General features: G+C 62.9%; 49 protein-coding genes and 1 tRNA gene (2 of these 50 cut by a window edge). 24 read left to right on the top strand and 26 right to left on the bottom strand.

Features of this window, described 5'->3' with window-relative positions:
- On the top strand, positions 1–1,332 hold the 3' portion of the coding sequence (locus tag ACR3YK_RS01650; RefSeq protein WP_486175520.1) for a pyridoxal phosphate-dependent decarboxylase family protein. 39 nt of this gene lie to the left of the window's left edge; 1,332 of the gene's 1,371 nt are visible here — the last part of the coding sequence; its start codon lies off the left edge, out of view; the stop codon is at positions 1,330–1,332.
- A 27-nt stretch (positions 1,333–1,359) separates the two neighbouring features.
- Here the strand turns inward: ACR3YK_RS01650 and ACR3YK_RS01655 are convergent, their stop codons facing one another.
- Positions 1,360–2,067 (bottom strand): type 1 glutamine amidotransferase, encoded by a 708-nt coding sequence (locus ACR3YK_RS01655; protein ID WP_486175521.1) that lies wholly within the window; start codon positions 2,065–2,067, stop codon positions 1,360–1,362.
- Positions 2,068–2,177: 110 nt separating this feature from the next.
- Between ACR3YK_RS01655 and ACR3YK_RS01660 the strand changes: the two genes are divergently transcribed.
- Positions 2,178–3,524, top strand: a complete 1,347-nt coding sequence (locus ACR3YK_RS01660) for a glutamine synthetase family protein (protein WP_486175522.1) — start codon at positions 2,178–2,180, stop codon at positions 3,522–3,524.
- Positions 3,525–3,648: 124 nt separating this feature from the next.
- Here ACR3YK_RS01660 and ACR3YK_RS01665 read toward each other — a convergent pair whose 3' ends face one another.
- Positions 3,649–4,458: an acetoacetate decarboxylase family protein gene (locus tag ACR3YK_RS01665; protein WP_486175523.1), complete on the bottom strand. Its 810-nt coding sequence runs from the start codon at positions 4,456–4,458 to the stop codon at positions 3,649–3,651.
- A 142-nt stretch (positions 4,459–4,600) separates the two neighbouring features.
- On the opposite strand from ACR3YK_RS01665, the gene ACR3YK_RS01670 reads away from it, so the two are divergent.
- Complete coding sequence (locus ACR3YK_RS01670; RefSeq protein WP_486175524.1) at positions 4,601–6,097, top strand: APC family permease; 1,497 nt, start codon at positions 4,601–4,603, stop codon at positions 6,095–6,097.
- A 93-nt stretch (positions 6,098–6,190) separates the two neighbouring features.
- Here ACR3YK_RS01670 and ACR3YK_RS01675 read toward each other — a convergent pair whose 3' ends face one another.
- On the bottom strand, positions 6,191–7,051 hold the full coding sequence (locus tag ACR3YK_RS01675; RefSeq protein ID WP_486175525.1) for a sulfurtransferase: 861 nt from the start codon (positions 7,049–7,051) through the stop codon (positions 6,191–6,193).
- Between the two features lie 412 nt (positions 7,052–7,463).
- Here ACR3YK_RS01675 and ACR3YK_RS01680 point away from each other — a divergent pair, with 412 nt between their 5' ends.
- Positions 7,464–9,716 (top strand): S9 family peptidase, encoded by a 2,253-nt coding sequence (locus tag ACR3YK_RS01680; RefSeq protein WP_486175526.1) that lies wholly within the window; start codon positions 7,464–7,466, stop codon positions 9,714–9,716.
- 30 nt (positions 9,717–9,746) lie between these two features.
- On the opposite strand, the gene nadE is transcribed toward ACR3YK_RS01680, so the two are convergent.
- Complete coding sequence (gene nadE / locus ACR3YK_RS01685) at positions 9,747–10,571, bottom strand: ammonia-dependent NAD(+) synthetase (RefSeq protein ID WP_100389788.1); 825 nt, start codon at positions 10,569–10,571, stop codon at positions 9,747–9,749.
- A gap of 112 nt (positions 10,572–10,683) precedes the next feature.
- Between nadE and ACR3YK_RS01690 the strand changes: the two genes are divergently transcribed.
- Positions 10,684–10,956, top strand: a complete 273-nt coding sequence (locus tag ACR3YK_RS01690) for a hypothetical protein (protein WP_486175527.1) — start codon at positions 10,684–10,686, stop codon at positions 10,954–10,956.
- Here ACR3YK_RS01690 and ACR3YK_RS01695 read toward each other — a convergent pair.
- Both ACR3YK_RS01695 and ACR3YK_RS01700 read right to left on the bottom strand, forming a co-directional pair.
- Positions 10,953–11,345 (bottom strand): VOC family protein, encoded by a 393-nt coding sequence (locus tag ACR3YK_RS01695; RefSeq protein WP_486175528.1) that lies wholly within the window; start codon positions 11,343–11,345, stop codon positions 10,953–10,955. The two genes, ACR3YK_RS01690 and ACR3YK_RS01695, sit on opposite strands and share 4 nt — an antisense overlap.
- Before the next feature lie 59 nt (positions 11,346–11,404).
- Complete coding sequence (locus ACR3YK_RS01700) at positions 11,405–12,373, bottom strand: SDR family NAD(P)-dependent oxidoreductase (protein ID WP_486175529.1); 969 nt, start codon at positions 12,371–12,373, stop codon at positions 11,405–11,407.
- A gap of 102 nt (positions 12,374–12,475) precedes the next feature.
- Here ACR3YK_RS01700 and ACR3YK_RS01705 point away from each other — a divergent pair, with 102 nt between their 5' ends.
- Entirely contained in the window at positions 12,476–13,087 is a 612-nt protein-coding gene (locus tag ACR3YK_RS01705; RefSeq protein WP_486175530.1) for a TetR/AcrR family transcriptional regulator, read from the top strand.
- Between the two features lie 62 nt (positions 13,088–13,149).
- Here ACR3YK_RS01705 and ACR3YK_RS01710 read toward each other — a convergent pair whose 3' ends face one another.
- From ACR3YK_RS01710 to ACR3YK_RS01725, 4 genes are all read right to left on the bottom strand, one after another.
- Complete coding sequence (locus tag ACR3YK_RS01710; protein ID WP_486175531.1) at positions 13,150–14,832, bottom strand: DUF7507 domain-containing protein; 1,683 nt, start codon at positions 14,830–14,832, stop codon at positions 13,150–13,152.
- Between the two features lie 267 nt (positions 14,833–15,099).
- Positions 15,100–15,176 (bottom strand) — tRNA-Met (locus ACR3YK_RS01715).
- Between the two features lie 89 nt (positions 15,177–15,265).
- Positions 15,266–18,154, bottom strand: a complete 2,889-nt coding sequence (locus tag ACR3YK_RS01720) for a UPF0182 family membrane protein (protein WP_486175532.1) — start codon at positions 18,152–18,154, stop codon at positions 15,266–15,268.
- A 100-nt stretch (positions 18,155–18,254) separates the two neighbouring features.
- Positions 18,255–19,367: a YlbL family protein gene (locus tag ACR3YK_RS01725; protein ID WP_486175533.1), complete on the bottom strand. Its 1,113-nt coding sequence runs from the start codon at positions 19,365–19,367 to the stop codon at positions 18,255–18,257.
- A gap of 109 nt (positions 19,368–19,476) precedes the next feature.
- On the opposite strand from ACR3YK_RS01725, the gene ACR3YK_RS01730 reads away from it, so the two are divergent.
- Together ACR3YK_RS01730 and ACR3YK_RS01735 are read left to right on the top strand one after the other, a co-directional pair.
- Positions 19,477–20,820, top strand: a complete 1,344-nt coding sequence (locus tag ACR3YK_RS01730; RefSeq protein WP_486175534.1) for a zinc-dependent metalloprotease — start codon at positions 19,477–19,479, stop codon at positions 20,818–20,820.
- A 111-nt stretch (positions 20,821–20,931) separates the two neighbouring features.
- Positions 20,932–21,822: a hypothetical protein gene (locus ACR3YK_RS01735; RefSeq protein WP_486175535.1), complete on the top strand. Its 891-nt coding sequence runs from the start codon at positions 20,932–20,934 to the stop codon at positions 21,820–21,822.
- On the opposite strand, the gene ACR3YK_RS01740 is transcribed toward ACR3YK_RS01735, so the two are convergent.
- Both ACR3YK_RS01740 and nudC read right to left on the bottom strand, forming a co-directional pair.
- Positions 21,740–23,434, bottom strand: coding sequence for an ATP-dependent helicase (locus ACR3YK_RS01740; protein WP_486175536.1), 1,695 nt, complete (start codon positions 23,432–23,434; stop codon positions 21,740–21,742). The two genes, ACR3YK_RS01735 and ACR3YK_RS01740, sit on opposite strands and share 83 nt — an antisense overlap.
- Positions 23,431–24,357: an NAD(+) diphosphatase gene (gene nudC, locus ACR3YK_RS01745; protein WP_486175537.1), complete on the bottom strand. Its 927-nt coding sequence runs from the start codon at positions 24,355–24,357 to the stop codon at positions 23,431–23,433. The genes ACR3YK_RS01740 and nudC overlap by 4 nt, the downstream gene beginning before the upstream one ends.
- Before the next feature lie 67 nt (positions 24,358–24,424).
- Here nudC and ACR3YK_RS01750 point away from each other — a divergent pair, with 67 nt between their 5' ends.
- Positions 24,425–25,426: a phosphotransferase gene (locus tag ACR3YK_RS01750; protein ID WP_486175538.1), complete on the top strand. Its 1,002-nt coding sequence runs from the start codon at positions 24,425–24,427 to the stop codon at positions 25,424–25,426.
- 13 nt (positions 25,427–25,439) lie between these two features.
- Here ACR3YK_RS01750 and ACR3YK_RS01755 read toward each other — a convergent pair whose 3' ends face one another.
- A complete protein-coding gene (locus ACR3YK_RS01755) occupies positions 25,440–26,906 on the bottom strand; it encodes an MFS transporter (protein ID WP_486176360.1) in 1,467 nt (488 codons plus the stop codon).
- An 87-nt stretch (positions 26,907–26,993) separates the two neighbouring features.
- Between ACR3YK_RS01755 and ACR3YK_RS01760 the strand changes: the two genes are divergently transcribed.
- Positions 26,994–27,848: a LysR family transcriptional regulator gene (locus ACR3YK_RS01760; RefSeq protein WP_486175539.1), complete on the top strand. Its 855-nt coding sequence runs from the start codon at positions 26,994–26,996 to the stop codon at positions 27,846–27,848.
- On the opposite strand, the gene ACR3YK_RS01765 is transcribed toward ACR3YK_RS01760, so the two are convergent.
- Positions 27,845–31,096, bottom strand: a complete 3,252-nt coding sequence (locus ACR3YK_RS01765) for an ATP-dependent helicase (RefSeq protein WP_486175540.1) — start codon at positions 31,094–31,096, stop codon at positions 27,845–27,847. The two genes, ACR3YK_RS01760 and ACR3YK_RS01765, sit on opposite strands and share 4 nt — an antisense overlap.
- Positions 31,093–34,194, bottom strand: a complete 3,102-nt coding sequence (locus ACR3YK_RS01770) for an ATP-dependent helicase (protein ID WP_486175541.1) — start codon at positions 34,192–34,194, stop codon at positions 31,093–31,095. The genes ACR3YK_RS01765 and ACR3YK_RS01770 overlap by 4 nt, the downstream gene beginning before the upstream one ends.
- 74 nt (positions 34,195–34,268) lie before the next feature.
- Between ACR3YK_RS01770 and ACR3YK_RS01775 the strand changes: the two genes are divergently transcribed.
- Together ACR3YK_RS01775 and ACR3YK_RS01780 are read left to right on the top strand one after the other, a co-directional pair.
- Positions 34,269–34,493 (top strand): DUF3107 domain-containing protein, encoded by a 225-nt coding sequence (locus ACR3YK_RS01775; RefSeq protein WP_100389894.1) that lies wholly within the window; start codon positions 34,269–34,271, stop codon positions 34,491–34,493.
- Between the two features lie 2 nt (positions 34,494–34,495).
- Positions 34,496–34,786, top strand: a complete 291-nt coding sequence (locus ACR3YK_RS01780) for a hypothetical protein (RefSeq protein ID WP_486175542.1) — start codon at positions 34,496–34,498, stop codon at positions 34,784–34,786.
- Positions 34,787–34,841: 55 nt separating this feature from the next.
- Here ACR3YK_RS01780 and ACR3YK_RS01785 read toward each other — a convergent pair whose 3' ends face one another.
- A complete protein-coding gene (locus tag ACR3YK_RS01785; protein WP_486175543.1) occupies positions 34,842–35,558 on the bottom strand; it encodes a ferritin-like fold-containing protein in 717 nt (238 codons plus the stop codon).
- Positions 35,559–35,732: 174 nt separating this feature from the next.
- Here ACR3YK_RS01785 and ACR3YK_RS01790 point away from each other — a divergent pair, with 174 nt between their 5' ends.
- Entirely contained in the window at positions 35,733–37,232 is a 1,500-nt protein-coding gene (locus ACR3YK_RS01790; RefSeq protein ID WP_486175544.1) for a DEAD/DEAH box helicase, read from the top strand.
- A gap of 149 nt (positions 37,233–37,381) precedes the next feature.
- Here the strand turns inward: ACR3YK_RS01790 and ACR3YK_RS01795 are convergent, their stop codons facing one another.
- Together ACR3YK_RS01795 and ACR3YK_RS01800 are read right to left on the bottom strand one after the other, a co-directional pair.
- The gene (locus ACR3YK_RS01795; RefSeq protein ID WP_486175545.1) at positions 37,382–38,335 is read right to left on the bottom strand and encodes an L-lactate dehydrogenase; all 954 of its coding nucleotides are present in this window, start codon (positions 38,333–38,335) and stop codon (positions 37,382–37,384) included.
- 24 nt (positions 38,336–38,359) lie between these two features.
- Entirely contained in the window at positions 38,360–39,100 is a 741-nt protein-coding gene (locus ACR3YK_RS01800) for an NAD(P)-dependent oxidoreductase (RefSeq protein ID WP_486175546.1), read from the bottom strand.
- Positions 39,101–39,188: 88 nt separating this feature from the next.
- Between ACR3YK_RS01800 and ACR3YK_RS01805 the strand changes: the two genes are divergently transcribed.
- The gene (locus ACR3YK_RS01805; protein WP_486175547.1) at positions 39,189–39,893 is read left to right on the top strand and encodes a TetR/AcrR family transcriptional regulator; all 705 of its coding nucleotides are present in this window, start codon (positions 39,189–39,191) and stop codon (positions 39,891–39,893) included.
- Here the strand turns inward: ACR3YK_RS01805 and ACR3YK_RS01810 are convergent.
- Both ACR3YK_RS01810 and ACR3YK_RS01815 read right to left on the bottom strand, forming a co-directional pair.
- Positions 39,890–41,062, bottom strand: a complete 1,173-nt coding sequence (locus tag ACR3YK_RS01810; protein ID WP_486175548.1) for a MalY/PatB family protein — start codon at positions 41,060–41,062, stop codon at positions 39,890–39,892. The two genes, ACR3YK_RS01805 and ACR3YK_RS01810, sit on opposite strands and share 4 nt — an antisense overlap.
- On the bottom strand, positions 41,059–41,943 hold the full coding sequence (locus tag ACR3YK_RS01815; RefSeq protein WP_486175549.1) for a PHP domain-containing protein: 885 nt from the start codon (positions 41,941–41,943) through the stop codon (positions 41,059–41,061). Before ACR3YK_RS01815 ends, ACR3YK_RS01810 begins: the two co-directional genes overlap by 4 nt.
- 33 nt (positions 41,944–41,976) lie before the next feature.
- On the opposite strand from ACR3YK_RS01815, the gene ACR3YK_RS01820 reads away from it, so the two are divergent.
- The gene (locus ACR3YK_RS01820; RefSeq protein WP_486175550.1) at positions 41,977–42,990 is read left to right on the top strand and encodes an endonuclease/exonuclease/phosphatase family protein; all 1,014 of its coding nucleotides are present in this window, start codon (positions 41,977–41,979) and stop codon (positions 42,988–42,990) included.
- A gap of 96 nt (positions 42,991–43,086) precedes the next feature.
- Positions 43,087–44,565, top strand: coding sequence for an aminopeptidase P family protein (locus ACR3YK_RS01825; RefSeq protein ID WP_486175551.1), 1,479 nt, complete (start codon positions 43,087–43,089; stop codon positions 44,563–44,565).
- A gap of 15 nt (positions 44,566–44,580) precedes the next feature.
- On the opposite strand, the gene ACR3YK_RS01830 is transcribed toward ACR3YK_RS01825, so the two are convergent.
- Entirely contained in the window at positions 44,581–45,201 is a 621-nt protein-coding gene (locus ACR3YK_RS01830; RefSeq protein WP_486175552.1) for a YflT domain-containing protein, read from the bottom strand.
- A gap of 36 nt (positions 45,202–45,237) precedes the next feature.
- Between ACR3YK_RS01830 and ACR3YK_RS01835 the strand changes: the two genes are divergently transcribed.
- Genes ACR3YK_RS01835 through ACR3YK_RS01845 form a run of 3 tightly spaced genes read left to right on the top strand, consistent with a single transcriptional unit; the run spans position 45,238 to position 48,206 of the window.
- Positions 45,238–46,569, top strand: a complete 1,332-nt coding sequence (locus ACR3YK_RS01835; protein WP_486175553.1) for a magnesium transporter MgtE N-terminal domain-containing protein — start codon at positions 45,238–45,240, stop codon at positions 46,567–46,569.
- The gene (locus ACR3YK_RS01840) at positions 46,556–47,095 is read left to right on the top strand and encodes a DUF1003 domain-containing protein (RefSeq protein ID WP_486175554.1); all 540 of its coding nucleotides are present in this window, start codon (positions 46,556–46,558) and stop codon (positions 47,093–47,095) included. Before ACR3YK_RS01835 ends, ACR3YK_RS01840 begins: the two co-directional genes overlap by 14 nt.
- Positions 47,085–48,206 (top strand): P-loop NTPase, encoded by a 1,122-nt coding sequence (locus tag ACR3YK_RS01845; RefSeq protein WP_486175555.1) that lies wholly within the window; start codon positions 47,085–47,087, stop codon positions 48,204–48,206. The genes ACR3YK_RS01840 and ACR3YK_RS01845 overlap by 11 nt, the downstream gene beginning before the upstream one ends.
- A gap of 115 nt (positions 48,207–48,321) precedes the next feature.
- Here ACR3YK_RS01845 and ACR3YK_RS01850 read toward each other — a convergent pair whose 3' ends face one another.
- Positions 48,322–48,444 (bottom strand): hypothetical protein, encoded by a 123-nt coding sequence (locus ACR3YK_RS01850; RefSeq protein ID WP_268249141.1) that lies wholly within the window; start codon positions 48,442–48,444, stop codon positions 48,322–48,324.
- 72 nt (positions 48,445–48,516) lie between these two features.
- Here ACR3YK_RS01850 and ACR3YK_RS01855 point away from each other — a divergent pair, with 72 nt between their 5' ends.
- Together ACR3YK_RS01855 and ACR3YK_RS01860 are read left to right on the top strand one after the other, a co-directional pair.
- A complete protein-coding gene (locus ACR3YK_RS01855; protein WP_486175556.1) occupies positions 48,517–49,431 on the top strand; it encodes a LysR family transcriptional regulator in 915 nt (304 codons plus the stop codon).
- Positions 49,432–49,511: 80 nt separating this feature from the next.
- Entirely contained in the window at positions 49,512–49,949 is a 438-nt protein-coding gene (locus tag ACR3YK_RS01860) for a GNAT family N-acetyltransferase (protein WP_486175557.1), read from the top strand.
- Here ACR3YK_RS01860 and ACR3YK_RS01865 read toward each other — a convergent pair.
- The 3 genes from ACR3YK_RS01865 to ACR3YK_RS01875 are packed head-to-tail and all read right to left on the bottom strand — an operon-like array spanning position 49,946 to position 53,553.
- On the bottom strand, positions 49,946–50,626 hold the full coding sequence (locus ACR3YK_RS01865; RefSeq protein WP_486175558.1) for a nucleoside/nucleotide kinase family protein: 681 nt from the start codon (positions 50,624–50,626) through the stop codon (positions 49,946–49,948). The two genes, ACR3YK_RS01860 and ACR3YK_RS01865, sit on opposite strands and share 4 nt — an antisense overlap.
- A 9-nt stretch (positions 50,627–50,635) precedes the next feature.
- Positions 50,636–52,126, bottom strand: coding sequence for a pyridoxal phosphate-dependent decarboxylase family protein (locus ACR3YK_RS01870; protein WP_486175559.1), 1,491 nt, complete (start codon positions 52,124–52,126; stop codon positions 50,636–50,638).
- Positions 52,123–53,553, bottom strand: a complete 1,431-nt coding sequence (locus ACR3YK_RS01875; RefSeq protein WP_486175560.1) for an MFS transporter — start codon at positions 53,551–53,553, stop codon at positions 52,123–52,125. The genes ACR3YK_RS01870 and ACR3YK_RS01875 overlap by 4 nt, the downstream gene beginning before the upstream one ends.
- A 60-nt stretch (positions 53,554–53,613) precedes the next feature.
- Here ACR3YK_RS01875 and ACR3YK_RS01880 point away from each other — a divergent pair, with 60 nt between their 5' ends.
- The gene (locus ACR3YK_RS01880; RefSeq protein ID WP_486175561.1) at positions 53,614–55,176 is read left to right on the top strand and encodes a succinic semialdehyde dehydrogenase; all 1,563 of its coding nucleotides are present in this window, start codon (positions 53,614–53,616) and stop codon (positions 55,174–55,176) included.
- A gap of 32 nt (positions 55,177–55,208) precedes the next feature.
- Here the strand turns inward: ACR3YK_RS01880 and ACR3YK_RS01885 are convergent, their stop codons facing one another.
- Complete coding sequence (locus ACR3YK_RS01885) at positions 55,209–55,604, bottom strand: sec-independent translocase (protein WP_486175562.1); 396 nt, start codon at positions 55,602–55,604, stop codon at positions 55,209–55,211.
- Between the two features lie 62 nt (positions 55,605–55,666).
- On the opposite strand from ACR3YK_RS01885, the gene ACR3YK_RS01890 reads away from it, so the two are divergent.
- The gene (locus ACR3YK_RS01890; protein ID WP_100389752.1) at positions 55,667–56,299 is read left to right on the top strand and encodes an O-methyltransferase; all 633 of its coding nucleotides are present in this window, start codon (positions 55,667–55,669) and stop codon (positions 56,297–56,299) included.
- Between the two features lie 135 nt (positions 56,300–56,434).
- Positions 56,435–57,671: the 5' end (the start) of an excinuclease ABC subunit UvrA gene (gene uvrA, locus ACR3YK_RS01895; RefSeq protein WP_486175563.1), read on the top strand. The gene runs 1,241 nt beyond the window's last position; only the first 1,237 of its 2,478 coding nucleotides appear in the window; its start codon is at positions 56,435–56,437; the stop codon falls past the right edge of the window.

Below are 57,671 nucleotides of genomic sequence, written 5' to 3' on the forward strand. Positions count from 1 at the left end.
TGGGGCGACGAGACTGAAGTAGTGCAGCTCGCCCTCGACTGGACCTCCAAAAGAATGGTCCGCGAAACCGACCCCTATTCCACAGCGCGGCCGGCGGCCGATCTGGCGGCCGCGGTTGGTCACGCGATCCGTCCGGAAGGGATCGGCGGCGCAGAAGCGCTCCGGATTTTTGACGAGATTCTGGAACCGGCAACGCGGGCTCAAGATGACCCGCTGAACCTCGCATACATCGCCGCCGCGCCCACGCGGGCGGCGGTCGCCTTCGACCTCGTCACCAGCTCTGCCAACATTTTCGGCGGCCTTTGGGAGTCCGGCGCGGGTGCAGTCTTTGCCGAGAACCAAGCACTGCAGTGGATCATCGGCCTGCTCGATTGGCCCGAGACAGCCGGCGGCACCTTCGTCTCTGGTGGTACCTCGGGCAACCTCTCGGCGCTCATGACTGCCCGCGAAACCGCCAAGACGCGTCGCGGCGGTCGCCCCGCTGGCGGTTGGCAGCTCGCGTATACCTCCAACGCTCACTCCTCGATCAACTCGGCCGCGAAAGCGCTCGATGTTGACCGGGTCGATGTGCCCATCGATGACCGCGGACACATGACCGGGGCAGCCCTGCGGGCCGTTCTCGAACAGAACCCGAACGTGTTCGCCGTGGTGGCATCCGCTGGAACGACCAATGAGGGCCTCGTCGATGACCTTGCCGACATCGCCGACGTCTGTGAAGAGTTCGGTGTCTGGATGCACGTGGATGGTGCCTATGGCGGCGCGGGGCTCGCCGCCCCGAGCATCCGCCCCATCTTCACCGGCATTGAACGCGCCGACAGCTTCATCGTCGACCCGCACAAGTGGCTCTTTGCGCCCTACGACTGCTGTGCGCTGATTTATCGCGAACCCGAGCTTGCCCGGGCCGTGCATTCTCAGCACGCCAGCTATTTGGATGCCATCGACCGCAACGAATGGAACCCCAGCGAGCTCGCCCTGCACCTCTCGCGGCGCGTGCGCGGACTTCCTCTGTGGTTCAGTCTCGCCACCCATGGCACCGACAAGTATCGGGACGCGATCGAAGCCTCCGTATCGACCGCGCGTGCGGTCGCCCAGGCTATCGATGAGAGCGACTACCTCGAACTCGTGCGCGAGCCCGAGCTCTCGGTGCTGCTGTTTGTGCGCACCGGGTGGACGGCAGAACAGTATTCCGTCTGGTCGAAGCACGTCGCGCACGACGGTGTCATCCTCTGCGTGCCGACGAAATGGCGCGGCCAGACTGTGCTGCGGCTCGCATTCGTGAACCCTGACACCGAAGCATCCAAGGTGATGGCGGCGCTGGAGACCCTACGCTAGCGCGATGCGCCGCCCTCAGGGGCTCCTTCAGCGGAGCTTGGCTACGCGGTCGAGGAAGGCGTCGACGAGAGCCGCTGTACGCTGTGCGGCGACGTTCTCTTCGGCCCGCGTCTGAGCGAGCATAATCTGAGGATCTTGACCACTTGCAATCACTTCGTTGATTCCGCCTTGGTCTAGCCAGCCTTGAAGGATCGCGGTGTTCAATTCGGGGTGAAACTGCAGCGCCAAGCTGCGACCAAAAGTGAAGGCTTGCGGCGCTACAGGGTTGCGGGCGATCTCGACGGCGCCTTCGGGCATCGTCCACTGGTCGTAGTGGAACTGGAACCACGGGCCGTTGGAGACCAGCGAGGTGTCATCGCTATGAATGGCGGTCCAACCGATCTCCGACTTCGCACCGCGGGCAACCGTGCCGCCGAGCGCTCGTGCGATGAGCTGGCCGCCAAAACAGATGCCCAACACCGGGATGTCCGCCTCGATGGTGGAGCGCACCCACTCCAGCTCTGGAGTCAACCAGTTGCCAATGCAGCCGTCATCCCAGGCGCCCCACGGGGCCCCCATGGGAACGACAAGGTCGTAGCCCGAGACATCCGGAAAATCAAAATCAACATTCGGGTTCTCGAAGTTCTCCTCAGTGACAACCATGATCTCGTCAATGTCGAAGCCGCGTTCGCGCAGCCGATCGCCCACGGGGCCGCTGGCGGTGACGTGATCATGTTGTACCAAGAGGGCTCTCATCTGTGTACCTTTCCGGTAAATTTCCCGCGATGAGTAGACAGCCACACCGCTCTGTGGCTTAGTATCTCACTAATCGTTCAGTGCCGAACGATTTATTTTTCGGAGGAAGAATGACTCTCGACATAGCAGCACTCCAGACAGATCTGCAGGCCAAAGGGATTGATGTTCTGCGCCTGATCTTTCCGGATGTACTGGGCATTACCCGCTCCAAAGATCTCCTCGTCAGCCAATTGCACCGCGCGAAGTCTCCCCTGTTCTGCCAGGGCGTCTGGGTAACCACCACCGGCGGCGACGTGCTCGACGGAAACGACATCATGTCGTCTGGACTGCCCGACCTTCTCACTCAGATCGACCCGAACACCCTCACGATGATGCCGTGGGAACCTGGAGTTGCCCTCGTCGTTGGCGACGCTTTCAACCCCGACCACAGCGTCAGTGAAATTGCACCCCGTTCAGTGCTGCAGAAGGTCATCGCCGATTACGCCGCCCTCGGACTCACCCCCACCGTGGGCCCGGAGCTGGAATTTTACATCGCCAACTACGACGAAGAGAACGGCTGGAGCCGCAGCCTCAGTCGCACGGGTCGCGTCTACACGACCGGCGAAAGCGTCGACCCCGGCGGCGAGTTTCTGAACCTTATGCGCATGCTCGACGGCATGGACATCGGCGTCTTCGCCGGCAACCACGAATTCAGCCCCTCGCAGTACGAGATCAACCTCTGGCACAGCGAGGCACTGGATGCCGCTGACCGCACCTTCCTCTTCAAGACCGCAGTGCGTGACATCGTCGCTCGCACCGGCAAGCACGCCCTCTTCGTCGGCAAGCCCTGGGACGACGAAGGTGGCAGCGGATTCCACCTGCATTTCTCGGTCGTCGACAACGACGGCAACAACATCATGTCGGATGGCGGCTCTGGGCTCTCAGAGATGGCCAACCACATGATCGGCGGCATCCTCGAACACGCTGGCTCACTCGCGGCGCTCTCGAACCCGACCGTCAACGCGTACAAGCGTCTCGGCCCCGACACCCTGGCTCCGTACCGCGCCAACTGGGGCCACGACAACCGCAGCGCGATGCTGCGGGTTCCGCCCGAGCGCGGCGCGGGCACGCGACTGGAAGTTCGCCTCGGCGACCCGGCAGCGAACCCGTACCTGCTCATCGCATCCACTCTGGCTGCCGGCCTCGACGGCATCAAGCGCAAGCTCACGGCCCCCGCAGCGGTCGAGGGCTGGGCCTACGAAGACGAGTCGGCACCGGTCTTACCGATGACGCTTAACGCCGCGCTCGACGCTCTCGACGCCGACACCGTGATGCGCGAGACCATGGGCAGCACGGTCATCGATGTCTTCAGCGTGCTGAAGCGTGACGAAGTGATGCGCTACGAAGACGCCGTGGCCGACAAAACCACGCGAGAGGTGAGTCAGTGGGAGATCGACGAGTACTTCGCCGACTACTAAGCCGGTAACGGCCTGAGACACAGAAATGCCCCGCCGATTCATTCGGCGGGGCATTTCTGTGTGCCGCTGTACGTGGCTGCATCGACTGCAGCAGCGAGCGGATGCCGCTGCCGCAGTCGGGCGCTTAGATCGCCTGTGAGCGGTCTTCTACGAGTTCGCCACCATCGAAGGTGACGCCGATCTCGCGGTAGTAGCCGCCGAGGATCTCGTGCACGGGCAGGATCGAGTGCAACTCATCCCACTGGGAGTCACCGAGGTGAAGCTCGGCATCGCCCTTCCAGGTCTCGCCAATCTCGACGTCGGTGCCCCCCATGGTGATGAGCTGGTCGAGCGACATTCCCGCATCCTTGCTGATGGACGGCATGAAGCGGTTGTGCAGCATCTTGTGACCGTTGACGAAGCCGTTGCTCTCTGCTGGCTCGCGCAGTGTCACGACCGCCGATGCAAGGCGGTGGTCGTAGGCCGCGATGGAGGCGCCGAGCTGGCCACCGTTCTCAAGCTTGGGGGTGGCCTTGCCCGTGTTGAAAACTCGAGTAACGGCAATGTTGCCGAGCTTCTTGGGGTAGCCCTGGAACCAACCGCGGCCAATGGCGAAGTCTTTGTTGACCCAGATGGCGACGCAGCGGCTGTAGATAACGCCCTTGTGAGAGCAGCGCACGACCACGAACGCTTCGAGGTATTGGGCGCGCACCGGGTCGAGCAGTTCGAGACCGCCCGTGCTGCACGATTGCCAATCAGCCCACACGAGAGCTACTGCGCCGGGCTGTTCGGGAGCGAGGTCAATATCGTCAGGAAGAATCGCACGTACGTTGGCTGGATCGGTCAAGTACTCGACAGTGAGCAGCGTTCCCGAGTAGTACCAGGGCATCTTCGGCACGAGCGAACTCGACCCTTGCGGAGTGAGTGGAGGAAGGAATCCATTGAGTTCGGTCATGCGCCAGAGTGTAGCCGAAAACAGTTCGCATCCGAATGAATTTCTTAAAACGCTTGACTAGGACGCCCTGTCTTCGCCATTGTGGAACCCAACTCGTTCGGATACGGACGATTTGATTCAGAACTCAACGAGGAGTTTCACTATGGCGCTTGACCAAAAATCCCAGGAAAGCCCCGATCGGACCCTACGCACAGGGCGACTCGGCGTAATCGGAATCGTCTTCTTTGTTGTGGCCGCCGCCGCACCACTTCTTGGCATGACAGGCGCTGTACCCGTCGCTATCGTGCTAGGCAACGGTGCCGCTGCCCCCGGCGCTTACCTATTCGCCGGTATCATCTTGCTTCTGTTCAGCGTGGGCTACGCGGCGATGAGCCAACGCGTCACCAATACCGGTGCCTTTTTTGCCTACGTCGGGCGCGGACTCGGGCGCAACGCGGGAATCGCTTCCTCGTTCGTTTCGGTTCTTGCCTACCTCACGATTCAACTCGCCATTTATGGCTTCTTCGGCGGCCTTATGGCCGCACAGGTTGGCCTTCTCCCCTGGTGGGCCTGGACTCTACTCGCCTGGATTGCCGTGACCGCACTCTCGCTCTTGCGCGTCGACATCGGCGCCAAGGTGCTTGGTGTCCTGATGATCGCCGAGCTCACCGTGCTTGTGATCGCCGCCGTTGCGATCCTCGCCGACGGTGGACCCGAAGGACTCAACTGGGGTGCGTCGTTCTCGCCCGACCTCATCCTCGCTGGCGGTCTTGCTGGCTCGGCCGGTATCGCGTTCGCCTTCGCCTTCGCTTCCTTCATCGGTTTCGAAGCAACCGCCATCTACGGCGAAGAGAGTGTCAACCCGAAGCGTGCCGTCCCGCGCGCTACGTACCTTGCTGTTGGCCTCATCACCGTACTGTTTGCCTTCACCGCTTTCGCCCTTGTCACCGGCATGGGCGCCTCGAACGTGATCGACCAGACGCTCGAACGTTCAGCCGGCCTCGAAGACCCCGCCGCGGTGCTCTTCACTCTCGCGAGCGAGTACGTCGGCCCGTGGCTCGCGACACTCATGAGCATCCTTGTCCTCACGAGTATGTTCGCCGGACTGCTTGCCTTCCAGAACGCCGCAAGCCGCTACCTCTTCGCCCTTGGCCGCGGTGGCGTGCTGGCGGGCTCGGTGGGAACCGTGAACGGTCGCGGAGCCCCCGGTCGTGCATCCATCATCGTGTCGATCATTAGCGGTGTTGTGATTGTGCTGTTCGCCGCATTCCAGCTCGACCCCATCGGCAACATGTTCTTCTGGTTCAGTGGCCTCGCCGTGGTGGCGATCGTGCTAATCGAAGCGCTCGTCTGCGTGGCGATCATCCGCTTCTTCCTTCAGAACAAGGGAACCGAGAACATCTTTGTCACCATGATTGCGCCGATCCTGGCCTTCATTGGTCTCGTTCTCGCCGAGTACCTGCTGATGTCACGCTTCGGCCTGCTCGCCGGTGACCTCACGCTCGCCGCTGGAGTCGATCCGACGGTGACCGCCTTCGGCCTCAACGCCTTCGGCTGGTTCCTCGTCCTGTCGCCGTTCATCGCTTTCGTGATCGGCTACGTCGTCTCGCTCGTTCGCAAGAACCTCAACGAAGAACTGCTGCAAGACGTCATCTCCTAAATAACCAAGCGAAGGGCCCCAACACTGTGATGGTGTTGGGGCCCTTCGCTTGGTTAAGAGGTGTAACGCTGGTGCTTCGAGTGGATGCCGCGGCTACGGATTTGCGCCGGTAGCAACAGGGCGCTCCGGCTGGTTCGACCACGCCGACCACGAACCGGGAAAGAGTGCGGGACGGAAACCGGCGACAGTAAGCGCTAGCGCATCGTGCGCAGCAGTCACGCCTGAACCGCAGTACACACCGACAGCGCGATCGACGCTCACACCAAGGGTTTCGTAACGCTCCCGCAGCGTCTCGGCGTCCAAGAACTGGCCATCGTCGGTGAGGTTGCCCGAGGTCGGTGCGCTAATTGCCCCGGGAATGTGACCGGCTCGCGGATCGATCGGCTCCACCTCGCCGCGGTAGCGTTCGCCCGCCCGCGCATCGAGAAGCACGCCGGTTTCGGCTAGCGCGGCAGCGTCATCCGCAGTCAGAACGGGCTCGTTGCCCGCGCTGAGGGTTGCGGTGCCGGGAACAACTGCCGCCACGTCGTCAGCGCCGGTGGCGAGTGGATGCCCGGCCGCCGTCCACGCAGAAAGCGCGCCGTCGAGCACCTGCACGTTCTCAATGCCCATGTAGCGCAGCAGCCACCAGGCGCGGCAGGCGGCGAGGCCGTTCCAGTCGTCATAGACGACGACAGCGTCACCGTCGTTGATTCCCCAGCGGCGCACGGCGGCCTGAAACTCCTCGACCGCGGGCAGTGGATGACGCCCCTCGTGTGGTTCACCGTGACGCGCAAGCTCGGTATCGAGGTCAACGTAGACAGCACCGCGGATATGTCCGGCTTCGTAGAGCGGCAAGCCAGCGGGGCCCCCAAGGCTCCAGCGCACGTCGAGAACGCGCACGGGGGTTCCACCCGCCTCGGCGGCGGTGAGCAGCGCGTCTAGTTCGTTCGCGGTGACGAGGGGGTGAGGCATCCGAGGCTCCGATCGTAAGGAACTTCAATCATGACACTGGCGACCGCGCAGCCATGTGCAGCCCGAACGGCATCAGCCCATAATGAGGGGGATGCTTAATTTCGAAGTATACTCAATACTGTTAGGTGACCGTAGCTACGCGAACCATTCCACGACTAACAATCGAGGCCCCTCATTATGAACTCTGCGGAAGATTGCCCCCTGTGTGCGATTTATGGTGCCCATGCGCGCTCGGGCGTGAACTGGTTTCGCTGTGCGCGCTGCGCCGTTTCGTGGGGCACGCCCACCGCTCTCGACGATGACTCTGTTCGGCACTCTCGTGGCCTTTCGCGGACCTAGTTAAATTCTGCGCCCCCAGCGCCTGCCCTAAAACTTCCTCCTGCCCTGCAGAAATCGGGCATACGCTGAAGACATGCTCACCCCACCTGAAGCCGCAAAGATTCCCACGGAACGCCTCCAGCACGGCGACCACTACGTCGACAATTACGAGTGGATGCGCGACAAAGAGAGCCCCGAGACCCTCGCGCATCTCCATGCCGAGAATGCCTTCACCGCTGCGCGCACGAGTCACCTCAGCGTGCTGCAAGAGCAGATCTTCGAAGAGATCAAGGGCCGTACCCAAGAGACCGACCTGAGCGTTCCGGTTCGTCGTGGCCAGTGGTGGTACTTCAGCCGCACCGAAGAGGGCAAGCAGTACCCGATTCATTGCCGCGCGCCGATTGCGGGCGAGGACGACTGGACTCCCCCGACGATTGCCGAGCCTGTTGCCGGTGACGCTGGTGCCGCCGGGGCCGACACCGACGCGGATGCCTCCTCGGCCGCCCCTGGCGCCGCTCCCACCACGCTTCCCGGCGAGCAGATCCTCCTCGACGACAACGTCGAAGCCGAGGGTCACGACTTCTTCAGCCTGGGCTCGTTCTCCCTCAGCGACGACGGCACGCTACTGCTCTACGGCGTCGATATCGAGGGCGACGAGCGGTACACGTTGCGCGTGCGCCAGCTCGGTGATGCGCCTGCGGCGAGCGCTGGTTCGGCAGATGCTTCCGACGCTGATGCTGTCACCCGCTTCAGCTCCGCCGATGACCTTCCGGACGAGATTCCGGGCACCGCGGGCGGCGCGCTCTTGGATGCCACAGGCAAGTACGTCTTCTATACGACGGTGGATGATGCGTGGCGCCCCGATACGGTCTGGCGCTACGAGCTGGGCACGGCTGCGGCATCCGCGGTTCAGGTGTTTCATGAGCCCGACGAAAGTTTCTGGGTGGGAGTTGGCCGTTCGCGCAGTGGCAAATATCTGGCAATCGAAGCGGGCTCGCGCCTGACGAGTGAGACGCGGCTGCTCGACACGAGCGACCCGACCGGCGAGTTCGAGGTTGTCTGGCCGCGCGAAGTGGGTGTCGAGTACGACGTTGAGCACGTGGTGGTGGGCACGCAAGATCGACTGCTGATTGTGCACAACAAGGCTGCGATCAACTTCGAGCTCGTGAGCGTTGCCGCAGCGGATCCTCTCGGCGAGCGCCGCGTGATCCTCCCCCACAACGAGGCCGTGCGCCTCGAGGGTGTCGATGCCTTCAAGGATTTCGTGGCGATCGAGTACCGCCGCGAGGGACTCACGCGAGTGGCAGTTGCGATCGTTCCGAAGCATGGCGGACGCTACGAAGACATTCCCCACGAACTGAAGTTCGACGACGAACTCTTCACCGTGGGTCTCAGCTCCAACCCCGAGTGGAATCAGCCGAGCATCCGCCTCAGCTATGGCAGCTTCGTGACTCCGACGATCGTCTATGACTACCTCGTGGATGACAACGAGCTAGTCATACGCAAACAGCAGCCGGTGCTTGGCCGCTTTGACCCCGCGCTGTACACCCAGCGTCGGGAGTGGGCCACCGCGTCCGACGGTACGCGCGTACCGATCTCGCTCGTGTACCGCAACGACCTCGTGGCGCCCGGAACCCCGGCGCCGACGGTACTCTACGGCTATGGCTCGTACGAGATCAGCATTGACCCTGGCTTTACCGCCGCCCGCCTGAGCCTGCTCGACCGCGGCATGGTGTTCGCTGTCGCCCACGTGCGCGGCGGTGGCGAACTGGGCCGCACCTGGTACGAGGGCGGCAAGAAACTCCATAAGCGCAACACGTTCACCGACTTTGTCGCGTGCGCCCACCACCTCATCGACACCGATGTCACGTCAAGCGATCGACTCGTTGCTGAGGGCGGAAGCGCCGGCGGCCTACTCATGGGTGCCGTCGCGAACCTGGCCCCGCAACTCTTCTCGGGCATCCTCGCGGTCGTTCCGTTCGTTGACCCGCTCACGTCGATCCTCGATCCATCGCTGCCACTGACGGTCATCGAGTGGGATGAGTGGGGTGACCCCCTGCATAACGAGGAGGTGTACCACTACATGAAGTCGTACTCCCCGCTCGAAAACGTGCACGACACGCACTACCCCCGCATCCTCGCGGTGACCTCGCTCAACGACACCCGCGTGCTCTACGTCGAGCCCGCCAAATGGGTTGCTCGACTGCGTGAGGTGGGGGCGGATGCTCTGCTCAAGACCGAGATGGCAGCAGGCCACGGCGGCGTCTCCGGCCGCTACGACGCTTGGCGCGAGCGAGCCTTCAACTATGCGTGGATGGTGGATGTGACGCGCCCGTCAGCGCGCTGATCGGGAGCGTCCGCCCGTTGCTTTAGCGAGCTAGGCAGACCACCACTCGTCGTACATCGAAACGGGCACCGTGCGCTTGTGACGAGTGTTGAGGTACTTCTGCTCGATGTCGGCAGCGGCCTCGGCGGGCACGTCGAGGCCCTCGAGGTAGTCGTCGATGTGCTCGTAGGTGACACCGAGGTTGGCTTCGTCGGCTTGGCCTGGTGTGTGGTCGAGTAGGTCTGCGGTCGGCACCTTTTCGTACAGTCGCTCGGGAGCCTCGAGGTGGATGAGGAGCTGCTTGCCTTGACGCTTGGTGAGGCCGGTGAGGGGCAGCACGTCAGCGCCACCATCGCCGAACTTGGTGAAGAAGCCCGTGACTGCTTCGGCCGCGTGGTCGGTGCCGACCACAAGGTAGCCGAGCTGCCCGGCGATGGCGTATTGCGCCACCATGCGCTCGCGTGCCTTCACGTTGCCCTTGTTGAAGTCGGTAATCGGCTCGCCCATCGCATCCGCGAACTCGGCGGCAATACCGTCGACAGCACGCTGAATGTTGAAGGTCACTTCGCGGTCTGCCTCAATGAAGTCGAGCGCCAGTTGCGCATCGTCTTCGTCGCGCTGCACCCCGTGCGGCAGCCGGACGGCCACAAACTGCGCTTCGACACCGTCCGCGCGCAATTCGGTCACCGCGAGTTGGCAGAGTCGCCCGGCAAGTGATGAGTCTTGACCGCCGCTAATGCCCAGCACGAGCCCCTTGGCGTGGGATGCCTTGAGGTATTCCTTGAGGAACTCGATGCGCCGACGAATTTGCCCAGCGGGGTCAATTGTGGGCTGAGTGTTCAACTCGGAAATGATGCGGGCCTGCAACGATGTCATGCATTAAACCTAACCCCGCCCGGTGTCATTAGGATTGTTCATTTATGCCGCGCCGCAGACTCTCGGCGGGTTAGCCTGAAACTGTTACGCCCACGAAACACAGGAGCCCCGGATGATCGATCAACTACTTCGCCCCAAGATTGCGTTCTGGACCGGAGCGGCCCTCACCCTCGCGAGCTTCATCGTGTTCAACTTCTTTCTTCCCACGCTGTATCTCGTCATCGAGGGAATCAACTTCCCCATGACTCAGCAGTTCGTCGGGATCCTCACTTCAGGGCTCGACACGATTGGCCAGCTTGCCCGCATGTTCGGTCCGCTACTGATCGTGGGCGCACTCGTCATGCTCAAGATCGAGCGCACGTCTGGGGAAACACGCGCGAGCTAGCTCAGCTCTTGCGCAATCTCCCACGGCAGCCCCGACGGGTCGAGAAACACGGCAGTACGACGACCCCAGGGGCGATCCATGGGGCCATTAACGAGCTCGACGCCGCGTTCGCGGGCAGCAGCGCACGCGGCATCCACATCGGGCACATTCACGGTGAGCATGACGGATGCCGCAGCGCCCGGTTGCGCCACAGCGGCGGGCCCGATCATGTCGTCGGCCTCGCTGCGCGCCAACAGGTTCACGATGAGCGCCCCGATCTGGAACATGCACGAGTCACCTTCTTCGAAGATGATCGTCGCCGAGAATACGGTCGAGTAGAACTCGCGCCCCGCCGCGACGTCATCCACGAAGACGGTGATTGCTTCGACGTTATTGAGGGCAGATTCCATCGCAGTGCTCCTTCTGCGACCGCTACCCCACCCGCTGTGGAGCGCGGCGGCGCTAGAAGCTAATTCTTACTCGCGTCACGCACTCCGGCAACCGTATTGATCACATTCCAGAGCGCGCGCTGACCTTCCACGTTCGTGAAGTGGCTCATCGTCATGGAGGTGACGGGGCCGGTCATCTTGGTGGCGGGCGATGCGAAGAATTGGCCGGTCACGCCATCCGGCATCTCGATCACGGTGAGGTAGCGGGCGGCGGCCGTGGGCACACTGTGCCACATGCTCGGCATGAGCTTCATGATCGGCAGCATGACGCGGCGCATGATGGCCGGCATCTCGCGCGATGCTTTCGTGTCGGGGGTGTTGCCCGGTGAGACGGCATTGACGGTCATGCCGGCGGGCAGCCGGGTAGCGAACTCTTTCGCCCACCAGACAGCGAAGGTCTTCGCCGTCGCGTACTGGGTTCCGTTGGCGAATTTCACTGGCTTGTCGACGCGAAGAATGGCTTCAATGGCGCGTTCGAGATCGCCGTCGAAGGATGCCGCAGCCAGCGCCTGAACATCGATATTCGAGAAGGTGGGAACATCTCCACGCGCGGCTTCCGATCCGGCAATGATGATGCGCGCGCTGGGGCTCAACAGCTCAGCGCGGAGCAAGTGCGAAGTCAGGGCGTGGTGCCCGGTAATGGTTGCCGATATGATCTGCTCGATGCCGTGTGATGTGCGGCGCAATTCACTGGTCGCGGCGACTCCCGCGTTCAGGATGAGCGCGTCAATCGGGTTTCCTGCGGCGACGAGTGCCTGCGCGGCGTTGTCGATGGAGGTGAAGTCATCGAGGTCGAGCGCGAGTGGCACGAATTGTGCCCCGGGCACGCGAGCCAGAAGGGCGTCACGGGCTTCGTCCGCTTTCGCGAGAGTGCGGGCGGCAACGACGATGCGGCCATAGCCTGCCTCGGCGAGCTGAGCGGAGGATTCCCAGCCAACTCCGGAGCTCGCACCGGTGACGAGAGCGGTTTTTGCGGCGTTGGCGTTCATCGATCGTCCTTTTGCATTGGTTTGAAACCAAACAGTAGCACCGCGTCCGCCATTTGATACCACTGGGTTTCAAATGGGAAGACTCGCGCGTATAGTGAGGGCATGAGCACTTCACCCGGCACCACAGCAGGGCGCCCGCGCGCTTTCGATGCCGAAGCCGTGCTCGCGCAACTGACCGACCTGTTCTGGCAGCAGGGCTACCGACACACCTCGCTCAGCGACATCGTTGAGGCCAGCGGGGTTCACAAGCCCAGCCTCTACCGCACCTTCGGCGACAAAGAGCAGCTCTTCGCGACCGTGCTGCGCCGCTACCTCGCCGAGCGCGAGCAGCACCTCTCCAGCATGCGATCCATGGCCGGGTCCGGCATCGCTGGCATCCACAGATTCTTTGACCTTTTTGAAGAGTTCGCCTACTCCCCCAGCGGCAGTCGTGGCTGCCTTATCGTAACGGCCAGCAATGAATTGCGCGGAAGTGCCCCCGGTTTCGAAGACTTCGCTGTGAAAAACCGCGAGCTCATGATCAAAGAAATGACAGCACTCGCCGCACTCGCTCTTCCCGAGAATGCTCCGGATGCCGCGCTCACGAGCCAGCGCGCCGAACTTCTCTCGACGCTCATCTTCGGTCTTCAAGTCACCATTCGCTCGCAGGCCGACGCCGCGCAATTGCGCTCGGTGTTTGCTGCCATTCACGCGCTCGTCGACACCTGGAAGTAGCACCCGCACACACCGAAGAGCTGACGGCGCGACTAAGCTCACACCGGCGCTCAGGCGCCACGTTAGCGACGCTGAGCCGTGAGCCGAGCCGTACCGAGTAGAAGCGCTCCGGCCGCGAGCAGCAGCCCGCCGACGGAGATGCCAGCCACGGAGCTTGACCCCGTGTTCGCCAAGCTAGCGGTCGTCGAGCTGAGAACAGCCGCGGGCGCGACGTAGCGAACGGTTGCCACGTTCGACTCGACCGTCAGTTGGTCGGTGGCAACGATAGCCACGTTCGAGATGTCACTCCCGACAGCCGCCACAAGCGCGGTAGCAGTGCAGGTTGCTTCCGTTCCGGGCACAAGTTGGGCCGGCACGCTGCTGCAGTCGATCGAAATCCCCTGAACAGTTCCGGAAACAACTACCCCGCTGAGCGTGACGTTGCCGTCGTTGAGCAGCTCGATGTCGAACGTCAGGGTCTCCCCGAGTTCTGAGAACGTGGAGGTTGCTGCGGTCTGTGTTGCCGTCAGCGCTACGTTCTGGTTAACCACGGTCGTCGCGCTTGCAGGCTCCGAGGTCACGGTCTCTCCCCACGCGATTCCCGAGGCTGTCGCCGTGCTCACAAACGACCCGGCGTTGATATCGAGCTGTGTCACTGCGTGTTCACCCGTGCATGTCATCGTTGTGGTGAGCGAGGTCGAGGGGCACGACACGTTCTGCGCACCAGAGTCAGCAATCGCGACACTGCTGAGCGGCAGTGAACCGTCATTGTTCAGCTCAAATTGATACTGGATGAGGTCGCCCACTTCAGACGGACCCGCCGGCAGCGGCGTCGAAGTCTTCACGACGCTCAGTGCCGCAGTGCCGTCGACGATCGAGGGGCCCACAAAGCTGGTGCCCTCATTCGAAGCATCGCCCGTGGCGTCTTCATCGCCCACGATGACAACCATTCGCACGACCGGGGTGTTGAGGTCAGCGACGAAACCGATCCACCGAGTGCTGCGGTTGCCGCATCCAGTGCTTGAGTTTGAGCACGTCGATTGGTCGCCGACCGGCTCAATCTCTGCTTCAGAAAGCAAGGAGCCGCCGCCATCATAGAGTCGAAGCAGCGCTGGAACGCCCAGGCCGTCCGTGCGCGTTTCGAGGTCTCCGAACCAAGCGCCAAAGGCGAGCGCCCCGGTGCCGCTGAACGTGAACTCGATACCGTCCCGCGTGTTCGCCTCTTGAGAGTTGCCACCCGATTCGCCATACGTGAAGCCATTCGCGTCGTCGCAGTCAGTGTTTCCCAGAATCACATCGGGGCGCGGTGCACTGCTCTGCAGGGTGCGGCCGCTGCCGGTGCACTGCGCAATACCCTGCGACGGGCTGACGCCCACATAGGTCGGCGCGAGGCCGAGCGTGTACATTGAACGTTCGACCGAGATGGTGGTACCCCCAACGCTCGTCGCGATCACTCCGGAAAGTTCTGAATTCTCTACTCCTGCGATAGCCAGGGGTGCAGGCACTGTTGCGCCGCGTGCGGTGATCGCACCACCCCAATCGTCGCGCAGCAGAGACGCACTCGCGCGGCCCGCAATATTGTTGCCGCTCACTTCATCAGAAATGTGAACATACGTAGCGGCGGATGCCGGGGTTGCGATCAGAGTGACCGCAGCCAGAGAGGCTACCGTCGCCAGCATTGCCGAGCGCAAGCCGCGCGAGCGAAGCGCTGTGCTGCGCTCGGGAGCGCGACGCGTCGCCACAGAGTTCTGGAATCGGTAAAACACTCGGGTAAGCCTTAAAACTGGTCTGACGCTGAACGGGATTTCGCGCCATCGGGTGTGCAGAACGGGATTTATCTCTGCGTTCCTAAGGTACTAAGCCGTTGAACGGAGCGCACCACCCCAGTGTGCGTGGGGGCTTCTCACTCAGCGACACCTTTCGCCGCCAGCAAGAAACAGGCCTTCACACGAACGGCCATCACGCAAACGGCACTAACGCGAACGGCATTAACGCAAAAGTCCCGGTCTCTTTCGAGACCGGGACTTTTTACGTGGTTGCGGGGACAGGATTTGAACCTGCGACCTCTGGGTTATGAGCCCAGCGAGCTACCGAACTGCTCCACCCCGCGGCGTGCTTAAAGACTAACACAGGGTGAACGGCTCAAAAACCGAACTCAGCGGGCTCACAGTCTGCTGCCGCCCGCTGAGTCGGAATGTGCTATTCGGTTGCGGCGATTGCCCGCTCGATGGCATCGACCATGGCCTGGTCGGCCTCGGCTGCAGCAACGAGATCGTTCGCGGCATACGCGGCGTTCCGGTCTGCGAGAGCTGCTTGGTAGTCGGCCAACGCCCGGTCGAGCGCAGCATTGTCGCTTGGCGTCTCGGGGTCAACGGGAGCATCCGGGTCGACGGGCTCGTCGGGGTCTACGACAGGAGCGTCGGGATCAACTTCAACGTCCCCGTCTCCCGCTTCTGCACCCGAGTCTCCACCAAAGAGGGCGTCCAGTGCTTCGTCCAGAGTGTCCTCGAAAGCGATCTCATCGCCGAACGAAACCAGAACCTTGCGCAACAAGGGGTACTGCGTACCGCTTGATGACTGCACGTATACCGGCTGCACGTAGAGCAATCCTCCGCCAACAGGCAGCGTGAGCAGGTTACCGAGCTTGACCTCCGTATCGCCGCGTTGCAGTAGCGCAAGCTGGTTTGCCACGATCGTGTCGGTGTTGAAGCTGTTCTGCACCTGACCGGGGCCGGGCACCGTGTCTTGCTTCGGCAGGTTCAACAGCGTGAGCTTGCCGTAGTCAGGACCGGCATCCGAGTTGGCCGTCAAATAGCCGGTGAGAACGCTTCGACTCGCGTCAGCCGTTCCCTTCGGGATGAAGGTGGAATACAGCGTGAATGCGGGGTCATCCGTTCCCGGAACCTGCATCGTCAGGTAGTACGGCGGCTGAGTCGACCCCGTAGTCGATACCGGGTCTTCTGGGCTTACCCACTGGTCGTCGCTCGAGTAGAACGAGCCAGCATCCGTGACGTGGTACGAACCAAGAATCTCGCGCTGAACTTTGAACAGGTCAGCGGGGTAGCGAACGTGATCGAGCAGTTCGACGCTCATCTCGTCTTGCGCAAGAAGCGTGTTCGGGAAGATCTTGTTCCAGGTCTGCAGAACAGGGTCTTCGTCATCCCACGCATACAACTTCACCGAACCGTCATAGGCATCAACGGTCGCCTTGACCGAGTTGCGGATGTAGTTAATGTCGTCGAGCGCAAACTGCGGCGCCGGCGTGTAGGTGTCAGCGATCGCGCTGGAGAGCTGCTCAACCTGCGAGTACGGGTAGTTGGCGCCCGTGGTGTAGCCGTCGACGATCCAGACAATACGACCATCCACAATGGCGGGGTACACGTCACTGTCGATCGTGAGATACGGCGCAACCTTCTGCACACGCTCGCTGGGCTCGCGGTCGTACAGAATTTGCGACTCGCTCGTCACGTCAGACGAGAGGAAGATCTGCTCCGATTGGAACTTCACGGCGTAGACAAGCTTCTTGAAAATGTTGTCGAGCAGCGGTCCGCCGTCACCACTAAAGGTGGTGGTAGCGTTCTGGTTGCTGTCTTCTCCCCCCGACGGGAAGTCGAGCTCGATGTCCTCTGCACCCTCCGGGGCGCCCACGATCGAGTAATCCGGTGAGTTCTCACCGAAGTACACTCGCGGCTCGAATTCGCCAAGCTCACCCGTGCTCGGGATGCCCGACTGCAAGAACACCGGCTGGCCGTCGGCTGCGCGCTGGTTACCAAAGGCAGCAACCACGCCGTAACCGTGCGTGTACACAACCGCGTTGTTGTACCACGATTGCGAATCCCCGAGTCCCGATTGGTTGAGCTCGCGCACGGCAATCACGGTGTCTTGGGTTTCACCGTTGATTTCATAGCGGTCAACGTCGAGGTGGTCACCGAACTGGTAATACTGTTTGAACTGCTCGAGTTGGGCAAATGCTTGAGGTGCGATCGCCGGGTCGAGAATTCGGATGTTCGCCGTGGTCGTGGCGTCTTCGCGCAGCGCACCCGACTCAGCGTCTGTCGTGGCGCTGTAGGGAATCTCTTCGACATCCGCGACGCCGTAGGCATCACGAGTCGCTTCGATACTTCGATCAATGTATTCAGCCTCGTAGGTACGAGCGTTGGGGTCTACCTGAAAGCGTTGAACGATCCACGGGTAGAGGTTTCCCACCACAAGCCCGCTGATGAGCAGGAGTGCTGTACCAATCATGGGCAAGCGCCAACGACCAATGATGGCCGTGACGATGAAAAGGATGGCAACGATGGCGGCAATGCCGGCAAGGATCGCGCGGCCAGGAATCGTCGCGTTGGCTTCGGTGTAGCTCGCACCGGTCTGCAGGAAGCCCTGGCTGGTGGAGTACAGCGTGGTGTACTGGTCGAGCCAAATGCTCAACGCCTGCAGCGCGAAGAACAGCCCTGCGGTGATCGCAAGCTGAATACGTGCGGAACGCGAAATGCGAACTTCGCGACCGTGGACGCTCAGAGCGCCGTAGAGGTAGCTCGTGGCGAGCGCACCGAGGAACGAGATAATCAATACTGCCGAAGCGAAGCCGACCACTGCGTGATACATCGGCAGCTCATAGAAGTAGAACGAGATGTCCAAGCCGAACTGCGGGTCGGTCGTGCCGAAGGAGCTGCGGTTCAACCACTGCAGCGCAACGGGCCAGGCGCTTGCCGACGACACACCGCCAAACACGCCGAGCAGAACCGGGATGCCGACCATTGCGAGCTTGCGCAGTGGTTCGACGACCTGCTGGTAGCCCTCCAATTGCGCATTGAGTTTCGCGTAGATAGGGCGGGCGCGGAATGCGACCAGCAGGCTGATGCCCACGGGAACCGCCATGGCAACGAAGCCGATGGCAAACATTACGGCGGCTGCAATCCACTGGGTGGTGAGCACCTCTAGATAGCCGGTCTGGCTAAACCAGAGAACATCGGCATAGAGGCTCGAGAACAAGAAGAACGCGATGACGATGACGGCGAGAATTATCGCCGTGATCGTGAAAGCAGACCTTGTCTTGCTCGTCGGGGCTTGTTGGGTTTGGCTCGACACAGTACTTCGCTCCTGAAATTGGGGGCCTAGCGGTATCTTAAAGGTCTTTCATGGGCGTAGGGCTGATGATCGCTCTCAGCGTTACACGCTCAGCGTGGGATCACTGATCGCTGCACGACGGCAGTCCGGCTCCGCTGAGGCCGCCACGGATGCTGGCGAGCGCTACGAGCGCATCGTTGAGATCGTCAATTGCGTACACCGTGAGCCCTTTGGGGGTGTTTCCCACAACTTCGTCGCAGTTCTCGATCGGCGCCAAGAAGAAGTCTGCTCCCGCTGCACTGGCGCCATACATCTTCTGTTGGATGCCACCAATGGGCCCGACATCGCCGGTAGCAGTGATCGTTCCGGTACCCGCGACCTCGTGTCCGCCGTTGATGGCGCCCGGTGTGAGTTTGTCGATGATCCCGAGAGCGAACATCATGCCGGCGCTCGGGCCTCCGACATTCTCCAGCTGAATCTTTACGTCGACCGGGAAGTTGTATTCGCTACCGACGATGACACCGATGATCGGGATGGCGTCTTCGCCTTCACTCATTTCGGGCGTGATTTCTACCGTGAGCTCTTCGCCCTCACGTTCGAAGACCACGTCCGCGGGTGTCGTGGTGCCGTTGGCGGCGATGGCATCGCGCAACCCTGCCACGTCAGCGAAGGTCTCACCATTGACGGTGCGGATAATGTCGCCTGCTTGCAACACGCCATCCGAGGGACCACCGTCGGAGGTCTCAGCGACAGTCAGCGTGGCATCAAACTCATAATCGAGATCGGAGAGCGCCGCAGCAATCGCTTCCTGTTGCGAAGTCTCCATCTGCACCTGACCCGCTTCAGTCGACTCTTCGACGGTGACACCTTCGGGGTAGACGGCCTCAACGGGAACAATGGCACGGCTGCGGTCAAAATACGCAGCACCGATCTCAAACCAACTCAGTGGCGAATCAGGGTTTCCGCGCACATTGACGGTCAACATATCGAGCGCGCCCTCGGTGGGATACGTCGTCTCGACCGGAATCTGGATGAGTGGCACGAGGGCACCCTCGATCTCCACATCGCCCAAAGTGTCGTAGACCGGCCCCGGTTGCTCGATGATGTAAGGCGATGGAACCAGTGTCGCGAGTAGCGTTCCTACGAGCGCAACGCTCAGAATCAGCCAGCCCAACCACCCACTTTGGGCGCGCCGCGATGACGGTTCGGGTCGATTATCAGTAAACAGAGCCACCTAGATCCTTACGGGGTGGGGAGCGGTGTTCGCCACAGGCGCACGGTAAGAATCACTAGCCTAGGTCAAAACTCAGCCGCGTACGGCATCGAGAGGCTAGCGTTAATCCATGGCTGATGATGCTGAGAACAATTCCGAAGACGAGTTCCGCGACATGATGCGGGATTTCCTTTCGGGCGATGGCGAGATCGACCCCGCGAAGCTAGCGGGTGCGGCAGGGCTGCCCAACGATCCGGCAATGATTCAACAACTGCTCAGTCAGCTTCAGAACGCGCTCGGTAAGTCAGGCGACGGCATTAACTGGGACATCGCCCTGGAGCAGGCTAAAAACTTGGCATCTCAGAGCACCGTCGTCTCGCTCCCGGCCGAGCGCAGCAAGCTTGAGCAGGCGTTGCACGTTGCCTCATTGTGGCTCAACGAAGTCACTGATATCACGGAACTTACAGTCGAACCCAAGTTGCTGAGTCGCAGCGAGTGGGTCACGATCACGATGCCCATCTGGACCCAGCTTGCTGAGCCGGTCGCTAACTCCATCGCGAACTCCCTCACTGACGTTCTCAAACAGAATGCGCCAGAAGAGATGAACGACATGCTCACCGGCGCCAGCACAGTGATGCGCAACATCGGTGGCACGCTCTTTGCGATGCAACTCGGGCAGGTTGTGGGCCAATTGTCGAGCGAAGTTGTGTCGGGCGGCGACATTGGCATTCCCCTCTTTGACGAACAGCAAGCCGTTCTCGTTCCACAGAGCGTTTTCGCCTTCGGCAATGGCCTTGACCTTCCTGACAGCGAGATTCACCTGTACTTGTCGGTGCGCGAGCTCGCACACGCTCGGTTGTTCCGCCACGCGAAGTGGCTGCGCCTACAGTTCATGACTTCGGTCACCGCGTACGCCCACGACATCCACATTGATTCGGATGCTATCGCCGAGCTAGCAAGCGACTTTGATCCCAACAACCCTGAAGAACTGCGCGACGCCATGACGAACGGGTCGCTCATCCCACCCAAGAGTGAAGATCAGCGCGAGGCCCTTGAGCGTCTCGAAACCGTGCTCGCGCTAGTCGAGGGCTGGGTGGATGTGGTGACTGCGGCAGCCACCTCGAGACTCCCTGCCCGCGAAGCTATCGCCGAGACAGTGCGACGCCGTCGTGCCTCCGGCGGTCCAGCAGAGTCGGCGTTCGCGACTCTTGTTGGACTCGAACTGCGCCCGCGTCGCCTGCGGGAAGCAGCCGCGATGTGGCAGCACGTCACTGATGAGCTCGGGGCAGAGCAACGCGACTCGCTATGGTCGCACCCCGACCTCATGCCCACCGCGGCCGATATCGACGATCCCGCTGCTCTTGTTGCCCGCTTGCGAGACGGCGGAAGCACTCCGGATGACATCGACCAAGCCATCAACGACCTTTTGAACGATGAATCGGGAGACCGCCCGCACGAAGGCGACCACTCCTAACGATGATCCCCGGCGGCAGCCCCGGCCCATCCGGGGTTCTTTGCCGACCGTTCATATTCACGCTGTGGAATCTTCACACTGACCAATCGGACAGTTGTGCACAATGGGCACATGATCCTGCGCGTAGACCCCCGACTACCGCTTGTGTGGCGGTCCCCCACCAGCGCCCAATTTGGCATTGACCCACCCGTGGTTGTGCTACCTCACGTGACCGAGGCTCAAGAGAAGATTCTCTCCGCGTTAGTTGCCGGTATCAGCCGGAGCGGCCTCGAAATGTTAGCGGGCACTCACCCCGATGAGTGCAATGACCTCATCGACTCGCTGTCAAAAGTTCTCGTCGCGACTCCTCCACAACCGCCGAACGCTCACGTTGCTGTATTGGGGTCCGGTGTCCTTGTCGACGCGATTGCCGAAATCCTCAATTCAAGCGCGGTGACGGTCGAGATCGCCACCGCTCCGAGCGACCTCGACCAACCCGATCCCGATTTGGCGATACTCGTGGGCCATTTCGTGATCCCGCCCTCAGTGCACTCGCACTGGTTACGCCGCGACATCCCGCACCTGCCGGTAGTGATCTCCGACTCTGCTGCCGAAGTAGGACCCGTCGTCACCCCCGGCATCACCGGATGCCTCCTCTGCATCGACATGCACCGTCGAGATGCCGACCCGTCGTGGCCTGCGATAGCAACTCAACTGATGGGTCGCACCTCGCTTGCCGAGACCCCGACACTCGTCGCGGAAGCTGCCGCTGAAACGAGTCGCATGGCATTACACCGTCTTGGCCGCATCGGGTACACAGTGTTCGACCAGACTCCCGCCGATTCCACCTCTTCGGTGCGCATCGATCACGCAACGGGGCGTCGCGATGAGAGCTTGCGCTTTCGGCATCCCGATTGTGGCTGCCAAGGCGTCGCCAACGTCACGGACGCTGGCTCCGATCCCGCACGTCGTCGAGGAAGCGACTGGGGGCGCGACGCCCACCCCGGCCTGTTTGTGCACTAGCCGACCACGACATCCCGAGAGAACGACGGGCACGAGTAATACCGACATACAGTAGGCGTCGTTCCTCGTCTATTGCTTCCGGCGTGCGCGCGTAGCTGATTGGCAACAGCCCCTCGTTGAGCCCGATGAGGTGAACGCAGTCCCACTCGAGGCCCTTGGCCGAGTGCAACGTCGCGAGGTTCACGGCTGAACGCAGCGGTTCATTGTTGCTGCTCTGGCGATCAACCAGATCGGCCACAAACTCCCGCAGGGTCACTTCGGGCGCAGCGTCCTCAGCCAAGCGCATGATCACATTGAGCGATTCCCAACGTTCGCGAACCGCGCCAGCGGTCTCGGGCGGATCCTGCGACCAGCCGATCGAACGCAGGATGTCGCTGACCGACTTGAAGAGCGGCTCGGTAGCCGTGCTGATCGATGCTCCGCGCAGCAACATGATCGCCTCTTTGACTTCGCGCTGATCGAAAAAGCGCGTCGCGCCGCGCACCAAGAATGGGATTCCTGCGGCCGAGAGCGCCGCCTCAATAGGTTGAGACTGAGCATTGATGCGGTACAGCACGGCGATCTCTTCGGGACTCGTGCCCGCTGCAATCTGCGCCGAGATAGCGTTGGCGACCGCTGTCGCTTCAGTATTGTCATCGTCGTAGCCGGTGACGTGCGGCGTCGGCGAATGTTCCGTCGTGGCCGCCTGCAGGGTGAGCGCACCCTTCTGATTCGCCATCAGTCGGTTCGCGGTGTGAACAATCTCCGGCGTGGAGCGGTAGTTGCGCTCGAGACGCAGCACCGCAGCGTTGTCGTGCTGCGAAGCAAAGCGCAACAAGAACTCCGGGCTTGCTCCGGCAAAGGAATAAATAGTTTGGCTCACATCGCCCACGACACAGAGGTCGTCGCGGTCACCAACCCACAGCCGCAGCAGTTCGTGCTGAAGGGGCGAAACGTCCTGATACTCGTCGACCACGAAGAAGCGATACTGCTCGCGCACCTGCTGCGCAATGCGCGGCTCGGCTTCGATCATTCCGGCGGCAGCTAACAGCACGTCTTCGAAGTCGATCTGGCGGCGGACATCCTTCATCGCCTCATACGCCGCTTGCAGCTCGACGAGGCGGTCGATAGTGAGAGCGGCGGGAGGGGTTCGACCGGCGTTTCCGTATTGCTCCACCGACATCCGCGAGGTCTTACGCCACTCGATCTCAGCGGCAACATCGCGCAGCGTTGCGGTATCGAGCTTGAGCTTCAGCGAGTCGGCAGCGTGGGCAATCATTCGTGCTTTGCCCTCGAGCAGCCGTGGCATGGTTCCACCGATCGTCTGCGGCCAGAATGCGTTCAGTTGTGACAGCGCCGAGGCGTGAAAGGTGCGTGCCGCGACGCCGTCAGCGCCGAGGGAACGGAGCCGCCCGCGCAGCTCGCCAGCGGCCCGGTTGGTGAACGTGAGCGCCATCACCCGGCCGGGCGGGTAGACCCCAGTTGCGACGCCGTACGCAATGCGATGCGTGATGGCGCGAGTCTTACCCGTGCCGGCACCGGCCAGTAGGCACACAGGGCCGAGCAACGTTTCGGCAGCTTGGCGCTGACCTTCATCTAGAGCATCGAGTAGAGCATTGGCGTCGAGCGTCACGGTTGTTCGTCAATCGTTTGGCCGTACCAGTGCTCGATAATTGCACGCGCAATCGACGAGTGCCCTGGCAGACGGATGTCGTTCAGAGAGTTGGCGAGTTCGTCCCGGCTAAACCAGCGCAGGTCAAGAATCTCGGTACCATCCGGAGTGCCGAGCCCGGTGAACCCGGGAGCGACGGAGGCGGTGAACCCGAGCATGAGCGAAGCTGGGAAGGGCCACGGTTGGCTGCCCAGATAGACCGGGTCAACAACGGGAACGCCAGACTCTTCAAAGATCTCGCGCTGCACCGCTGATTCCAAGGACTCCCCTGGCTCAACGAAACCGGCAAGCAACGAATAACGATTGGATTCCCACAGGGCGTTCGATCCGAGCAGCAAACGGTCGCGGTTGTCAGTGACTCCCACGATGATTGCGGGGTCGGTGCGAGGAAAGACTTCGAGCTTGGAAGCCACATCGCGGCGCACCCAGCCCGCTTTCTCCACGACGGTCGGTTCGCCTGTGCGGGGTGAGAACAAATGAGAGGAGTGCCAGTTCAAGATGGCCAGCGCCTCGGTGAAGAGTCCCGCATCCCGATCGCTCAATTGGGTTGCGATGCTGCGCAGGTTGCCCCAGTTCGCTTCGGCAAAATGACCAGCATCTTCAAGTTCAACGGTCACGATCGGAGTTCCAATCGGTTCCGGGCTGGTCTCAGACAGTGAACGCCCGAGATACACGCTTGTGTGGCCACGCTCGATGGCATCCGGATGCAGCAACGCCAAAGACCCATCGGCAGCCAGCAACGCCGACCCCTTAAAGATTGGCAGCACGCGAGTCGCCGAATCGCGCCACAAACGGTCGAGAAGTCGCGGATCTTCCCGAGCTAAGTGGTCACGATCGATCTCATATCGCGACAACGGCAGTCGCGAAAGAAAAGACTGTGACATGTATCGACCCCGTCCCAAGTGCGTGGCGTGCGGCAAATGCGCGTCAGAGCAACCTACCCTGAGTGTTATGGCCAGATCACATCTCACTCTAGCCGCGCTGGCGACCTCCGCTGTCGAGGGACTCGATGTTGCCGCAGCCGCCCCGTTCGGCACCGGCAACGGCAACGACTTCGACTCAGCGCTGATCACGGGACGCGACGGCAAACACTGGATCATTCGCGTGCCACGAAACGCTGCGGCCGAAAATGTGCAATCTGCTGATCTCGTCGCCTTGCGCGCTCTCAGCGCCGGAGTGCGCACCCGCCTTCCGTTCGCGGTCACTAGCTACGCCGGCCAGGTTGCTGTAGGGCAGACTCGCGGCATCGTCTACGAATTCGTCTACGGCACCAAAGTTCCCATGCGCTCCTACACGACGGGCCCCCACTCGCTCGCTGCCTCCATCGGCACAGCGATCGCCGCAATCCACGCGCTGCCCACCAGTTTCGTTGCGGATGCTGGACTCCCCGTTCAGACCGCAGGCGAGGCACTGCGCGCGTGCATTTCGATCATCGACCGCGCCGCCGCTACCAAGCTTGTGCCTGCCGCGCTCCTTGAGCGTTGGCGCGAGGCCACAGAAGACGCCAAGCTGTGGCAGTTCCAGCCAACCGTCGTCAACGGTTCTCTGGTTTCGGACTCTTTCTTGAGCGCCGACAACGCTGTCACGGGGGTACTGGGCTGGCAAGACATCAAGGTCGGTGACCCAGCAACTGATTTGCAATGGCTGCTCGGTCCGCGCAACGAGGCGATTATTGACACCGCCTTCGGGGCGTACGCGGATGCACGGGGGGCTGGTGACCGTCAGCTTAAGCAGCGCGCCACTTTCTATGCTGAACTCTCGGTTGCGAAATGGCTGTTGCACGGCACCGAAGTACGCAGCACCGAAATTGTCGACGACGCCGGCGAGATGCTGACGACGTTGCTCGACGACATCCGTGATGACGTGATGAACCCCATTAGCGCCAACACCATGCCGACTATGGCCGTCGATGAAGTTGAGGCGATGCTGCGCAAGGACAATCGCGCGGGCTAGCACCACCGCTTCGCTATTTTGGGGAGCGCCGTTTCAATGACGATCGACGAAGCAGTGACGAGCGCAGCGTGCGAAGCCGGTTGCGTCGAAGGGCCGGATGTTGTGGGGTCGTCGCTGCAGCGTCGGCATCCACGATCGTGATGGGTTCCGTAATTGCCCGCGACTGATGCTGCGGCACAATCGCGACCCAGCGTCCGTTGCGCCGCGGAGCGACCTTTACGGTGAGACGGCCGGAGCGGGCGAGCACGATCGCGATACTGATCGCGACCGCTGCGGGAACACCACCGGCAATCACGAAGGCGAGCTTGGCACCCCACAGCTCGGCAATTGTTCCCATGAGCGGGCCACCAACCGCTTGGCCACCCAGGATCACTATGACCCAGAACGCCATAACGCGACCGCGAATCACGAGGTTCGACGAGAGTTGCACCATTGTCTCGGCCGCGGTCATGAGCAGCAGACGGCTCAGCCCGATACCGATAAGCACCCCGAGGAACAGTCCGTAGATGGGGACGATGCCGGCGAGCATCATCATGAGTCCGTAGAGCACGGCTCCAAAGATGATCGTGCGCAGGCGGAGACTGGAACGGCGAGCCGAGGCGAGTGCTCCGAGAAGCGCGCCGATGGCCGCCAGCGAGTTGTAGAGACCATAGCCACTAGCCCCGGTGTTGTAAACAGTGTTGGCCATCGCGGCGAGAAGCGTCGGCATCGGCATCCCGAACACCGCAACGACGAAGACCATGATCATGGTCCAGAACAGTGTTGGCTTGGCCTTGATGTAGCGGATGGCTTCACGGATCTGCCCCTTGGCTTCGGGAGCCCGCGGCGCGATTAGTAGCTCGTTCTTGCGCATCGACGCAAGGATGATGACGCCGATCACGACGGCGACGGCGTTGATGCCGATGGCCCAGCCGGAACCCGCCGCCACGATGAGAACACCGCTGAGGGCGGGGCCGAGGAAGGCTCCGGAGTGGAAGATCGATGCGTTGAGGCTGATTGCATTGCGCAAGTGACGTGGGCCAACAAGTTCGTTCACGAAGACCGCACGCGCCGGGTTGTCGAACACTTGGATAATGCCCATGAGCAACACGAGCAGGTAGACCAGCCAGAGCTGGGCGACGCCAAGAATCGTGACGATCGCAAGCGCGAGGCTAAGGATGCCAATGATCGACTGCGCGACCATGAGGGTGGCGCGCTTGTCGAAGCGGTCAGCGATTACGCCCGCATAGGCGCCGAGCACAATTGTGGGCGTGAACTGAATAGCGATCGTCAAGCCCACGAGGGCGACGTTGCCGGTGAGCTCAAGAACAAGCCAGTCCACGGCGATGCGTTGCACCCACGCCGCGGTATACGCGATGAACTGAGCGATGACGTATAGGCGGTAATTGTGCAACCGCAGCGAGCTGAAAGTGTCGCGCCAGAGTGGGCGCTGCATGACCGCCGAGATGGGAACTGTCGCGGGGGACGTCTCAGATGGCATACTCACGCTCTCAACCGTATTGTCTCGGCGCTCATTCCGCGGCATAATCGAGCCTATAAATTCAATTACGTTTCGTAATGGAGCACAGTGTTCGACCCGGTCCTTCTCAAATCGTTCGTCGCCGTCGCCGACAACCGGAGCTTTACGGATGCTGCGCGCACTCTAGAGCTCAGCCAGCCGACGATCAGTCAACACATTCGTAAGCTCGAGGCTGCCGCAGGACGCATTTTGGTGGTCCGCGACACCCGCGCCGTCTCGCTCACCGACAACGGCGAGGCAATGCTCGGCTTTGCTCGAGCGATCTTGGCTGCTGAAGATCAGGCAGTGAAGTACTTCACCGGTTCCGCCATGCGCGGTCGACTTCGTTTCGGCTCAGCCGACGACCTGGCACTCACGCAATTGCCGCGCATTCTGCGAGACTTTCGGCAGTTGTATCCGCACATCAACCTCGAACTCACGGTGAGCCAGAGCGGAAACCTTGTTCGTCGTCTGCAAGCGGGCCAGCTCGACCTCATTTTCGTCAAGCAGGATGCCGGGGCCGAGGGTGGGCGCCTTGTGCGCCGCGACCGGATGGTGTGGCTCGGGCACAAAAGCATGACGCTCGAAGTTGCGTCGCCAGTGCCCTTGATCGCCTATCAGGCCCCCAGCCTGGGGCGCACTTACGCGATGCGTGCTCTCGAGGCCGTTGGACGCACGTGGCGCATTACGTGCAACGTGAAGGAAGTGAACGGCGCGCTTGCCGCGGTTCGGGCCGGAATCGGCATTGCGGTGTTTCCGCAGTCGCTCATTCCTGCCGATCTTGCGCAAGTGCCGGCGTCGTTCGAACTGCCCGAGTTGGGAGACGTGGACTTCGTGCTGCTCGACAACCCGATGGCCGCTCGCGAACCCGTGGAGGCGCTGAGCACCGCCATCCTGAGCCGCCCGGTTCAGCGCCGGGCCTAGCCGCCGAAGCTTGGCGCGGCGCCCACCGATCCGGCCCACGCCTGCCGCAGTTCGCTCTCGTTGGAGATGTGCGTGGGGCGGATGACGGTGTCGTCGGCCACGAAGTAGAACGCGGCATCGATCTTGTCCGGAGCGATGCCCTTCCACTGCGCGTAGGCGAGGCGATACAGCGCGAGCTGCAGTTGCTTCGCTTCGAGATCGGCCGCATCGCGCGGCGCGCGGCCGGTCTTCCAGTCGACGATTTCGTAGCGGTCGCCGTCGGCGTACACGGCGTCAATCTTGCAGATGACGACGCGGTCGCCGAAGGGAACGTGAATCTCGATTTCGACGTCGACCGGTTGCCGGGTGGCCCACGCGGAGCGCTCAAACGTTGCTTGCAACTCGGCGAGCTTGGCAGCATCCGCAGCACTGTCGTCGTCGGTGCCGTCGAGTTCGAGCGCGAAGGCGTCGAGCGTTTCGGTGGAGGCCGAGGAGCCGAACCGCGATTCGACCCATTCGTGAAATTGGGTGCCCAGTCGCGTTGCCCGGTACGGCTTCTCGGGCATGGGGCGGCGAAGCGAGAGCGCGACGGCTTCGGGGTCAGCGATGTAGTCCTTGAAGCGCGACGCGGGGATGCGCTGCGGCAGCGGGGTGCGTCGGGCTTCGCTCGCGGCACGGGCGCGCTCGGCGAGCAGCAGGTCGATCTCGTGCGCCCAGAGGCCGTCGGCGCCAGGGTCGGCGGTCGTGACAAGCTGCGCGGCAGCTTCGACGGTGGCTCGACGGTTGCCGAGAGGGTCGAAGGGCCAGAGCGGATCGAGGACGTCATTGAGCGTGGGGTTGTCGTCGTTCACGGGGTCGGTTGGCAGTTCGCCGATCAGTTCGTGTTCTTCGAGTTCCCGCAGGAAGGTGCTCGGGGCTTGCGGCTTGCTGCGGCTCGACCAGAACGATCCGGTGAGCAGTAGGTTGTCGCGGGCGCGGGTGATCGCCACATAGCCGAGTCGTCGCTCTTCGGCTTGGTGGCGGTCGGCCAGTGCCGCTTTGAACTCTTTGAGGGAGCCGTCGAAGTCTGACTGGTACTGAGCGTTTTCCCACTCAAGTTCGGGGAGCTCAGCAGCATCGCCGCGGAAGGCGAACGGCAACTTGCCGAACGAGACCCAGCCCTTGCCCTCTCTCGACGTCGCGGGTACTTCGCCATCGACGAGGCGCGGCACGGCCACGAGATCCCATTCCAAACCCTTAGACGCGTGAATGGTGAGCAGTTGCACGGTGCCGGCTTCGGCGTCGTCGCTGCGGGGCCCCATCATGTCTTGCTGGGCAGCACGCCGCAGCCACGCCAGGAAGCTGCCGAGGTTCGCTTGGTCGTCGCTCGCCAAAAACCCGGCGAGTTCATCGTGGAAGGCATACAGGTTGGCCATGCCCTGCGCTTGAGGACGGCTTGCGACGACCTCGATGTCGAGCAGCAGCTCTTGTTCGAGCAACCGGACGAGGTCGCCAAGCTCGAGCCCGGCCCGCGAGCGGAAGAACGCCAATTGTTTGGCGGCATCTTTGAGCCGAGAGAGCCCCCCGGGGCTGAATTTCTCGAGCTGCGAGTGGGAGGCGGGGGCTTCTCCGACGAAGTCGAGAGCATCGACAATGGATGCCGAATCATCGACGGCAACGGAGCCCCGCATCCGCTGCTTCACGTCGTCACTCAACTCGTGTTGGGAGACGGAGCGGGTCAGCAGCCAGCGCGACAGGTCGGCCAGGGCTTGCAGGTCGCGCGTGCCGATCGACCAGCGCGCACCCGAGAGCAGGCGGATGAGTTCGGAGCCCGCGCTCGGGTCGTGGATGACGGTGAGCGCGCTGACGAGGTCAACGATTTCGGGGGTCGACAGGAGGCCGCCGATTCCGAGCACGTGGTAAGGAACGTCGTGGGCGCCGAGCGCCGTGGCAAAGCGATCCATGTCACTGCGGCGCCGGAACAGGATAGCGGCGGTCGGCGGTTCAGGGGCGGCGGCATCCGGGTCAGGGTCGTAGTGATTCCACGCTTGCGGGGCGAGAGCGCGCGCGAACCACGTGGCGACGCCCGTCGCCTCTTCATCGATGTGTTCGTAGTAATACGCGTCGACAGAGCCAGCGGGTGCGCTAGGGCGAGCACCGAGAGATTCCACCCGCACGGGCGAACGCGCGCTGAGCGGCTCTACGATCACGTTGGCAGCGTCGAGCACCGAGGTCGCATTGCGCCAGCTCGTGGAAAGCGCAAAGTACTGGGCATCCGCGTTCTCGGTGAAGTCGCGGCTGAAGCGGGCCAGGTTGGCGGCACTCGCTCCGCGCCAGCCATAGATCGACTGGTGCGGGTCGCCGACGGCCATCACGGAGTGGTTGCCGAAGAGACGTGCGAGCAGCCGGGTTTGTACAACGCTCGTGTCTTGATATTCGTCGAGCAGCACCACGCGGTAGCGGTCTTGGTAGTGGTCAACAACATCCTGCGAACGTTGAGCGACCTCAAGCGCGAGCGCCACCTGGTCGCTGAATTCGAGCAGGCCCTGCGCGCGCTTCTGCTGGGCATACTGCACGGCCAAGTCGAGCAGGGGCGCGAGGGATCCGATCTCAGCGACGGCATCGGTCACCGAGGCATACGGGGTTTTCTTGCGCGCGGTATCGGCGTACGGAAGTTCTGAGATCTGGGTGAAGCGCTGCGCGTAGGCTGCCACGTCATCCGCATTCGCCACGTTGTCGCTGAGGGCATGGCTGAGGTCGAGCACCGCTTCGGTGAGCGCGTTGATCGACTTCTCAAGACCCACGAGCCGCTCATCCGTGCTCGCGACGACGAGCTTGCGAGCGAGCTGCCATGACGAAGGATCATTGAGCAGGGTCGACTCTGGCTCGCGCCCGATGAGCAACGCGTTCTCGGTGAAGAGCGCACTCGCAAACGAGTTGTAGGTCGAGATCGTCGGCTGGTCGAATTCGATCGATGCCGTCTCGGGCGTTATTTCAAAACGTTCGGGATGCCGGTTCTGCACCTCGCGCAAGATGGCGATGCGCTCGCTCACACGCTTGCTCAGCGAGCCCGCTGCCTTGCGCGTGAAGGTGAGGCCCAGAATCTGGTCGGGGCTCACAAAGTTGTTAGCGACGAGCCACACCACCCGGCTGGCCATGGTGTCGGTCTTGCCGCTGCCGGCACCCGCCACCACGAGCGCGGGTGACAGAGGCGCTTCAATCACGACTTGCTGTTGTGGGGTGGGCGCATGGATGCCCATGAGACCGGCGAGGTCAACGGACGAGATCATCGGGCACTCACCGCCGGCACGACGTGGATGCGGCAATTGCCAAAGCTCCATGGGTCGGTGCAGTGGCTGCTGACTCGAGCCACAAATACGCTGCCGGCCATTCCGCGGGCATCGTCGATCACGCGCTGTCGGAACAGTTCGAGCTCCTCGTCGTTCATCGGTTGCTGCTTGGGGTCGACGTAGTCGCGGGTCTTGGCCGAAGGTGAAAGCACAACGAGCTTGGCACCGCCGTTCTCAAGCCCCTCGGGTACTCCCTCGATCGCTCCCGACGCGAACGCTAGTTGATAGGCCGCGAGCTGCGGATGATCGGCCACAGCCTTATCAGTCGATGGCTCGTTCTTGCCGGTCTTGAGGTCGACGATCACCGCGGTGGTGCCGCCGTACACCTCAACGCGGTCAATCTTTCCGCTCAACAGAGCCTGATCGAGGGGCAGCGTGAATTGCATCTCGTTGCTGATGAGTTCTCCCCCATCGGCCGCGAAGTCGCGCAGGTAGGTGGCGAGATGCTGCGTGAGTTTCTTGGCGCGCAGCTTTTCGGCCTCCGACTGCCAACTGGCTTCGAAGCTCATCTGGCTCCAGCGTTCTTCGACACCCTTGAAGAGAGCGTCGGCGCTAAAGTCTGTCGCCTTCTCCGCAACGTCGTGGATGAGCGTGCCAAGGTTCGAGGCGGTGTTCGACGTCGAGCCGCCCAGCTGGTCGATAGCCCAGTGCAAGGGGCAGGTCTCGAAGGACTCCATGCGCGAGGGCGAGACGCGCACTTCGGCGTCCGGTTCGGTGAGGTCAACAAGGGGTTCGGTAGTGCTGGGAGTTCGCAGGCCGTACCAGGAGCGCGGATCGGCCCCGGGAACGCCTTCAGCGGCGAGCCGGGCTAGAGAGGATGCCGCGGCATCCGGATTCGCGCCGCTCGTCAGTTCGCGGCGAAGCACTCCCACGAGGCCACGCAAACTGAGGGGCGGGCGCGAGCGCACGGGTTCGTCCGGTTCGGGAATGAGGGTCAGGAACGGGGACGGCATGTTGTCGTCACCGGCGACGGCAGTCACGATCACTTCGCTCGTTGCCCGCGACACCGCCTGCGCAAACATGCGCAGCTCGTCGTGCAACACTTCGCGGCGGCGGTCGGTAACCGCAAGCTGCTCCCCCGCGAGCACTCGAGGAAGGTCGTGCGCGCCCAGGAGGGAGCCACGCACGCGAAGGTTGGGCCACACGTTCTCTTGAAGTCCGGCAACGACCACGACATCGAACTCTTGACCGATAACGGATGCTGGGGTTCCGACGGTGACGGAATCCATAATCGAGCGAGCAGCGAGCGTGTCTTCGGCAACATCGGCCGAGAGCCATTCGTTGAGGAAGACGTTGGCGGGAGCATCCGGTCGACGTTCCACAAAACGCTTCGCTGAAGAGAACAGAGCGACGACGGCATCGAGGTGGCGGTTGGCTTCTTCAGCCACGACACCGGCGCCGAGCGCTTGCTCAAACCACCGATCGGCGAGCCCACTGCGCTGCCAGGCACCCCAGAGAAGCTCTTCAATAGTGTCGCCCTCGGCACCGGCCGCTGCGGTTTCTCGCAAGTTCTTGGCCACTGCGGCAGCCTGGCGAGCAACGCGATTGTCGATCGTGACGAACCCAGCAGGCGCCGCCATCGCTTGCGCGATCAGCTCGTCGGCGGAGTCATAAATCTCGGCTCCGAGCGCCTCGTGCCGCAACGCAGCCTTGAGGCGGCGCAGCGAGACGGCATCGAAACCGCCCACTGAACTGCACAGCAACTCGATGGCCGCCGCGGCATCCAGCGGGCGACGTTCCAAGGCCAGTTCAAGCAGCACGATGAGTCCGTTCACGCTGAACTCGTCGCGCACCGCACTGCGCGCGCTCGACACGCTCGTGACAACTTCGAGCGTGCGCAGCTGACGGGCGAGCGACGGGATCAAGGACCCCGTGCGCACAATTACCGCCATGCGCGACCACGGTACCGACTCCAGCACATGCTTTTCGCGCAAGTGCCGCGCGATGAACGCCACCTCTTCGGCCGGGGTCGACAGCTGAAAACTGTGGATGCTCGAGGCCGCTGTAGCGACCGCCGGCGACTTACGCTGCTCAATGAGCCCGGCCACGCCGATGCGTTGAGTGAGCGCCGTGACTGTCTGGCGCAATTCGGCGCTGTGCCGATGAACCGACGACAAGAACAGCGACTCGCAATTCTCCAGCGCCAAGCGTGCTGCCCACTGCGAGAGCACTGCAGGCTGAGCGCCGCGGAATGACCCCGTCGTGAGGTCGGGGTCACCGAAGCCGATGATCGTGATGCCGCGAGAGGCCAGTGCCCGCACGAGCGAAATCGTGGCTTCGGTGAGCTCGTGGGCGTCATCCACCACCACGAGCCGCAGGCGATCAATCGCGGCATAGTGACCGCCCTCAATGAGAGCCGCGGCTTCGGCAAGCAACTCGCTCGCGTCAAAGTGCCGGTCGCGATAGCTCGCCTTTACCGCGTCGTAGACCGAGATGAAGTCGGATGCCGCCACCCATTCCGGACGTTCAGTGCGTTCGCCGAACGCCGCCAACTGTTCGGGAGTGACCCCAAACTCGACACAGCGCATCATCAGATCTCGCAACTCGGTGCGGAACCCTCGAAGGCGGCGAACCTCGGGATCGAGGTGCGCCGGCCAGGGCGCTCCCGCGCCATCGGCAATCTCCCCGGCGAGAAGGTCAGCAATAATCTGGTCTTGCTCGGCGCCGGTCAAGAGCGTGGGTGCGCCATCACCGGCCACCGCCGCCGCTTCACGAATGACTTCGAATGCCAAGGAATTGGCCGTGCGCGCCAGCGGGCCAAGAGTGGGCGCATCAATGCGCGCGGCGAGGCGATCGCGCAAAGCCGTTGCGCTCTGACGAGTGGCCGAGAGCACCACGATCTGCTCGGGAGACCAGTCGCGCTCATGAACACGCTCAGCAACGAGCTCCACCAGAGTGGCGGTCTTACCCGACCCTGCCGCACCGACCACCACGGCGCTCACACCGTCAGCGAGATCGACAACTGCACGCTGCGAATCGTCGAGATTCAGCGGTGCGGGAGCTGAGACATCCGCTGGCTCTGAGGGCAAGGTGACCATGAATCAACGTTATCGGGATGCGCTGACAGTGAACGGGACATTCATCGCCCCGCGTTGTGTCGTAATCTGTGTTCGTGGACATAAGCATCGGTATCAACAACAGCCCCCGTGAGATCAACTTCGAGTCGGCACAGTCGGCCAGCGAGGTTGAGACCATCATTGCCGAGGCATTGAACTCGGATGCCAAGTACGTGAGCCTGCGCGACGCCAAGGGCAAGCTGTACATCGTTCCGACCACGGCACTCGCCTACGTCGAACTTGGCGAAGAAGAGTCGCGCCGCATCGGATTCGTGGCCTAACAGTGGAACTGCTGTTCGTCACCGTGATCGGTGCATCACTCGCGACCATCGTGCGTTACCTGCTGCCTTCGCGCGACATGTACGGCATGGCTCTGCTGCCCGCCGTGGGCGCCGCTGTCACCGCAACGGTGTGGGTTGCTCTCGTGTGGGTCGGGTTGACCTTCGATGGCACCTGGATCTGGGTGGCAAGTCTCGTCGCCGGCGTTGGTGCCGCTGTGGTAACAGCGATCATGCTCCCGCGGTATCGGGCAGCCGCCGACGTACGCGCCTTCGAAACGCTTTCGCGCAGCTAGAAACGCAGTCGCTTTCTCGGGGAAATAAGCCAGCGGCCGAGATCGCTGATCGCCACTAGGCGGTCAGGCCGAGCGCATCCATTCGACGGGTGTGCGACGCAACGAGCTCGGTGAAGACCGGCTCAACCTGCGCTTCGGTGTTGCGCGTGTGGTCGGGGAAGACCAGCGCTGAACGGGCCAGCAGCATCATGTCGCCCATGAGGCGACGGCCCCACATTGCCAGGCGCGAGTCGAGACGCGGGTTCTCGTCAATCGCGCCCTGCAAGAACCCGGCCAGCACCTTCTCCCCCGATTCGCCGCGGAAGATTTCGACGAGTCGAGTGTGAGATTCGGTGGGAAGTCCCTCAGCAAGACGCGCGTAGAAGTCGTCGAAAAATCCCGCGCTCAAGTAGGCCGAGATCAAAGATTCGTACCAGTCGGCGCCGCGAGCGATGCGATCGAACTCGTCGACCTCATCCGTAAAGCTGTCCATGACTTCAGCGGGCGAACCGCCGGCCTTAGTGATCTCGTCAACCAACTTGCGGTGCTTCGCCATCGACAGCTCGGCGGCTTTGCCGAGTGCCGTCTTGGCGGCCGTTGTTGGCGCCGTCGAGATCACTCGCGAGAGGTTCTCGAAGATCATGAGTTGCACATACGCTGCGCGCCCGAGGAACGCGAGGATGTCGGGAGCGAACTCCGCTAGGGCTATTTTTTCGGTCGCGGAGACGTCAGACCGTGACCGAAGGCGAGGCACTTCGATGCGACCTGGCTTGCGCGAAAACCACTTAACCACGCAGCCAGCTTAGAGCGTCTGAGCACCCTTCGTCTCTGCAACAACCCGCCTCGCCGCCGCAATTCACGGCCTCAGCCCAGCGCAACCCGCTAAACTGCGGGCATCCCCCGACTCAGGAGGGGGTCCGGCGCCCCAGGTCAAAAAGGGCGCATCGCACCTAGACGGGCTTCATACGTGACTTTCTCAGAACTCAATATCGATCAGGACATGGTCGATGCACTTGCAACCAAGGGCATCCTCGAACCGTTCCCGATCCAAACCCAAACAATTCCTATGGGCCTCGCGGGCCAGGACATCATCGGCCAGGCCAAGACAGGTACCGGTAAGACGCTTGGCTTCGGGCTGCCCGTACTGCAGTCGCTCGGCACCGACCCTGAGCCCGGCGTGAAGGCCCTCATCGTGGTACCGACTCGAGAGCTGTGTGTTCAGGTGGCTGAAGACCTCGTGCTCGCGGCATCCAATCGCTCCACCAAGATCGCCGCCATTTACGGTGGCAAGGCGTACGAGGGTCAGGTCGAACAGATCAAAGCCGGCGCCCAAGTCATCGTTGGCACGCCTGGTCGTTTGCTCGACCTCGCCAGCCAGCGCATGCTCTCGCTCAAGGACATCAAGGTGATGGTTCTCGATGAGGCCGACAAGATGCTCGACCTCGGCTTCCTCTCCGACATCGAAAAGCTTTTCGCTCAAACCTCCCCCACGCGTCACACGATGCTGTTCTCGGCGACAATGCCCGGTCCCATTGTGGCTCTCGCTCGTCGCTTCATGAACAAGCCGATCCACATCCGCGCCACCGACCCCGACGAGGGCCTGACGCAGAAGAACATCAAGCACGTCGTGTACCGCGCGCACAACCTCGATAAGGACGAGGTCATCGCCCGCATTCTGCAGGCTGAGGGTCGCGGCAAGACCGTCATTTTCACGCGCACCAAACGTGCTGCCGCCAAGCTCGTTGAAGAACTGAACGATCGTGGCTTCAACGCCGCGGCCGTACACGGCGACCTCAACCAAGAGCAGCGTGAGCGCGCCATGGTCGCATTCAAGGCGGGAAAGAAAGACATCCTGATCGCAACGGATGTTGCGGCTCGCGGTATCGACGTCAACGACGTGACGCACGTGATCAACCACACCATCCCGGATGACCACGACACCTACTTGCACCGTGCTGGCCGCACGGGGCGCGCGGGTAAGACCGGCGTAGCTATCACGTTCGTGGACTGGGCAGACATGCTCAAGTGGACGCACATCAACAAGGCGCTCGAAATGGGCATCCCGGAGCCTGTCGAAACTTACTCGTCGAGCCCTCACCTCTTCACCGACCTTGACATCCCTGAAGGAACCAAGGGTCGTTTGCCTGGCTCGCACGCTCCGGCAGTGCGCACCAGCGGCGCTGCTTCGGGTTCCGGATCGGGATCAGGCAGCGGCCGTGGATCGCAGCGTGGTGGCGACTCCTCGCGTCCACCTCGCAAACGCACCCGTTCCGGGGCTGGTTCGGCATCCGGTTCAGGATCACGATCGAGCGATGGCGGATCTGTAGCGAGCGCTCGCGCCGCTGACGACAGCACTCGCCCCGAGGGCGGCGGAACTCACGACGGCGGAGCACCCGCTCGTCGCAAGCGCACTCGTCGTCGTCGCGGCGGCAGCGAGGGTGCACCGAGCACGCCTCCCACTGCCTAAGCAGCAGCACACACTTCACACGAAAGCCCCGCACGCCGTGCGGGGCTTTCGCCGTTAGTGCGGAGGCACGGTTGGAGAAGTGGTGGCCCGAATCGGTGCGGCCGGAGAAACGGTTATCGCTGCGTCAGGGCCAGCGGGCTTGTGCCGGGCTACGAACGTAGCGAATCGGCCGCGGCGCGCAGCGTGGTCGCGGATTCGGACAGCTGTCGCAGCTCTTTCTCGCTGAAGGTTGTCTCCTTGATGGGAGTCGCCCCCGAAGCATTCACGATGCAGGGCACAGAAAGCGCGACGCCGTCAATCCCGTGAAAGTCGGAGAGCACGGGCGCTACCGGCATGATGGAGTGCTTGTCGCCGAGAATCGCTTCCACGATGTGGGCCGTCGAGAGGCCGATCGCGTAGTTCGTCGCGCCCTTGCCCTCGATTACTTTGTAGGCGGCGTCGCGCACGCTGATGGCGATCTCGTCGAGCTCTGCTTCTGTCATGCGCGGATGCCCGTCACGCTGCCATTCGAGAACTGGAACGCCGCCGATGGTCGCGCGCGACCACAGCGGGAACTCGGAGTCACCATGCTCGCCGATGATCGAGGCGTGGACGCTCGAGGGCGAAACTCCGGCGCGCTCGGCCAACTTCCAGCGCAGTCGGGAGGTATCAAGAACGGTACCGGAGGCGAAGAGGCGCTCGGGCGGCAGACCGGACTGCTCCTGCGCGAGCGCGGTGAGTACATCGCAGGGGTTCGTGACGATGATGTAGATGGCGTTCGGTGCGACCTCCATCAGCTGCGGGATGAGCGAGCCGAGCATCCGCGCATTCACATCAGCAAGCTCCAGCCGCGTCTGACCCGGGTTCTGCTTGGCGCCCGCCGTGATCACGACAACGTGCGATCCGGCCGCAACGGAGATGTCGCTGCCGCCGATGATCTGGCTCGACCCCGTGAACTGGGTGCCGTGGGCGAGGTCGAGCACCTCGGCATCCACCTTCTTGGTCGCGATGTCGTACAGCGCGATTTGGCGGGCGGAGCCGCGAATCAGGGCAGCATAGGCGGCACTGGCGCCGACACTGCCGGCACCCACGATGGTCAGCTTGGAGTTCTCGACAACGCTCATGCGATTAGTGTGCCACGAGGCCCGCTACACGGCACGCGCGGACGAAGCATGCGCGACGGCGGACTCGCTGCGGCATCCGACGATCGCGGGTGCTTGATGAATGAGAGCGTCGTTCGTGATCGCCTCCACCATGAAGAGGGCAAAGTCAGTACGCCGGGTGAGATTGCTCTCGAGAATGGGCGAGCCGACCGCCGAGCTCCAGACGGGCAGCCCTTCGCTTTCGCCCTCTTCGAGGTCGCTGCCGCGAACGAGAGTCCAGCGAGTATCGCTTGCAAAAATGCGCTCGGCAGCGCGGGTTTGGTCGGCAATGTCGACGGCACGTACGGCTCTAGCGAGCCAGGATGCGACTGCCACCGTCGCGAGAAAGCGTCGCGAATAGTGGTCCGCCGCGCTCGCCCGCACGTGCCAGCCGCACGAGAAGATCAGGCGGGCCCCGGTCGGAGCGAAGTCCATCACGGCTTGCGCAGTGCGTGAGGAGTAATCGCGCACGCCCCACGGTGCGAGGACCGTCAGCACGGCGACGCAGCCAGCGACGGCCCGCTCGATGACGGTGCGGTCAGAGGTGTCGCCCGGGATAACTGTGATGCGGTCCCCGAAGTGTTCGAGCTTCGCCACGCTCTGCGGGCGGCACACTCCCACCACTTCGTAGCCACGCTCGAGCGCGTGGGCTGCCAAATACTGGCCGAGCTTGCCGGAGATGCCGACGATGCAGACGCGCTGGCGGGATGACTCGACAGCTGAACTACTCGCTTCAGGGGCACTCATGGTTTCCTCTCTCATGAACCTTACGCCGTAAGATTACCTTACACAGTAAGATACTGTCAATACCCCCCCCACGAGAAGGAGAACCCGAGTGGCAGAGCACAGCCGAGCGCGCAGCACGACAAAGCGCGCACCGATCACCCGCGAAACCGTACTCGCCGCGGCGCTCGAGCTCGCCGATACAGAAGGCGCTACCGCGCTCACGATGCGTGAACTCGCCGATCGCCTCGGGGTCGAAGCAATGTCGATTTACTACCACGTGCCCAATAAAGAGGCGATCCTCACGGGCCTTGTCGACCTCGTCTTCGCTGAAATTGAACTCCCCACGACCGAACACGGCTGGCGACCGGCCATGCGCGATCGCGCTGTCTCCACTCGCACTGTGCTTGCGCGCCACCGCTGGGCGATCGGCCTCATGGACTCACGCCGAGACCCGGGCCTCGCAACGCTCCGACACCACGACGCCGTCATCGGCGCCCTCCGGGCCGGCGGTTTCTCGATCGCCGGCGCCGCCCACGCTTTCTCGGCGCTCGACAGCTACATCTACGGCTTCGTACTGCAAGAACTGAGCCTGCCCTTCGAATCATCCGAAGAACTCACCGAAGTCGCCGAGGGAATCGTCACCGAGATGCCGACCGGCGAGTTTCCCCACCTCACTGAGATAGCCGTCGGCCACGCATTACTACCCGGTTATAGCTATGCCAACGAATTCGAGATCGGTCTCGATCTCATCCTCGACTCTCTCGAACAGCGACTGCCGCTCCCCGGCTGGGGCGAGAAAGCTGTCAGCCGCTAGGAGGTCATCGCTGCGGCTAGCTGCTCGATGATGCGTTCGAGAATGGGGCGCGAGGTCGCCAGGTTCACGCGAATGTGGCCGGCGCCAACTGCGCCATAGCCCACACCTCCATTAACCCGGATGCCCGCCTTCTCGGCCAACATCTCGGAAAGTTCGGGCTCGTCGGAGTAGGCACGCAAGTCAAGCCACGCCAAGTAGGTGCCCTGCATGGGAGCCATGCGAGCCTTGGGCAGGTGCTCGGCGAGCGCTGCCCGGGCGAACTCGATATTGCCCTCGATGTACTCGCGCACTTCACGCAGCCACGGCTCACCGCGAAGGTAGGCGGCCGTATTCAGCTTCATGCCTGGCGTGCTGGCGCCGTGCGTGGCAAGCCAGCTCAGCGACTCCCACTGTGCGCGGTCGGCGTCGTTACTGAGGATGATCTGCGCACACTTGAGCCCGGGCAGATTGAAAGCCTTGGACGTGCTGGTGGCGGTGATCGCGGCACGCGCACCGGCATCCGACACGCTCGCCAAAGGCACGTGTTTGTTGCCAAAGAGCGCGAGAGGCGAGTGAATCTCGTCGCTGAAGACGCGCGCACCGTGAGCGTCAGCCACGTCGGCGAGCGCCACGAGTTCATCACGCGAGTACACCTTGCCCGTGGGGTTACCGGGGTTGGCGAGAATCAGCAGGTTGGCGCCGTCAGCGAAGTGGCGAGCAATGTCGTCGAGGTCGAGCGCAAAGCTGCCGTCCTCGCCACGCCGCATCGGCGACTCGATGACTTCACGGCCGAAGTCCTTCGGCACCGCCAAGAAAGGCATGTAGGCGGGAGTCGGCACGATGACCGCAGCGCCGGGCTTGCTGAACTTCGTGATCGCCAGTTCGAGACCCTTGAGCACGTCGGGCAGAGGGTGCACGTCGGTGGCATCCAGCTCCCAGCCGTACTGCTCGCGGTGCCACTTCGCCGTTGCCGCGTTCATTTCGAGGGCGACCGAGTCGTCGGGGTAGCCGAAGCCGAAGCGCTCAGCAATCGCGGCCCACTCCTCGAGCACGGCGGGCGCGGTGCCGTAATCCATTTCGGCAACGCCGGCACACAGCAGTTCCCCTTCGGGCGCGGTCCACTTGTTGCTTCCCCGGCTGCGGAGCAGTTCGGGAGTCAGGGCGTTCCACTGTTCGGCGTTGGTAGTCATGAGGTCTCCTCTTGGGCGGGGTTTGCGCCGGCAATAAATGGGTGAGATCCGGTGGCGCGCGCGATGAGCTTTTCGAGCACTTCGGGGGCCGTGGTGTTTTCCGCGAGCCGGTTGGGCTTTCCTTCGCCGTGGTAGTCGCTTGAGCCGGTGATTTCGAGTCCGAATTTTTTGACGACCGTCATCAGCCAGGCTTTGCCTTCTTCGGTGTTGTCGCGGTGGTGAACCTCAAGCCCGAAGAGGCCGTGGTCCACGAGCTCGCGGATCACCGCGTCATCCATCGGCCGATATTTTCCGTGAGCGGCCGGATGCGCAAGCACGGGCACTCCCCCAGCAGCGACGATCATCTTCACCCCTTCAAGCGGGCTGGGTGCGTAGTACTTCTCGTAATACCCGCCCTGCCAGTGCAGGATGCTCTCGAACGCGGCGCTGCGATTGGCGACGTGTCCCTTGCGCACGAGCGCGTCGGCAATGTGCGGACGACCCAGAGTCGTGCCGTCCGACGATTCGGCGAGTACGTCATCCCACGTCAGGTCGTAGTCGAGGGCAATTTTCTCAACGATGCGTTCTGCCCGCCGCAGCCGGCCATCGCGGATGCGCGCCGTCTCGGTGACGATCGTGCGGTCGAGCGGGTCGAAGAGGTACGCGAGCACGTGAACGCTCGCGGGGCCAAAGTTGGTGCTCAGCTCCATACCCGGAATGACATTGATGCCAGCTGCGGATGCCGCAGAAATGGCTTCCTGCCAGCCAGCGGTGGAGTCGTGGTCGGTGAGCGCTACCGTCGCGAGCCCCGCTCGAGCCGCGGAACGAATCAGCTGAGTGGGAGTTTCGGTACCGTCAGACACGGCACTGTGAGTGTGCAGGTCGATCGGGGTGTTGAGCATTATGCAAGCCTATTGCTCTAGGCTCAGGTCGCTATGATTCAACGCTTTCTCGCGGCGATCTTTATACTCGCCACTGCTGCCGCCCTTATTGTCGCGGCTTGGCCTCAGCTGTTCTCTCTCGAACAGACGGTGGGCATTGCCCAGGTGGTCTCGCTGCGCGGGTTGAGTGCCGCCGCTGCCTTCGTTGCCGTGTTGGCGTTGACGCTCATTGCTCTCTTGTCGGCACGGATGCACCGCTTTGCGGCATCCCTCGCGGTGATCGGTCTCGTGTTCAGTGCGCTGTCTCTCGTGGTGCTGTCGACGCGTGGTTTCGGTAGCCCCGGTTTCGAGACGAAAGCCGACGGCGATGTGACGGTGCTGTCGTGGAACACTCTCGGTGATGCTCCCGGAGCTTCCGCGATCGCTGATCTCGCGCTAGAGAACGACGCCGATATTGTTACGCTGCCCGAAACAACTCGCGAGATGGGCTTCGAGGTGGCGCAGTTGATGGCCGCCGCCGACCACCCCATGTGGGTGCACACGCTTGCCTACGATCAGGTCTCCAAGTCGCGTTCGACGACCGTGTTGATCAGTGTCGACCTCGGCGAATATGACGTCGATGTGCAGACACGCACGACCTCCACTCTGCCGAGCCTCGTCGCGACCCCTCAAGACCCCTCGATGCCCACGATCGTCGCCGTGCACGCGGTTGCTCCCGTGCGCGGCGAGATGACGAACTGGCGAACCGACCTGGACTGGCTTGCTGAACAGTGCCGCGGCACCAACGTCATCCTCGCCGGCGACTTCAACTCGACCCTCGATCACTACGCGTCGCTGACCGACGGTGCTGAGTTTGCTCTCGGCAGTTGCACGGATGCCGCCTCGATCACCGACAACGCCGCAATCGGCACCTGGCCGACCCAGTTGCCCTCGCTGCTGGGTGCCCCGATCGACCACGTCATGAGCACAAGCGAGTGGACGACCACGGGGATGCGCGTCATCGAGTCTCACGACGGTTTCGGCAGCGACCACCGACCGGTGCTCGCCATGCTCTCCCCTGCACAGTAAGCATCCAGCCTCGCTCCCCGCATCCGCAGCATGCTGCGAACAGTGAGGGGCCCTTTCGATAGTGCGTTTTACCGCGCGAAGGGAGACACTAGAGGTATGGCAGATTCTTCGGCACCCAGCCCCCGCGCGACCTCCAACCGTTCCACGACGCCCCAGTCTTCGGGCTTCTCTGATTACATCTCTACGGGATGGGCTGAGCGGGTTGACGCTGAGGTTGTTCCCCGCGAGCAGGCCGCCTTCGCTGCTGCCCGCCGCGAGCGCCTCTCGCAGCTTCATCAGGGCCAGCGCCTGATTATTCCCGCGGGTTCGGCCAAGGTGCGCTCGAACGACACCGACTACCCGTTCCGCGCGCACTCCACGTTCGCGCACGTCACCGGCTGGGGTTCGGATGTTGTCTCCGGCAGCGTTCTCGTGATGGAGCCCACGGCTGATGGCCACGACGCCACCCTCTACTTCCGTCCGGCCGCTGGCCGCGACACGAGCGAGTTCTACGCGAACCCGGATGTCGGAGAGTTCTGGACTGGCCCGCGCCCGTCGCTCGCCAACGTCGCCACCGATCTCGGTGTTGCGACCCTGCCGCTGGCCGAGTTCGACGCCGTACTCGACCGCGTTGACGCCACCACGCTGATCGTGCGCGACGCCGACCGCGATGTCACCGACCAGGTCGATGGCCGCCGCTTGCTTGCCGCTGACTCCGAAGCGCTCGAGCACGATGGCGACGACGAGCTCAGCCGCGACCTCAGCGAGCTGCGTCTCGTCAAGGACTCCTACGAGGTCGCCGAGATGCGTGCCGCCGTTGACGCCACCCAGATGGGCTTCAACGATGTTGTCGCGGATCTGCCCACCATCATCGAGCACCGCCGTGGTGAGCGCCTCGTGGAGGGCACGTTCAACCGTCGTGCTCGCGCCGAAGGAAACACTGTCGGCTACGACACGATCGCTGCCTCCGGCCCTCACGCGTGCGTGCTGCACTGGACTCGCAACGACGGCCCCGTGAAGCCGGGCGACCTCATCCTCATCGATGCCGGTATCGAGCTCGATAGCTACTACACCGCCGACATCACCCGCACCCTGCCCATCAGCGGCACGTTCACCGAGGTGCAGCGTCGCGTCTATGACGCCGTGCTCGAAGCGGCGGATGCTGCCTTCGCGATCGTGCGCCCCGGAATTAAGTTCCGCGACATCCACGCTGAAGCAATGCGCGTCATTGCCGAGAAGACCGCCGAGTGGGGCCTTCTGCCCGTGTCAGCTGAAGAGTCGCTGGAGCCTGACAAGCAGTTCCACCGCCGCTACATGGTGCACGGCACAAGCCACCACTTGGGTATCGACGTTCACGACTGCGCCGCAGCCCGCCGCGACATGTATCTCGACGGAGTTCTTGAGCCCGGCATGGTCTTCACGATCGAGCCCGGCCTGTACTTCCAGCCCGACGACATCACCGTGCCCGAGGAGTACCGCGGCATTGGCGTGCGCATCGAGGACGACATTCTCGTCACCCAAGATGGCGCTGAGAACCTGTCGGTCAACATCCCGCGCACGGCGGATGCCGTAGAAGCGTGGATCGCCCGCTCTTAGTTGTGGAGGCCTGATTTAGGCCTTGGGCGCGTCATCGCCGTTGCCGTCGACCGGGGCTTCCGGTGTGGGTGTCGCGGCCGGTTCACCGGTAGGCGCACCAGAGGGTGTTGGTACGTGCGGGGCGGCGTGCACTCCGGGCATCCCGGCTGCGGGCAGCCCAAGAATGGTCTGAGCCTTGGCGGTGAGGTTCGGTGAAATGATCACGTCGTAGCGCTCGGCTAGCAGCTGGGACGTCGCAGCGTAGTCGCGGCGTTTGCGTGTGATTGAGTAGTTCACGACGCCGAAGATCATTCCGATTCCCGCGCCAGCGACGATGGCGGCAAAGAAGATTCCAACTTGCTGTGCCGTGATGGGAGAGATGATCGTGGAGATGAGCCCGAAGAAGAGTCCGAGCCAGGCACCGGTGCTGGCCCCGGCAAGGGCAGCACGGCCGTAGCTCAATCGCGCAGTGACTACCTCTACGGTGGTGAGGTCGCGACCGACGATCGCGATGCCAGCAACATCGAACTCTGCCTTGGCCAGCTTGTTGATGGCGGCTTGGGCATCGGTGTAGCTCTCGAAGCTTGCGAGCACGTCACCGCGCGGCACACTCGGCTGCAGAGGGGCACGGCGGGAGAATCCACTGAAATTACTCATCAGTTCATTGTCCCATGCAGGGGTAGGGTTTTAGTTGTGAGCACCTCAAGAGTATTCGTCGCCCGATTGGTGGGCTGCTCTGTCTTCGACCCCAATGGCGACCGCGTGGGTAAAGTGCGCGATGTGCTCGTTGTGGAGCGGGCCGACGCCAGCCCTCGTGTTGTGGGAATGATTGCTGAAATCCCCGGTAAACGCCATGTTTTCCTCTCGATCGGTCGCGTGACGAGCATCGGCTCCGGGCAGATCATTACGACTGGCGTTCTCAATTTGCGCCGTTTTGAGCAGCGCGGTGGTGAAATCCGCGTGATGGCTGAGCTGCTTGGTCGTCGCGTTGGACTACGCGACGGTTCCGGCGCAGCGCAAATCGAAGACGTTGCTATTGAAGAAGTTGATCTCGGCGAGTGGGAGATCAGCCAGTTGTTCCTCCGTCGCCCCAAGGCTAGCGGCGCGCCGCTCTTCGCCAAGGGACCAACGGACTTTGCCAACTGGGACGAGATCAAGCACGACCAGCACAAGGGTGAAGCGCAGTCGGCAACTCAACTTGTTGCCAGCTTTTCCGACCTTCTTCCGGCGGACCTCGCCAACGCGATGCTCGAACTGCCCGAACAGCGCATGATGGAGGTCGCCGGCGAACTTTCCGATGATCGTCTGGCTGACGTGCTTGAGGAGATGCCCGAAGACGAGCAGGTAGCGCTGCTCAACAAGCTGGATGATGACCGGGCCGCTGATGTACTCGATGAGATGCAGCCGGATGACGCGGCCGACCTCATCGCTCATCTCACCGACGAGCGCGGTGAGACACTGCTCGACCTCATGGAGCCGGAAGAAGCCGAAGATGTGCGCTTCTTGCTCAGCTACGCCCCCGATACGGCGGGTGGACTCATGACGACCGAGCCGATCATCGTGTCGGCCGACGCGACCGTCGCTGAGGGTCTCGCGCTCATCCGTCGCCACGAGCTTGCCCCCGCCTTGGGCGCTGCCATTTGCGTCACTCTGCCGCCCTATGAGCCGCCGACCGGGCGGCTGCTGGGCATGGTGCACTTCCAACGGATGCTGCGCTACCCGCCCAACGAACGCCTCGGCGCCCTCATCGATCAGTCGCTTGAGCCGGTGCGCTCGTCCACGACGGCAGCCGAAGTCTCGCGCATTCTGGCGAGCTACGACCTCGTTTCTGTGCCGGTTGTCGATGACAACCATCGATTGCTCGGGGTGGTGACCATTGACGACGTGCTCGACCATCTTCTTCCCGACGACTGGCGAAGCACTACCGATGAATCGGCCAGTTTCGACGACACATCAACTCGACCGCTGACTATCGTTCAGCAGCAAGAAATTCGCGCAGGGAGGTCAACACGTGGCATTCGCTAAACGACGTACTCCACGGTCTCAGCGCAATGAGGCACGGCTCGACAGCCCGAAGGGGCTACGTACCGGTTTCGGTATGTTCGAGAGCCGCGACCGCATGGGCCGCTATTCCGAAGCGTTCGCGCGCGGTATGGGAACCCCCTGGTTTCTTGTCGGACTCTCCGCTTTCGTAGGGGTCTGGCTGATTTACAACACGAGCGCTCCTTTCGAAGCACAATTCGACCCGCGCGCCACCAACTTCACCCTGCTGACGCTCATCCTCTCGCTGCAGGCCTCCTACGCTGCCCCGATGATCCTGCTGGCGCAGAACCGTCAGGATGACCGCGACCGCGTGCAGATCGAGCAAGATCGTCAGCGTGCCGAGCGCAACCTCAACGACACCGAGTACTTGGCGCGCGAAGTCGTTGCGCTTCGCCTCGCGATGACCGACTTGGCGAGCAAAGACTTCATTCGTTCTGAACTGCGCTCGCTGCTCGAAGAACTCGAGAAAGACGACGAGACCAAGGACGCGGAGAAGCGTGAACGCTGAGCTCGAAGCCGCGGTTCTCACTTCCCTCGCCTCGGTGATTGACCCCGAGATTCGTCGTCCCGTCACCGAGCTCGACATGATTTCGGGCGTCTCTGTTGACGACGCTGGTGCGGCATCCGTGGGCTTGACCTTGACGATTGTCGGATGCCCGGCCGCGACCTCCATCGAACGTGATGTGCGTGAGGCTACCGAGCGTGTGGCCGGCATCACGGCGGTGACCGTTGACGTATCGGTGATGACGCGGGCGCAACGCGAGGCGCTCACCGAGAAGCTGCGCAAGGGCAAGCCGAAGACGATGCAGTTCGGGCCCGATTCGCTCACTCAGATTGTGGCCGTGACGAGCGGCAAGGGCGGGGTCGGCAAATCGAGCCTCACCGCAAACTTGGCTGTTTCGCTCGCCCAGAGCGGGTTGCGCGTCGGAGTGATTGACGCCGACGTGTTCGGTTTCTCCATTCCCGGCCTGCTGGGGCTGCACGGCGCGAAGCCCACGCAGGTGGGCGAAATGATTCTGCCGCCGGTGGCCTACGACGTGAAAGTCATCTCGATCGGCATGTTTGTCGAAGACAACACGGCGGTCTCCTGGCGCGGGCCCATGCTGCACCGCACGATTCAGCAATTCTTGACCGATGTGTTTTTCGGCGACCTCGATGTGCTGCTGCTTGACCTTCCGCCGGGAACCGGCGATGTCGCAATCTCGCTCGGCCAGCTGCTGCCGCACTCCGATGTGGTGGTCGTCACGACCCCGCAGTCTGCTGCTGCTGACGTTGCTGAACGCAGCGGTCTTGTTGCACGCCAAACCGGTCAGCGCGTGATCGGCGTCATCGAAAACATGGCGGGTCTCCCCCAGCCTGACGGCAGCGTGCTCGAACTCTTTGGTTCCGGTGGTGGGGCGGATGCCGCAGCCAAGCTCTCCACGCCAGACGAGCCCGTCTCGGTGCTGGCCTCGATTCCGCTCAGTATTGCTCTGCGCGAGGGCGGCGACGCCGGGGTTCCCGTCGTGATCGCGGCCCCCGCGGATCCTGCCGCGCAGGCCATCACGGCTCTTGCCGCAACTCTCCGTTCGCACAAGCGCAGCGTTGCCGGCCGCAAGCTCGGCCTCAGCCCGCGCTAGCTGCGCACCAACGTCGCCCGGAGCGCGCACTAGTGGCGCACCCGTCAGCACGCCGTTAACGCAAAAACACCACAGCAGAAATGCTGTGGTGTTGCGTAAACCGGCTGGCGGTTGGCTACGGCATGGTGTTGTAGCGACGGGTGGGGATGCGACGGTATCCGTCGGTTGCTACGGCGCGCAGGGTAGCGATGATGCCGAATGCGGACAGTGCCCCAATGATGATCAGTTCGAAGTTCATGTCTATATTCTGACCTTCGGCAACCTTTTAGAACAAGATGATCTTTCTTATCTAACCTTGTAGGCTAGCTACATGGAGATACGGCGCCTCGAACTGCTGCGCGAATTGGCTGACCGCGGCAGCATCACGGCTGTCGCCAAGGCCACGATGCGTACGCCATCCGCGGTTTCTCAGCAGCTCAAAATCTTGGAACGCGAAGCTGGCATCCCCCTCACCGAGCGGGTCGGCCGTGGCATCGTGCTGACCTCTGCTGGGCGCGCACTCGCCCAGACCGCGGCCGATGTCGCCACGGCAATTGAGAAGGCCGAAGCGCTCTGGAACGATTTTCGCGAGTCGCCGCGCGGTGAGGTCACGATGACGATCTTTCCCACGGGCGGCGAGATGTTGCTGCCCGGTCTTTTCCATTCGATCAATCGTCTCGCGGGCCTCAAGCTGCACTGCAACGACCAAGACTCCGTGCTTGAGGATGTTGCCAACCTCACCGCTGATTTCGACATTGTGGTCTCCGACTCTCCGCACGTGCTGCCCTCCTGGACCGAGCGCGGGCTCGCCGTCGTTCCTCTCATGCGCGAGTCTCTCGATGTCGCGCTGCCTGAGGATCATCCCCTTGGCCGCAAAGCCGCCCTCACTCCGGCTGACCTCATCGACGAGACGTGGATCGGGGTGCCGCCCGGGTTGCCGTTCGACCGCATCCTGCGCCGCATCGAGGCCGCCAATGGCGCGCCAGCCAACGTCGCCCAGCGCCTGACCGACAACAGCATCGTCGAAGCGGTGGTGGCGGCTGGCCACGGCATCGCCATCCTGCCGCGCTTCACGACGCGCGACCGCGAGAACGGCCTCATCACTCGCCCCCTCAAGGGCGTGCCCTCATCGCGCCTCATCTCGGCATTGCTGCGTCCCGACCGCGCCGAGCGGCCGTCGGTGCGCGCGGTCGTCAAAGCGCTCGTGGATGAAGCCCAGCGCTTCGAGCGCGAACATACGGCGTAAGCACAGCACACGGCGTAAGCCGAGCACTCGGCGTAAGCGCAGCATCCGCTCGCCGCCTTCGACCGGCTTAGAATTCCGAAGTGGACTTCTCCCTGCGCCCCAGCACCGACGCCGACCTCGACTGGTTGCTTGAGCTGCGCGCCGTCGTACTGCGTGATGATCTCGAACGTCATGGGCTGTTCGACCCCGTGCGCGTGCGCCAGTGGATGAGTAAGGCGTTTGTCGCGAGCAACACCCAAATCATTCGTGTCGACGGCGCGGATGTCGGCTCCATTACCGTGCGCCACGAACCCGATGCGCGCTGGATCGAGCACTTCTATTTACCCGCCCACCTGCACGGTCACGGCGTTGGCACACGCGTGCTCGCCGACGCTCTCAGCCGACCGGATGCGCGCCCGTTCCGCCTTATGGTGCTGCAGGGCAGCCCCGCCATCCGCCTCTACGAACGCCACGGCTTCGTGCCCTACGACAGCGACGACCATGACGTGTGGATGACGCGGCCCGCCGTTCTCGGCTAGTCGCGGGCCGCCGCATCTGCCGTCACGATTCGCGGCTCGTTCGGATTGGCGTTGTCGATGACTCGTGTCGCGCGCCCCCACGGCTGGGCAGCTCCGAAATAAAGACGCTGCCCACCGACGTAGCGCTGCATCGACGGGTGTTCGGGGTCGGGATTACTGCCATCTCGGACCGCCATTCGACGTGCAGTCTCGGCGAAAGGCACATCAAGAAACAGCGAGTAGTCCCAAGTACCGAGCAGCTCGTCGCGGTGAAGAAACATGCCCTCCACCAGAACGATGGCGCGCTCGGGTGCACTGCAGAGCGCAGGCCTCACAGCGGTATCGCGCCGATAATCGGTTGCCGCAGTGCGATAGCTTCCGCCTCCGCCTCGACTCAAGGGCACGAGCACGTCGCGTTGCAGCGCCTCGTAGTCGTAGCTGTCGAGCCAGAAACCTTCCGCCGAGTCACGACCTCGGCGATGACGAACCTCCTGAAGATTCAGAAAGTCGTCGACATGAATGACGATGACGGGCACGTCGAGGATGGCCGCGGCAAGATCATTCGCGAACGTCGATTTGCCGCTGCCGTCGACCCCGTCAATCGCCACCAGAGAGCGGCCGAGCGGGAGGGCGCAGATCTCCGCCGCCAAGGAGCGCAGCAGAGATGTGCGCTCATCGATTGCGAGAGGCTCCGCCATCAGCCTTCTCTACGCCTCCGGCTCGATCAGGCGCGCGAGCAGTTCGATGAGCAAACGTTCCGTGAGCGGGGCCGGCATCGCGGCAATGAGAGCCAGCAGCGGAGCCATACGCTCGGGGAGCCCCTCGGTGGCGGCACCGAGGCCCAGCGCGCCCAGAAGGCCCGCAGCGGTCGCGGAATCGAGCGGAGCGGCATCCGGGTCTCCTAAGGCGGCAAGAGTCTCAGTGGGCAACGTAGCGAGCAGAGCCTCGGCCGAGATGGGAGCGACGCCGCGCACCTCGTCGGCTGCCGCCACGAGTGCGGCGCTAAGCTCGTCGAGCACGTTGGCGGTCACCGGCGTGATGGTGAGGTGCGTCGTTGCGGGCAGCACGCTGCCATCGCTCTGCACGAGAGACGGCTGAAGCTGCAACAGGAAGCCATGCTCGCGCACCTGGTCGGCCCAGTGATGCGCGTCGACGCGGCGCTCGGGAGCGATAGACTCATCCGTCGCGATTGCGAGCAGGGGGCCAACGGGGTTACCGACAACGCGCAAGCCCTCGATGCCACCGATGACATCGCGCAGCGACCGCGTGGAGCGAGCGCACGACTGCGAGAGCTCAGCAAGCCCATTTGTTCCGAGCGCGTGGATGATCGCCCACGCTGCCGCCAAAGGACCCGCCGACTTCGAGCCCAGAATTGTTGGGTTCACAATCGGGTAGCCCGGCCACTGCGTCGTCGCGAAGTACTGCGCGCGCTGACGGTCGCGACCGCGCTGCACAATCACCGACGCGCCCTTGGGCGAGTATCCGAACTTGTGCAGGTCGGCGCTGATGCTCGTGACGCCCGGCACTTCAAAGTTCCACGGCTCGACGCCCTCCCAAAAGGGAAGCACCCAGCCGCCGATGCAGGCATCAACGTGACAGGCGATTCCGTGCTCGGCTGCCGCCGCCGCGACCTCTACGACAGGGTCCATCGCGGCGTGCGCATAGCTCGGAGCCGACACCACCACGAGAGCGACATCGTCGCCCATGCGCGCAATCAGGTCGCTCGCGGCGACGTCACCGCCGAGGCCGACCGGTACGAGATCCAGTTCGAGCCCGAAGTAGTGCGCAGCCTTCTGAAACGCCGCATGAACAGTCACCGGTGCCAAGAGTCGCGGCGTGCCCGTGCGCGCCGACGAGCCAGAACCGCGCCACACGTCGCGCGCCGTTTTCACGGCCAGCAGGCAGCTTTCGGTGCCGCCGGTCGTGACGGTGCCGACGACATCCTCATCGCCGCCCAGCAGGTCGCGAGCAAAGCCGAGCACTTCGCGTTCCATGACGGCAACCGACGTGAACGTCGTGGGGTCGAGCCCATTCACGGGCTGCACGGCACGGATGGCGCTGGCGGCGAGCTCATCAAGTTCGGCAAGGCCGGAGTCGTAGACATACGAGAGCACGCGCCCACCGTGAGTGGGAGCATCCGCTTCGCGCAGTGCAGAAAGGCGTTCGAGAATATCGGCGGGCTGGTGGTCGAACTTCATCGGGTCTCCTGATCGTTCGCAGTGGTGGTGAGGCCACTGGTGGGGTGCGGGGTGGTGGCGGGTGTAGCGGCAGAGTCGGCCTCGTCGCTGTCAGCCTCATCAATGTGGTGGCGACGCAGCGGGTAGCGCCTGAAGCTCAGCAACGAAAGACCGATGATCACGGCGGGCACGATGCTGAAGCTGATGATGATTCCGGCGATGGCCGAGTCGGGCTGGGTCACCGTCTGGTTGGCCACCGATTCGAGGTAACCGGATGCCGCAAGCACGGTCGTGAGCACCGTGGCACCGAGTGCCATTCCGGTAGTTTCACCCGCGGTCCACACTCCACCGAAGGTGCCAGCAGAGGCAATCTTGTGGCGGCGCGAATCGTGGGAGATCACGTCGGGCAGCATCGACATCGGCAGGGCTTGCATACCGGCGTAGCCCGCTCCGGCGAGCGCGACGGGCGCATAGATCCAGACGCCGGGTGCCCACAGTTGCGGAACGATCAGCAACGCACCCACGCCGTAGCAGGCCGAGGCCCACACGAAGGCGCGCTCTTTGCCGATACGGCGCGAGATCGCAGCCCACACGGGAGCAAAGAGCAGAGCGGGGCCGATGAGCGAGACAAACAGAATCGCGACTCCGGTGCCGAGCACCCACGTCGCGACATACTGCGCGCCCGCGAGCATGACGCCCGTGGCGAGCCCCTGCAGCAGGAAGGTCAACAGCAACGCCCGGAAGGGTTGGCTGCGCTTGAGCGCCGCGATACCGGCGCGGTAGGTTTGCGCAATCGACACGGCCGGGGCCACAGCACTAAGTCCGCGGGGCGCTGAGAACGAAGAGATCACGAGCGAGATGCCCATAAGCGCTGCCGCGGAGAGTGCCATCACGAGATAGCCGAGCCGTTCATCCGCAAAGGCATCACGAATCTCGGGGGCACCGGCACCGAACAGCAGAATTGCCACCGTGAGCACGACCACGCGAACGGCCAGGAGGCGCGTGCGTTCGTCGTAACTGCGAGTCAGTTCGGCGGGCAGCGCGATGTACGGCACTTGAAACAGGCTGAACGCGGTGGCCGTGGCCACGAAGGCAATGAAGACCCAGATGCCTGACGCAAGCGGGCCGATGCCGGCGGGTACCGCAAAGGTCACCACGAACAGTATCGGCAGAAGGATGGCACCGAGCAGCATCACCGGTCGTCGCGTGCCGCGGTGGGCCAGGCTGCGGTCGCTGCGAGCGCCGATCACGGGATCGATGATCACGTCCCACACCTTGGCGGCGGTCACCAGAATTCCGGCCGCGAGGGCGGCAATGCCCAGGGTGTCGGTGAGGTAATAGACGAGCACGAGACCCGGCAGGGCACCAAAGCCTCCTGTGCCAAGAGAACCAATGGCGTAGGTGGCGATCGTGGATCGGGTCAGAGCTCGCGGCGCTGCGGTCGTCATCTTTGTGAGCCTAGTGCTTTGCACAGCCGAATTTGTGGTGCTCAGCCGTAGTGTTGAGACATGTCGCCTCACACAGTTGCTTCACTGATCGGGTCGCGTCGCCGCGACACTATTGTCGCCCAGTTGCGGTGCACCACCTCCGACACCGCCACCGTGATTGCACCGTTCAGCGGCCAACCCCTGCACGAGTTGCCGCAGAGTTCGACCCGCGATGTTCGGGATGCCGCGGCATCCGCTCGCACCGCTCAGCGCGCTTGGCGCAACGCCGGCTTCGCCTACCGGCGCCGCGTTCTGCTGCGTGCCCACGACCTGCTGTTGGAGCGTCAAGAAGAGTTGCTCGACCTGCTGCAGACGGAGTCGGGAAAGACTCGCGGCCAGGCCTTCGAAGAAATTTTTCAAGCGGCCTCGATCACGCGGTACTACGCCATCTCGGCCGAGCGCGTGTTGGCGACCAAGCGTCGCCGCGCGGGCATTCCGCTGCTCATGTCGACGCGGGTGAGCTACTCCCCCAAGCAACTCATCGGTGTTGTCACGCCGTGGAACTACCCGATTGCTCTCGGGGCCATGGATATCGTTCCTGCGTTGGCCGCCGGCAGTGCCGTCATCCAGAAGATCGACAATCAGGGCGCGCTCTCGATGCTCGCCACCCGCGAGGCTTACATTGATGCCGGAGTTCCCGCCGCTGTTTGGCCGATTCTGGCAGGCCCCGGTAGCCAGGTCGGCAACGCCGTTGTTGATGCCGCCGACTACATCTGCTTCACCGGATCGACGCCCACGGGCACCAAGGTCGGCAAGCGTGCCGCCGGGCGCCTCATCGGTGCATCGCTCGAGCTCGGAGGCAAGAACCCGCTGCTCGTTTTGGGCGATGCCGATCCCATCCAAGCCGCAGAGGATGCCGTCTACGCCTGCTTCGCCTCCATGGGGCAGTTGTGCGTTTCGATCGAGCGTATCTACGTGCACAAGTCGATCGAGGCCGAATTCACTCGCGCTTTCGCTGAGCGTGTAAAAGCTCTTGCGCAGACTTCTGCGCTCGACTACTCGGGTGATGTGGGTTCACTCACGTCGCAGGCTCAACTTGAGCGCGTTCAGGCCCACGTGGAAGATGCCGTTACAAAGGGCGCGACCGTGGTCGCCGGCGGAATTCCCCGGCCCGATCTCGGCCCCTACTTTTACGCGCCCACCGTTCTCACGGGAGTCACCGCTGAAATGGAGTGCTTCGCTAACGAAACGTTCGGCCCCGTGGTGGCAATCACCTCAGTCGACAGCGACACGGATGCTATCAACCGCGCCAACGACACGGAGTTCGGCCTGAACGCCTCGATCTTCAGTGGCTCCATCGCCCACGCTCGCCGTCTCGCCGATCGCTTGGATGCCGGCAGCGTCAACATCAACGAGGGCTACCGCGGCAGCTTCTCGAGCGTCGATGCGCCGATGGGCGGCATGAAGCACTCCGGGCTAGGACGCCGCAACGGGCCCGAGGGCATCCTGCGCTTCGTGCAATCGCGCACGGTGTCGCAGTCGAACGGCATTCTGCAGTTGCCACGCTCCGGTGCTGAGTTCGCCGCGATGGCGGGTCTCATGGTCACACTGTTGACCGTGTTGAAGGTGCTGCGCCGCCGCTAGGACGGTGGTGTGCGAGGGCTGGCGCGAGCGCGCTACGTCGCTTCGTTATCGAAGGGGGCGCGTTCGCCCGCCTTCAGTTCTGCTTTGAGTTGCGATTGCCGTTCAGCGAGCGCCGCCTGACGTTCCGCATACGCGGCAGACCGCGGAGGACGCACCTTCACGGGAGGCGTTTCCTCTTCGAGCAGGGCGTCGCGGATGATGCGACGCGGGTCGTACTGGCGCGGGTCAAGCTGCTTCCAGTCGATGTCGTCGAAGTCGGGGCCCATCTCTTCGCGCATGCGATCTTTGGCGCCGTTGGCCATGTCGCGCAGCGAGCGGACGAGGCGGGCGAGCTGCGACGCGTAGTAGGGCAAACGGTCGGGGCCCAGCAAAAAGACAGCGATGATCCCAATGATCAGCAGTTTGTCGAATGTGAGACCGAAGGACACCCGTTTAGCTTACCTGCGCTAGCGGCTACGCCGTCTACAGTTGACACAGCGATAGGAGCAATGTGTCAGACAAGCAGTTGAGTTGGAAGTACGCCGAGGAGTTCGTTGTCGAACGCCCAGAGATCGCTGCGGCGCGCGTGCATTCCAGCGAGTTGGGCATCGAAGCGGTCAGCCCCGCTGTCGGCGCTCAGCTGGCCTTGCTCGCTGCGGCCACGGGCGCCAAGAGCATCATCGAGGTCGGCACCGGTGTCGGCATCAGTGGGCTCTGGATGCTCGCCGGCAGCCCCGGCGCACTGCTCACGACGATCGACTCCGAGATAGACCACCAGCAGGTTGCTCGCGCCGTGTTCGCGGATGCCGGCATCCAGTCGAATCGCGTACGTCAGATCGGTGGCAAGGCTGCCGAAGTTCTGCCACGTATGAACGAGTCGAGCTACGACCTCGTCTTTATTGATGCCGACCCTCAGTCGGTCATCGAGTACGTCGAACACGGCCTTCGCCTCGTTCGCCCCGGCGGTGTCGTAGCGGTTGCTCATGCTCTGTGGCGCGACCGCGTCGCCGACCCTGCTCAGCGCGACTCGACGGTCAGTAATTTCCGCACGCTCTTGAAGGAGATCGCGCAGTCGGAGGCAGTGATTAGTTCGCTCATCCCCGTCGGCGACGGGCTTCTGCAGCTCACCAAGCTCAGCGACTAACGCGCTCAGCGAACGCTCACCGGGCGTTCAGAGTTCTGTCCGTAGGGTGGATGAACCGCCATCCCTCGACGAACACGACTGAGCGCGCGCTGCTGAGGAATCTGGATCTCCGCAGGCCGTGAGAACGGAGCATCCATGACTAGCAACGATCGTGACGGCTGGGTTCGTGTTCGAGGGGCCCGCGAGAATAACCTCGCCAACATCGATCTCGATGTTCCCCGGGATTGCATGGTCGCATTCACGGGCATCTCCGGTTCGGGAAAGTCGTCGCTCGCTTTCGGCACCCTGTACGCCGAGGCTCAGCGCCGCTACTTCGAGTCAGTGGCGCCCTACGCTCGCCGTCTGCTCAACCAGGTTGGCGCTCCAGATGTCACCGACATCACGGGTCTTCCCCCTGCGGTTGCGCTTCAGCAGCGCCGCGGAGCGCCCAGTTCGCGCTCGAGCGTCGGCACGATCACGACGCTCTCGAACCTGCTGCGCATGCTGTATTCCCGTGCCGGCACATATCCCGCCGGTGTTACTCACCTCTCGGCGGAAGCCTTCTCGCCGAACACGGCGACCGGGGCGTGCCCGCGCTGTCACGGCCTTGGCGTTGTTCACGACGTAACTGAAGATCTCCTTGTGCCCGACGCGTCGCTCTCGATTCGCGATGGCGCTATCGCCGCGTGGCCGGGAGCGTGGCAGGGCGCAAACCTCAAGAGCATCGTCAACGGCCTCGGCATCGACACCCGCGCGCCCTGGCACGCCCTCAGTCAAAAAGATCGCGACTGGCTGCTGTACACCGAAGAGCAGCCCTCGGTCTTCATCCAGCCCGAAGAAGGCCGCGTCGACCATGGCTACAACGGCAAGTTCTGGAGCGCCCGCAAGCACATCATGAACGTGCTCTCGCAGTCTCAGAGCGAGCGGATGCGCGAGCGCGCGCTGCGCTTCGTGCAGAGCATGACGTGCCCCGAGTGTGGCGGCAGCGGCCTGCAGGCGAACGCCCTCTCGGTCACCTTCGCGGGTCTCAGCATCGCGGAGCTCAACGCCGTTCCGCTGACCGACCTTGCGGATCGACTGCGCGAAGGCATGGCACGTGCCGACTCAGAAAGTGAAGGCTCAGAAGGCAACGAAGTCGCCCACCGCATCGGCGACGATGTGATTGCGCGCGTTGACGTTCTGCTCGACCTCGGGCTCGGCTACCTCAGCCTCGGCCGCAACTCCACCACGCTCTCCCCCGGCGAAGCGCAACGCCTGCGCATCGCCACCCAACTGCGCTCCGGCCTCTTCGGGGTCGTCTACGTTCTCGACGAGCCCTCGGCGGGATTGCACCCGGCGGATGCCGCACCGCTATTGAAGGTTCTTGACCGTTTGACGGCATCCGGCAACTCTC

The organism is Salinibacterium sp. 10G20-15, assembly GCF_057365065.1.

Excerpts from the sequence above, each read along its gene's own strand:
- ACR3YK_RS01655 (WP_486175521.1), bottom strand. The coding sequence starts at position 2,067 with ATGAGAGCCCTCTTGGTACAACATGATCACGTCACCGCCAGCGGCCCC.
- ACR3YK_RS01660 (WP_486175522.1), top strand. The coding sequence starts at position 2,178 with ATGACTCTCGACATAGCAGCACTCCAGACAGATCTGCAGGCCAAAGGG.
- ACR3YK_RS01665 (WP_486175523.1), bottom strand. The coding sequence starts at position 4,458 with ATGACCGAACTCAATGGATTCCTTCCTCCACTCACTCCGCAAGGGTCG.
- ACR3YK_RS01670 (WP_486175524.1), top strand. The coding sequence starts at position 4,601 with ATGGCGCTTGACCAAAAATCCCAGGAAAGCCCCGATCGGACCCTACGC.
- ACR3YK_RS01675 (WP_486175525.1), bottom strand. The coding sequence starts at position 7,051 with ATGCCTCACCCCCTCGTCACCGCGAACGAACTAGACGCGCTGCTCACC.
- ACR3YK_RS01680 (WP_486175526.1), top strand. The coding sequence starts at position 7,464 with ATGCTCACCCCACCTGAAGCCGCAAAGATTCCCACGGAACGCCTCCAG.
- nadE (WP_100389788.1), bottom strand. The coding sequence starts at position 10,571 with ATGACATCGTTGCAGGCCCGCATCATTTCCGAGTTGAACACTCAGCCC.
- ACR3YK_RS01690 (WP_486175527.1), top strand. The coding sequence starts at position 10,684 with ATGATCGATCAACTACTTCGCCCCAAGATTGCGTTCTGGACCGGAGCG.
- ACR3YK_RS01695 (WP_486175528.1), bottom strand. The coding sequence starts at position 11,345 with ATGGAATCTGCCCTCAATAACGTCGAAGCAATCACCGTCTTCGTGGAT.
- ACR3YK_RS01700 (WP_486175529.1), bottom strand. The coding sequence starts at position 12,373 with ATGAACGCCAACGCCGCAAAAACCGCTCTCGTCACCGGTGCGAGCTCC.
- ACR3YK_RS01705 (WP_486175530.1), top strand. The coding sequence starts at position 12,476 with ATGAGCACTTCACCCGGCACCACAGCAGGGCGCCCGCGCGCTTTCGAT.
- ACR3YK_RS01730 (WP_486175534.1), top strand. The coding sequence starts at position 19,477 with ATGGCTGATGATGCTGAGAACAATTCCGAAGACGAGTTCCGCGACATG.
- ACR3YK_RS01735 (WP_486175535.1), top strand. The coding sequence starts at position 20,932 with ATGATCCTGCGCGTAGACCCCCGACTACCGCTTGTGTGGCGGTCCCCC.
- nudC (WP_486175537.1), bottom strand. The coding sequence starts at position 24,357 with ATGTCACAGTCTTTTCTTTCGCGACTGCCGTTGTCGCGATATGAGATC.
- ACR3YK_RS01750 (WP_486175538.1), top strand. The coding sequence starts at position 24,425 with ATGGCCAGATCACATCTCACTCTAGCCGCGCTGGCGACCTCCGCTGTC.
- ACR3YK_RS01755 (WP_486176360.1), bottom strand. The coding sequence starts at position 26,906 with ATGCCATCTGAGACGTCCCCCGCGACAGTTCCCATCTCGGCGGTCATG.
- ACR3YK_RS01765 (WP_486175540.1), bottom strand. The coding sequence starts at position 31,096 with ATGATCTCGTCCGTTGACCTCGCCGGTCTCATGGGCATCCATGCGCCC.
- ACR3YK_RS01770 (WP_486175541.1), bottom strand. The coding sequence starts at position 34,194 with ATGGTCACCTTGCCCTCAGAGCCAGCGGATGTCTCAGCTCCCGCACCG.
- ACR3YK_RS01795 (WP_486175545.1), bottom strand. The coding sequence starts at position 38,335 with ATGAGCGTTGTCGAGAACTCCAAGCTGACCATCGTGGGTGCCGGCAGT.
- ACR3YK_RS01800 (WP_486175546.1), bottom strand. The coding sequence starts at position 39,100 with ATGAGTGCCCCTGAAGCGAGTAGTTCAGCTGTCGAGTCATCCCGCCAG.
- ACR3YK_RS01810 (WP_486175548.1), bottom strand. The coding sequence starts at position 41,062 with ATGACTACCAACGCCGAACAGTGGAACGCCCTGACTCCCGAACTGCTC.
- ACR3YK_RS01815 (WP_486175549.1), bottom strand. The coding sequence starts at position 41,943 with ATGCTCAACACCCCGATCGACCTGCACACTCACAGTGCCGTGTCTGAC.
- ACR3YK_RS01820 (WP_486175550.1), top strand. The coding sequence starts at position 41,977 with ATGATTCAACGCTTTCTCGCGGCGATCTTTATACTCGCCACTGCTGCC.
- ACR3YK_RS01825 (WP_486175551.1), top strand. The coding sequence starts at position 43,087 with ATGGCAGATTCTTCGGCACCCAGCCCCCGCGCGACCTCCAACCGTTCC.
- ACR3YK_RS01830 (WP_486175552.1), bottom strand. The coding sequence starts at position 45,201 with ATGAGTAATTTCAGTGGATTCTCCCGCCGTGCCCCTCTGCAGCCGAGT.
- ACR3YK_RS01850 (WP_268249141.1), bottom strand. The coding sequence starts at position 48,444 with ATGAACTTCGAACTGATCATCATTGGGGCACTGTCCGCATTCGGCATC.
- ACR3YK_RS01855 (WP_486175556.1), top strand. The coding sequence starts at position 48,517 with ATGGAGATACGGCGCCTCGAACTGCTGCGCGAATTGGCTGACCGCGGC.
- ACR3YK_RS01865 (WP_486175558.1), bottom strand. The coding sequence starts at position 50,626 with ATGGCGGAGCCTCTCGCAATCGATGAGCGCACATCTCTGCTGCGCTCC.
- ACR3YK_RS01870 (WP_486175559.1), bottom strand. The coding sequence starts at position 52,126 with ATGAAGTTCGACCACCAGCCCGCCGATATTCTCGAACGCCTTTCTGCA.
- ACR3YK_RS01875 (WP_486175560.1), bottom strand. The coding sequence starts at position 53,553 with ATGACGACCGCAGCGCCGCGAGCTCTGACCCGATCCACGATCGCCACC.
- ACR3YK_RS01880 (WP_486175561.1), top strand. The coding sequence starts at position 53,614 with ATGTCGCCTCACACAGTTGCTTCACTGATCGGGTCGCGTCGCCGCGAC.